Here is a 56265-nt window from a genome sequence, read left to right as displayed (position 1 = left end):
CGCAAGGTGTTTTAACAAATCAAAAGGGGTTTTTATAGCTGCCTCATCGCTGAAAGCTCTACGGAACCCCCTGCCTAGCAGGGGGTTTTCTATATACAATCAAATGGCTCCTACTCTCAGGAGCCATTTTTCTCTCTCACTCCACAAACATTTCACAAAAGCCAGTCTGTTTCATTTCCTTTGTTCCTTGATTCCAATAAACTCAGATAATTATCATTTAAAGCGGTGAATTATTATGAGTGAAAACACGTCTATGAGGCCCTGGTTAATTTTTGGTGCCGGTAAAGGTATCGGACGCCATCTGGTTAATATCGCACTAGAACAAAATCGTCCTGTTACTGCATTGATCCGTAATGAAGAGCAGGCAGCAATACTGAGCTCAATAGGCGTAAACGTAATACAGGGTGATGCTTGTGACAGCAGAAGCATAGAAAAAGTGATTGAGTATGCCGGAAAAAACCCGATTGTTTTTTCAACTATTGGGGGCGGTAATTCAGACCACCTTGGTAATATGGCCATTATAGATGCACTGGAAAAGGCTCAGATCTCACGAATGCTTTTGGTTACATCCATCGGATGTGGAGATAGCTGGCATACTTTATCACCACGAGCCAAATCATTATTCGGCCAGTCTGCCCGGCTTAAATCGCTGGCAGAAAGCTATCTGCAAACCAGTAGATTAGATTTCACTATTATTCGTCCGGGAGGGTTGACTGATCAGGCTGGCACAGGTCATTGTCAGCGTTATCAGGGAGAAGTTCACGGTATGGTAAGCCGCAAAGATGTCGCTCAGCAATTAAATCAAATGTCTGAGGATAAAGGGACTTACTCTCAGATTTATGCTCTGGTTGACCCAGAATTAAAGCCTAACTGGAACTGATAAAGTAACCACGCCTGATGGCGTGGTTAACATAATACCTTATTTTACTCCGCCATCCATTGCTTTGAGCTTTTTAGATAATTCACGGCGTTCCTTAGATAGTTCAGCATTTTTGATGATATATTCATCAACCCGCTCTTCATAGTCACTACGCATATGGGTAATTATTCCCTGAATATCTTCAACTGACATTCCCGGTTTAATGTAATCACTGAGATTATCCAGCAACAATACACGTTTTTGGTTGTCACGGACCTTTTTCTCGTTGTCTACAATCTCACGCTGTAATTTATTTTTTCTACGGAAGATACGTACAAACTCTAAGACATTATGGAATGTTGGTTTATTCGCGTTGTCCATTTTTCACACCTTTACTTAATCAGAATGATAATTTTTTATGCTGATTACACAATACAATTTCAGGCAATATATAAACAAGCTAGTTTCGATGATATTTAAATATTTTTTTAATTTATTTCACTAGCTTTAACCAACGATACATTCCTTGTGCTTGCGGTGATGTCAGCTTATACCCCATTTTTTCATAAAATTCTGGTTTATCAGCAATCAAGGAAACATAAGAGCCCGGCAAAGCCTGAGTTTCCAGCCAGACATCAATCCGATTCATTACTGTCTTCCCTAACCCTTTGCTCTGATAGTCAGGGTCAATCATGATATCTACTATTTCAAAGAAGCAGGCTCCATCACCAATAACTCTTCCCATACCGATCAATTTCCCTTCATCACGTAAACAAATAGAAAACAATGAATTGGGTAATCCTTTTTCGGCTGCTTTAATGGATTTAGCCGATAACCCAGCCCGTTCACGTAGTATGATATATTCCTGCGCCGTTGGAAGTACTTCGGTAACTTCTATCATTACTTTCATTCTCCATATTATTCGAGTATTCAGATTGTTTCAGATATGGTTTACCATATCGTCCAACCAATAGACAACAGATGCAGAATTGCCTTGAGTAACGATAAAAACCCCACTTTCTACGTTCATGATTATGAAACCTTTGGCATACATCCTGCCTTAGATCGTCCTGCACAGTTTGCAGGCGTTCGGACTGATAGTGATTTTAATATTATTGAAGAACCTCTAGTGGTGTACTGCTCTCCGGCTGATGATTATCTGCCTGAGCCTGAAGCTGTCATGATCACAGGAATTACTCCCCAGCTGGCTCTGAAAAAAGGTGTGAATGAGGCAGAGTTTACACGCCTGATCCATACTGAATTCAGCAAACCCAATACCTGTATCCTCGGATATAACAATATCCGTTTTGATGATGAAGTCAGCCGCAATATTTTTTATCGCAATTTTTATGATCCCTATGCCTACAGCTGGCAAAAAGGTAATTCTCGCTGGGATCTGCTCGATGTATTGCGTGCCTGCTATGCCCTGCGTCCGGAAGGCATTATCTGGCCGGAAAATGATGACGGATTACCCAGTTTTAAGCTGGAACAACTGACAAAAGCAAATGGAATCGAGCATACTCATGCGCACGATGCCATGTCAGACGTTTACGCGACTATTGCTATGGCAAAACTGGTTAAAACGGCCCAGCCTAAATTATTTGATTATTTTTTCCAGTTAAGAAATAAGCAGAAAGTCAGCAATCAGATTGATATTCCACAAATGAAGCCTCTGGTGCATGTATCAGGCATGTTCGGATCTTTACGCAGTAATATTAGCCTGATAGCACCTTTAGCATGGCACCCAACAAACCGAAATGCCATTATCATGTGCGATTTAGCTGGGGACATTACGCCTTTGCTGGAACTGGATGCTAATGAATTGCGTGAGCGTTTGTATACCCGCCGGGATAAATTGCAGCCAGATCAGTCTCCTGTTCCCATCAAACTAGTGCACATCAATAAATGTCCGATCATTGCACCTGAAAATACTCTGCGGCCACAGGATGCAGAGCGAGTTGGTCTGGATCGTAATCAATGCGCACAAAACCTGACTATCTTACGTAACAACCCACAAATCCGTGAAAAAATAGTCGAATTGTTTTCCCAACCAGAAGAATTTCCTGAATCCGATAATGTTGATGCCAAACTATATAGTGGCTTCTTCAGCGATGCCGATAAAACCGCGATGGAAATTATTCGTGAAACTACACCTCAAAATCTGCCTGCGCTGGATTTAACATTTCAGGACTCTCGTATTAAAGATCTCCTGTTCCGTTATCGTGCCAGAAATTATCCGGCAACATTGGATTATGGTGAACAGCAGCGTTGGTTACAGCATCGCCGGGAAATATTCACTCAGGAAAATATCACTCAATATTTTGCAACTATTGAGCGACTCTTTATTGAACATCAATCTGATGAAGAAAAGTGCCGTCAGTTAAAAGCATTAATAGACTATGCAGTTCAACTGGCTGAGTAAATTTAAATCAGTACAGAAAAAGACAAGATTTTGTCTTTTTCTGTCTTTATCCGCCCATTATCCATTATTCTGACCATGTTGGTGAGCAGAACATTTATCAGGGCATTGCACTCCCTGCTCTTCCCCCCAATTTTTTAATTTAGATGTTTTACCAATACCTGGGTTCAAACTGTTAGTAGGATCATTCATTTGATAAAACTGTTTAAGCTGAGGTTTAGCCTTATACAGATGACCAACATTATGCTCAGCAGGGTACTCTGCCCCTCTCTGATTTAATATTTCCAGCATTTTCTCTTTCAGCGCCTTAATATCCCTACCTTTTTTAACAATATAATCCTGATGAAATACATGGCACATAAAGTGCCCATAATATAAACGATGAACCAGTGCTTCATTAATTTCTGGCGGCAGATGCTCAAACCACTCCTGATCGTTACGCCGTAGAGCAATATCTAACGCCAGAATATCCTCCACTTCGTCACTGTGGACTGCCTGATATCGGATTGCTGCTCCTGCTGCCGCAAAGCGATGTAAAAACGCTTTAGCTCCTTCTTCCGGCGTACAAGAAAAATAATCTCCGTCAGCCTGTTTGAAATAATTTTCCAGCCATTCACTGGCTTCTTTTATTCCATCCCCAGACATTTTAAGCATCAAGTGATGTTCAAAACGGTCACGATAAGTTTTAAGTCGCGTTGGTAAATGTGAAGGAAGTAAACCACTTAACCATTGCATTACGCGATCTATTAAATTGGGAGGCAGAAAAGGAATTTTTCCGAATATGGCATCCAGTCGTCCCTTTATACTGAAAAACATCGGCATTTTATCTGTACCAAGTTTATCAATCATAACAAAAGTATCTTTGCCATAAATTTCAGCAATATCAAAAACATCCCGATGTATGTACTCACCAGCAACCGGCAATTGTTTAAAATTCGATAAAATATGTCTACGTAATTCAGTCAAAACTTCTGGCTGATTAGTGCCGATATAGAATACCTGATTAAGAGTCTCTGCCGGAAAGGTATCTAGTCGTACGGCAAAAACAACGAGTTTCCCGGCACACCCGGAAGTCTCAAATAATCTGCGTTCATCAGCATTAAAACGTGATGGGGTATCCGCCTCAATATCACGAACACGATGAGCATATTCATGATCAGAAGCTGCTCTGCCATTTTGTTGAATATCTTCCGCACGGTAGCGTCGCTCTTCCAGACAGGTCAGAATATCTTCTGGTGAGTCACCCAGAGCTATGCCTAAGTGATTAACAAGTTCAGCTTCGCCTTTCTCATTCACTCGCCCATATAAAGCCATTTCTGTATAAGCAGGGCCACGCTGCACCAGAGAGCCGCCAGAATTATTACAAATTCCTCCTATAACCGATGCGCCAATGCAGGAGGAGCCAATGACTGAATGCGGTTCACGTGCCAGAGGTTTTAGCACTTTTTCTAAATGCCATAATGTACTGCCCGGAAAAGCAACGACCTGATTAACAGATTCAAGAAACTGTATCTTATCCATTCTCAGTGTGCTGATAATCATAATATCGCGATCATAATCATCACCATTGGGGGTAGAACCTTCGGTTAACCCTGTATTTGCCGCCTGCATTAAAATAATTTTATCTGCATCTACACATGCCTTGAAAACTTTCCATTGCTCCAGTAATGAGCCGGGTGAGACAACAGCAAGAGCACTTCCCTGCCCAGTGCGGAAGCCTGTGCGATAACGCTCTGTTTTCTGTGGTTCGGTGAGAATATGAGCACTACCCACAATGTGGGTGAGAGTTGCTATTAGTTGCTGATTTTGTGGGGTATTAGCATCATTCATAATGGTTTTCTTACCTTATACAGAGCCAGATGGATATATTGGTGACGAAATTAGCAAAGGATGAAGCTCAATCTATTATTGTGACTTTTTAATTTATTATCCATAAAAAAACAGCACCCATCAGGTGCTGTTTCGGAAGAGTTATATAGCAGTATCTCTTATGCAGATTCACTGAATTGTGGCATAGGTTGACGGAAACTGCGGGTCAGGAAGAACATATAAAGCAGACCGACCCCACCCCAAATCAAACCCAACTCCATAGAGCTGGCTTCCAGATTCGTCCACAGTACACCCACGGTTCCTGCGCCAAACAAAGGCAGTAACAGGAAATTGATAGTATCTTTCAACGTCGTGTTACGGCGTTCACGAACATAGAATTGAGCAATTACCGACAAATTCACGAAAGTAAATGCAACCAATGCCCCGAAATTGATCAGCGCTGTTGCCGTGACTAAGTCTAAAAATCCGCTTGATAGTGCAACAATTCCGACCAGAATAACGTTGATTGATGGTGTGCGCCATTTTGGATGGACATAAGCAAAAACTTTCTCTGGCAGTACGCCATCACGTCCCATCACATAGAGCAATCGAGCCACACCTGCATGCGCAGCCATACCAGAAGCCATTACCGTGACGCAGGAGAAGACCAGAATAATAGCCTGGAAGAACGCTCCAGCGACAAACAGCATAATTTCTGGCTGAGATTCATCCGGGTTTTGAAACCGGGATACATCAGGGAAATAGAGCTGTAGGAAATAAGATACCGCAATAAAGATAACACCACCGATTAATGCAGTAAGGAAAATCGCTTTGGGGATCACCTTGCCCGCATTAGGCGTTTCTTCAGACAAAGACGTAATGCCATCAAAACCAAGAAATGAGAAGCAGAGTATCGTTGCCCCTGTAATCATTGGAATTAATTGTGCTTCTTCTGATGTAAATGGTCGGGCACTCCATAATGTGCCAGCACCTTCACCGTTATGTATGCCGTGCATTAATAAACCGACGAACACCACCATAACAGCAATCTGTACCACAACAATAAGACCGTTAAGATTGGCAACAACATTAATGCCACTCAGATTGAAAACGGTCATTAACACCGCCAGACCCACTACGAAGACCCACGGATCAATACCGGGGAAAATAGCCTGAAGGTAAATTTTTGCCAACAGGATGTTGATCATCGGCATAAGCAGATAATCCAACAAAGATGACCAACCTACCATAAACCCAAGATGGGGATTCATTGATTTTTGTACGTAAGTGTAGGCAGAACCTGCTGACGGGAATCTTTTTACCAGTTTCCCATAGCTCAAAGCTGTAAATAAAATAGCAATCAACGCAATGGCATAAGATGTTGCAACATGCCCATCCGTCAATTTGGAAACAATACCGAAGGTGTCAAAAATAGTCATCGGCTGCATATAAGCAAGGCCCATCATGACTACCTGAAATAAGGTCAGTGTTCTTCTCAGCTGAACACGATTGCTGGCACTTGCCTGAACAGTACCGAGAGTAGCAGTAGGATTATGCGACATGAGCGAAACCTCCCATAACTTCGATCTGGGCATTACTACAACTACTTAATCGATAGTTACTGGGTAGACTTCGCATCTGTCTATAAACAGAAAAGAAAGAAAAGGTGGGAGATAACGAATTAACTGAGGACCATGCCCCATAGTCATCGTTGCAGCAGCTAGCGCCGATTGGCACAAGTGCAAAAGGGAATAATTGCTCCATAATTGCGTTCCTCAGTACAGCAGCCTTTTTAATAGTCGCTGCTTATGGTCAGTATCGATCCGGAAAATATCCGGCCTCTCGGTGTTGTAAAAAATAACTCAATGCAAAAAAAATAACTGATGCATAATTACACATCAGTTATTTTTAGTGGGCGGCATTTTGCACTTCAAGTCCAGAAATAGCAAGACCCATCACACTAAAAATTCATTATTTTTTACAATACTAAAGAGCCTACATAAACTGCTTCTTACCGAAAGAATTCATGAAGGCAATGCTAGCCTATCCACTGATAGAGATTTGATAAACTTGTAGCATAAAAGTAAATTATTGGCTATTTAATTATGAATGGTATGAAATGAAAAATCTGCTCTTAATCATAATTCTGATAAAGAGCAGATTTAATATTGCTTTAAGCGTTAATTATAATGACTTTAATTAATAACAAATTAAATGTTAATTAGAAGTCATAATTAATGCCGACTTGGTAACGGCGGCCATCGAGGGTTGCGCCATGCACTTCATTAGTCACTTGTTTATCAAATACGTTGTAAACGCCACCTAATACACGTAAGTTATTCATTATGCTATAAGTCACACCCATATCAACAAAGGCATAAGAAGGTGTACCGCTACTCATTGACGAGCGAGATAGATAATTCTTCGTTTTTCCACGGAAATTAAGGCGCGCCCATGTCTCCATTTCTGGTAAGGTCTGCCAGTTTAAGGTTGTGTTAGCCATGTGTGTTGGCATTTTATTCAACGGTTGGCCCTTAAACTTACCTGTTTTCTGCTTCGAATAGGAATACGTATAGTTAGCCGTCAGTGATATATTTTCTGCCATATTCCAATTAAAGGTAGCCTCAATACCACGCAAGTTAGCCTTACCAACATTCATTCTTTCACTAATAAAAATGTAATCTTTCCCAGCAAGTGGTTCACATTTTTTAGGTTTTCCAGTTTTTCTATTACATGTTTGGAATTCAGTGATCTTATCCTTAAAGTCTGTGTTAAAAAATGTCAGTCCAACATTAACGTTTTCTTGATTATTCCAGATGACACTGATTTCTTCACTGGTGCTCTTTTCTGGTTTTAAATCTGGATTACTTAATATAACGGCAGAACCATCTCCACCAGTTCCTTGCCACCAATTAGGAGCAACCTGCCGTAAATTAGGCGATCTATACCCTGTAGAAACACCACCTTTAATTGTCCACTGCTCATCAGCATGCCAAATCCCGTACAAACGAGGGGTCACATGTGCACCAAAAAGTTGATCTTTGTCTAAACGCATACCAGCAGTCAAAGCAAAATCATTAGTGATTTGCCATTCATCTTCAGCAAACAGAGCCCAACTCCAACGAGTAAGCTTATTTGTACCTTTTTCAGACACTGATTTATTTTCATTATCTTGTAGGTCTTCATATCTATATTGTCCACCTACACTTAATGTGTGTTCCTCGAAAGCAAACGTCGTCTGATTATTAAAAAGCGTATCTGCAAACTTCATTGTACGCCCAGGGTTATTCGACTCATCACGCTGAATATAAGAAGTCATCGAACCAAAATCATAAATACCATTATGAGTCAATGAGTAGTTATTGCGTGTATAACGATTTATATCATCGTCACTAGCGCTAGTCCGACGACTTTTTCCGAGATGTGAATAACGATCTTGCTCATAACGACCAGCCTCAATTTCAAAGCTATTTTTTTCATCAGGTGTTAAAGAAATTGTTGCAGCGCCATTTCGCATTTCCTGTTCACCAAAACCATAAACAAACTTATCTTCATTACGATGAGAAAACAGTCCATTAATTTTTAATCCCAGCAGACCATCAATCAACGGCCCTGCTACATACGCGCTGGTTTGGTAGCTATTACCTGATTTTTTACGTTCAGTCAGAGTGGTATCTGCACGTAAGCTACCGTTCCATTCTTTATGCACTTTACGGGTAATGATATTGATAACACCACCCATGGCATCAGAACCATAAAGGGAAGACATTGGCCCACGGACAACTTCAACGCGCTCAATGGATGCTAATGGCGGCAGCCAACCCTGCTCAATGCCTGAGCCATCACTATTTGGTCGGGTGCTACGAGTATCAACTCGCTTACCATCAACTAGTATCATGGTGTATTGTGATGACATACCACGAATGCTGATATCACTGCCACTTCCACCACCAGTAACCATAACTCCCGGCACATCTTTCAGTGCATCCGTTACATCGCGGTAAGCTTTGGTTTCCAATTGTTCACGGCTGACCACTGAAATAGAGGCTGGCGCATCTTCAATTTTTTGTTGGAAGCCTGAAGCAGTAGTAACAATAATTTTATCTTCGCCATTATTCGCTGCATTAGCAGCTAAAACAGCACTAGATGAAATCGCAGCAATAATACCTAAGACGACTTTTTTCTTTGCAAAAACGACCATTCCCGATTCTCCAAAAGGTAGAATAGAACAATTTAATTAATCTGGATAATCGACATAAACTCAAAGTGCAGGGATAAGCACTCTTATCCCCACCAGTGTTATTTTTATTTACTCTACAGTTTTAATAAAACAGTTTATGCTTTTTATTATTTTAGCTGGCCAAATCCGTTACAAGACCATCAATTAATACTTGAGGCACTCCCTGAGAACAACGCTCTATCCGCCCCTTGACACCATATACCTGAGCCAGACTATCAGGTGTAATGACCTGTTCTGGTAAACCCTCAGAAATTAATTCACCCTTTTTTAACATTAATATATGATCACCATGACGCAGCGCAATATTAATATCGTGTACAACAACCACGGTAATAATATTCCGGCGACGTGTTTCACGTGCGACCAAATCCATAACGTGATACTGGTAATTTAAATCCAGCGCACTTAATGGTTCATCTAATAATAATAATGTCGGCTTTCTGATTAATGATTGTGCCAAACCGACCAATTGTTTTTGTCCGCCTGATAATTGATCTAAATAGCTTAAAGCTAAATGTTCAATACCAAGCTGACGTAACAGCGCCATAACTTCCTGTTCGCATTGGTCACCACTTGTCCCGCCTGATGCGCGCTGGGCAACAATAACAGATTCCAGTACATGTAGATGGACACCCGCAGGCAACGACTGAGGCAAATAAACGACATTCTGCGCACGTTGGGCAAAATTCATCTGCATTAAATCCTGCCCGTCCAGCAACAAAGCACCATTAGCCTTATTTAAACCAGCCAGTGAACGCAGTAATGTTGACTTTCCGCTACCATTCGGCCCGAGTAATACGGTGATTTTACCCCGAGGCAATGGGTTAGCATCCAGATTTTCAATAACTGGATGTTTTGGATAACCAGCCGTAAACCGGCTTATTTTTAACCCTTGGCTCATACACTTCCCCTATGGCGTAAAACGATGCTCAGGAAGAAAGGCACACCCACCAAAGATGTCACAATGCCCACAGGTATGATGACCCCGGGGATTAAATTCTTGGATGCAATCGATGCCATCGATAATACCAGTGCACCAATTAATGCACTTGCAGGTAAATAAAAACGGTGATCTTCACCAAACATCAATCTGGCAATATGAGGAGCAATCAGACCAATAAAGGCAATCGGCCCGACAAATGCCACCGCTAGCGCAGTCAATATACTGATACGTAACAGCGTTCCCAGACGAAGACGACGGATATTGATACCAAAGCTGGTCGCCCTATCTTCACCTAAACGTAATGCAGTCAGTTTCCAGGAGTTCATCATAGAAACAGGCATAAGGGTCAAGAGCACCAGCAACATAACACCCAGTTTTAACCACGTTGCTTTTGAAAGGCTGCCCATCGTCCAGAAAACCAGCCCCTGCAACGTATCTTCCGTTGCAATAAACTGCATCATGGAAACCAGCGCATTGAAGGTAAAGACCATAGCAATACCAAAGAGCACCACGCCAGATGTTGCAACTTTTGTCCAGCGCGTAATGCCATCAAGCATCAAAGCAGCTAACAAGGCAAAAATAAAAGCATTTGCAGAAATAAGCCACTGATCAGGTATACCCGGAATACCAATACCCAGTACGATTGCCAGTGCCGCACCAAAAGAGGCGGCATTGGAAACACCCAGAGTAAACGGGCTGGCCAGCGGGTTATTCAAAATAGTTTGCATTTCTGCACCCGCCAGGCCCAATGATAAACCAACCACTACCGCCATCAAGGCATAAGGTAATCGGATATCCCAGACAATTACCCGGGTTCCTGCATCCACACTCTCCGGTGAAACCAGAGTCTGCCAGAGAGCCGATAAAGATAACCCTGATGGCCCCATTGTAAAATCTAATACTAAAGAGACGCCGATAACCAAAATTAGCAACAACATCCATGCAATACGTCGATGCAGGATATGACGATAGTGTGCTTTGATATCACACTCGTTCTGTTGTTTCATCATTGGCATAGGCTCGGTAGTGACACTCATTTCTATTACCTGTTACTGCTTATTTTTCACTGACCCAATATGTACCTGCTGGTTCTACTGCCAGGAACTTAGTGTGAAGGTCTTTTAATGTCTGCTGTGGGTCTAAATCTGCAAATTGTTCAGGATAAAACCACTTAGCAAAAACTTGTGTCACTACAACGTTATAAGGTGAATTGTAGTAATGGTGCCAGATAGCATGAGTACGGCCTTCTTTCACCGCGGTCAGAGTATTGATACCTCTGCGCTCTGTCATCGCTTTCAAACCAGCGAGGGCAGTTTCTGGGGAAGTTTGAGCACCCATCTGGATACCTTCACCTTTCTCACCGGGATCCTGAGCACCGCTGGCAATATAGATATAAGGATCAGCCGTAATCACTTTTTCCAGATTCATAGTACCCAATGGTACTGGCAGAACCTCTTTAGCAATGTTTTTACCGCCTGCAAGGTCAATGAAATTGCCCATGTTGCCATTGCCTGCAGTACCACAACAGTCTTCGATAGAACCTGCTCTCAGCTCAATAAAGACTGACGGTTTCTGCTCTGCCGGAATACGGCTGGTAATATCAGTGACCAGTTTCTGATTCTTTTCATAAAAATCAGCATAAGCGTTTGCCTGCTCCTCACGGTGCAGTACTTTACCCAGCATGCGAATGCTCGGCAGAGTGTTTTTCAGTGGGTCATTACGGAAATCGACAAAAACAACAGGAACGCCTGCTTTTTCTAATTGTTTAACCAGTTCGCTGTGTTTGCCCGGGCCATGACCGGATAAACCAAAAATAGCCACATCGGGATTAAGAGTCAGTACTTTTTCAGAACTGACAGTATCAGCAGTGGTATTGCCTATCAGGGGAATGTTGTCAATTTCAGGGAATTTTGCTTTATAGATAGAGTAGGTTTGTGGATCAAGCTTGCGGAAATCACCCTGCCAGCCAACAATACGCGCCAGAGGTTTATCTCCTTCTAACACTGCGACTGAATGGAATAAACGGCCTTCACCCAATAGGATACGGTTCACCTTTGCAGGCACTTCTACAGTACGCCCAGCAACATCAGTGACTGTTTCGGCCCATGCAAAACTGGCCATCATCGCAGAGCTTGCCAATAGGCTGATACTCGCGCCTTTCACGACTGTCTGAAATCCAAACTTCACTTTAGTTAGCCTCTTCAAGCAATAATTTTGCCGTTAACAATAAAGCAAATAAGAATACTTATCAATGCGATTGATTCGGTATATCCGAAATTTAATGACGATAATTTTGCTTTAAATCCATGAAAAATAAAAACTGCCGATTCCATCACAGAACAGGCAGTTGTTTGCAAAATAAAAATAATAATGTCTTAATTAATAAGTATCATTTTATCAAATTATTATTAACATTTTATTCATGGTATGTATGCTTTATCGCCGGAAAGTCCATCTCATTGTATTTGACGAAACGTGTTTTATTTTTCAGTTTATAGCCAAACCAAATGAGCAAAAATAACGGAATACCAATATAAGTCGCCGTAACACCGTACCAGTCTATCGTATCCTGCAAAAATGCCTGATAGTTCTGGCCTAAGGTGATCAACAGACACAAAGCAAAGGCAAAAATCGGCCCGACAGGGAAAAAGCCGGAGACATAGGGCAGTTCGTTGATATTACGCCCCTGAGCGACATACCCTTTACGGAAACGATAATGGCTTATTGCAATACCAAGCCATGCAATAAATCCGGTCATACCCGAGGTATTCAACAGCCACAGATACACTGTCTGGTTACCGAACATGGAGCTTAGAAAGCATAATCCTGCAACTACAGTTGTGGCATAAAGTGCATTACGAGGAACACCGCCTTTTGACAAATGCCCAAAAATCTTAGGTGCTTTACCTTCCCTTGCCAATGTAAATAACATGCGGGTAGAAGCATACATTCCTGAGTTTCCGGCAGAAAGCACTGCGGTTAAGATCACGGCGTTCATTACCGCTGCGGCTGACAACAGACCTGCGTTTTCAAAAACCAGCGTGAAAGGGCTGACACTGATGTCTTTGACGCCATTTCTTAACAAACTTGGGTCAGTATAAGGAATAATCAGGCTAATGATTAAAATGGCGAATACATAGAATAATAAGATACGCCAGAATACTTTACGCACAGCACGGGGAATGTTTTTGGCAGGATCTTTTGATTCTCCGGCGGTAATCCCAATCAGTTCAGTCCCCTGAAATGAGAAACCGACAATCATGGCAACCCCAATCATGGCCGCAAATCCACCAGCAAATGGTGCCTCACCTATAGTCCAGTTATGCCACCCTGCCCCTTCTGCACCTTTCATAATACCGACGATCATTAAAATACCGACGATAATGAAAACAATCACCGTAGAAACTTTAATCAAAGAGAACCAATATTCTGCCTCACCGAAGCTTTTTACTGAAATGAAATTCAGCAGAAAAATCAGGCTGAGGAACAAGGCACTCCATATCCACCCCGGCGCATCCGGAAACCAGTACCCCATTACCAACTGGGCAGCGACAAGGTCAACCGCGATCGTAACAGCCCAGTTATACCAGTAGTTCCAGCCCAATGCGAAACCGAAGCCTTCATCAACATACTTTGAGCCATAAGTGGAAAATGACCCTGAAACCGGCATGTAAGCAGCCAATTCACCCAGACTGGTCATCAGGAAATAGACCATCAGGCCGATCAGAGCATATGAAAGCAGCGCTCCACCGGGGCCAGCCTGTGAAATTGTTGCTCCGGAAGCAACAAATAACCCCGTACCAATTGAACCGCCAATGGCTATCATCGCCATATGTCGTGCTTTTAGCTCACGACGCAGATTTTTGGGCGCCTGCTCCTGTGGCACGCTTTGTTCTTGAGACATTATATTCCTATATCATCGAGAATAATTTCTAATGCGGAATTGTAACAAATCCTCGTCCTCAGAATAGCGGCGATTGGCGGTTATAAGATACCTTCATGATCAGCCCTTAATTATAAGCTACACGATTATAGGTACATTAACTCTTTAATTTCAGGGTATTGGCTCAGCATTACTGACAGTAGCTTAATAACTTTTGTAACGCATTGGATATATGTTTCTGTCGGTGATAAATAAGATAAAGCGTACGATAAAGATTTAGGCCCGGTATCACCAGTTCAACCAGTGTGCCGTTTTTCAGTTGTTCCCGGACAACCCGGCGTGACAGACAACTGATCCCCATACCATACTGAACTGCATGCTTAATTGCTTCCGAGTTCCCCAGTTCCATGGCTATATTGAATCTGGGCATTTGTGAAAAAAGTAACTGATCAAGCACTTCCCGTGTTCCTGAGCCTTTTTCCCTCAATATCCAGGGCGCTTTAATTAAATCTTCCAAAGCCAGATTGGAACGCACAAGCGGACTCTCTGGTGAGGAAAAAACAATCAGCTCATCTTTCAGCCATGGCTGGGTAATTAAATCCGGGTTATGGCATAACCCTTCAATAAATGCCAAATCGACCCGGAATTCGGCAACCGATTTAATGACATCTTCAGTATTGCTGATATGTAATTCCAGCGGCGTATCTGGATACTCCTTACGATATTTCGCCAGCATTTCAGGCAACATATAATTACCAATCGTACTACTGGCTGCCAGTCTCAGTGCTCCCATTTCCAATTTAAAAAGCTGTTCCACCTCTCCAGTCTGCTCAAGCAACGCCAGAGCTTTTGGGTAAAGCAAGCGACCATGTTCATTGGTAACCAGTCGTTTTCCAACCCTGTCAAAAAGCTGTACTCCCAATTGCCCTTCAAGATCTGTCAGTGAAGCACTCACCGCAGATTGTGATAAAGCTAATTGTTGAGAAGCCTGTGTCGTTGAACCACTTTTCAGAACTTCTGCAAAAATCTCCAGCTGTCTCAGAGTGATACGCATATGGCCTCGCGGGAAACATAAAAGTAAATTGAAATGATAAGATAACCTTGATTCTAGACACTATTACGCAACTTAACAAAAGTCATGCTCTATCTATCTATTTTAATAATTAATCATATAAATATAATCAATTTTTACGATTAAATAATTTGCTATATGCTTATTCATAAAACATATAAGCGATATGAGCGACAATTATGTCTAAAAGTAAAACAGTGCCTGAAAATCAACTTAATAAAACGGGTACTATTCATTGTCATCCCTTACTGAAACTCTTTCCCGGGCTGATCCTAGCAGCAATACTGACCGCCGCCGCCACCTATTTGAGCCAGCTCCCTCTACTCATTAATATGGGACTCAGTGTCCTGACTATCGCGATTCTGATGGGAATTATTGTTGGAAATACGCTATATCCTTCATTAAAACCAATCTGTGGCAATGGAATTAATTTCACTAAACACTATCTGTTAAGAGCCGGTATCATTCTTTATGGTTTTCGACTGACATTCCAGCAGATAGCTGATGTTGGTATAGCCGGTATATTGATTGATGTCATTATGCTTTCTTCCACTTTCTTTATAGCGTTATGGCTCGGACGTGTTTTTTTCAAAATAGATAGTCAGACAGTCATGCTAATCGGAGCGGGTAGCAGTATCTGTGGTGCTGCCGCAATCATGGCTACTGAGCCTGTCGTAAAAGCCTCTTCCGACAAAGTCGCTGTTGCCATTTCTACCGTTGTGATATTCGGCACCCTTGCCATCTTTATTTATCCCTGGTTTTATCAACTCAACATTTATTACCAATGGTTTCCTTTCTCTCAGGTAGAGTTTGGCCTATTTTCTGGCTCAACGATTCATGAAGTTGCCCAAGTCGTCGCTGTTGGTCACACACAAGGAAATGCAGCCGAAGACACTGCGGTTATCAGCAAAATGATCCGTGTCATGATGCTCGCGCCCTTTTTATTACTACTTTCGGATTATCTTAGTCGGGTGAAATCTAAAAACTGTGTCAATGATCATGGAAAATCGCCAATTACCATCCCATGGTTTGCCATCTTTTTTATTGTCATGGCAGCTTTCAACTCTTTCCATTTATTACCGGAGCCAATTGTCAGCTCTATCATAGCTATTGATACTATTCTGCTGGCAATGGCTATGGCTGCTTTAGGCTTAACAACACATATCAGTGCTATTCGTCAGGCCGGAACCAAGCCTATTTTGTTAGCCTTCCTTTTGTTTATCTGGCTGATGGCTGGAGGATTGATCATCAACAAAGGCATTCATCATTTACTTAGCTGAAATTTTCACCTGAAAAAAACAATGTCATTTTTCAGCATATCACCCGACTAACTGTATCCGCTTTACAGAATTTCATTAACAATAAGAACAATGCATAATTAATGAAACAGAACAGGAGAAAGATATGAAATTTGTTGGAGCCCATGTAAGCGCTGCGGGTGGTGTGGATCAGGCAGTAATTCGAGCTCATGAATTAAAAGCAACTGCTTTTGCCTTATTCACGAAAAATCAGCGTCAATGGAATGCCCCTCCCCTGTCAACCGAAGTCATTGATAAGTTTAAAGCAGATTGTGAGCGTTACGGTTACGGTAAAGGTCAGATCCTTCCTCACGATAGTTACCTGATTAATCTGGGTCATCCGGAATCTGAAGGGCTGGAAAAATCCCGTGCTGCATTCCTTGATGAAATGCAGCGTTGTGAGCAGCTAGGTATTGATTTACTTAATTTCCATCCCGGCAGTCACCTGAAAAAAATTGATATCGATAAATGTCTGGCCCGCATCGCTGAATCTATCAATATTGTGCTAGACCAAACTCAGGGGGTCACGGCAGTGATTGAAAATACTGCTGGGCAGGGAACTAATCTTGGCTTCAAATTTGAACATCTGGCAGCTATTATTGAGGGCGTTGAAGATAAAAGCCGGGTCGGTGTCTGTATCGATACCTGCCACGCTTTTGCTGCCGGTTATGACTTACGTACCGAGCAAAATTGCGATGCCACATTCAAAGCATTCGACGATATTGTCGGTTTCAAATACCTGCGAGCCATGCATCTCAATGATGCCAAAAGCGAGTTTTCCAGCCGTGTTGACCGACATCACAGCCTTGGTGAAGGTAACATAGGAAAGACCCCGTTCAGCTATATCATGAAAGATGATCGTTTCAATGGCATTCCTCTGATACTTGAAACGATCAATCCGGATATCTGGGATCAGGAAATTGCGTGGCTAAAATCACAGCAAAGTTAATTATCTGACAGGTGTCAATTGGATCTTCGACATCATTGATGCCAGCTCAGTGCGGCTTCTGATCCCTACATCAGGCTGGCTAACCGTCAGAGCAGAAACTGCGGTTGCTAGGCGCAATGTATGTTCACTGGATTCACGCATCAGTAAACCATAAACCAGCCCACCAACCATAGAATCTCCGGCACCAACGGTACTGATGACGTCACAGTAAGGTGGTTTTGCCAGCCATGCGCCGGAAGCATTCACCCATAATGCCCCTTGCTCACCCAGTGAAATAACGACATGAGCGATCCCTTTTTGGCGCAACTCATGAGCCGCGTCAATAATGCTATCTAAATCCGGCAATGATTTACCCGCCCAGATTTCTAATTCATAACGATTCGGTTTCACCAGCCATGGTGTTGCTTGGAGGCCAGCTGCAAATGCTTCACGGCTACTGTCAAAAATAATACAGGGACAGCATTGCTGTAACTGCTTCATCCAGTCGGTAAATGATTCAGGCGAAACTCCCTCAGGCAAGCTACCGCTAACCACAACCATATCAAACTGCCCCAGCCATGAGAGGGAATCAGTAATAAACTGCTCCCATTCTTTTTCTGTCACATGGAAACCTGAGAAATTAAAATCGGTCACATCACCATATTTTTCAGTCAGTTTCACATTGATACGTGTTCTGCCAGAAACTAAATGAAAACGGTTAATCATCTTGTTTTCATCGAAAAAATGCTGAAAACCGTCCTGATTTTCTTTTCCCAGAAAACCGCTGACGGTGACATCAATACCCAAATCACGTAGTACCTTCGCAACATTATTGCCTTTTCCGGCGGCATGTAAGCCTGCGGTGCGTACACGATTAACGGTTCCTTTAACAATATCTGGACACAGGCCAACTAAATCATAAGCTGGATTTAAGGTTATTGTGGCAACTCGACGGCTCATCTTGCCCAGTATCTCCTGAATAAATAGTCATAAATTACATTAAAATTCCTCGACTATTTATAACATCAAAATTGAATCGTTTCAGTTAAATTTAATATCAGATTGGTCATTGTGTTATCTCAATCCAAAAGTAAAAATATCGGCAATCGATAATTTTTTATCCGATGAAGAAAAAAGGAATAAATCAATGTCAGTGGTTGTTGGAGTTGGTGTCATTATCATTAATGATAAAGGTGAAATTTTGCTGGGAAAGCGGACAGGTAAACATGCCCCGTACTGGTCAATATTTGGCGGACATGTTGATCCCGGTGAAACATTTGAAGAATGTGCTATCCGTGAAATTCAGGAAGAAATTGGCTTAAAAATTCAAAACCCGCAGGTTTATGGGATCTGTAATAACATCCAAACCTACCGTGAAGAAGGAAAGCATACTATTTCTGTCTGCCTGATGGCCCACCATCCCGGCGGAGAACCGCGTCTAATGGAACCAGAAAAATGTAACCAACTTATCTGGTGCGATCCTAATGACCTTCCAGAGCCTCATTTTGAGGCCAGCCGCAGTGCAATTAAACTCTGGCAACAGAAAAAGTTCTATTTGCCTGCCTGACATACAGGTACACTGCCAATATCGACAAAAGGCAGTGTATCTGAAACCAAACAAAAGCCATTTGCATATCTCCTTGATTAATTGTTTACACATGTTCCTTATTAATGTATCGTCGCGCTAGTACAAAGGTGACACTTATTCATCAGGAGTCTATATGACCATTGAGGTAACGCAAAATTTTAAACGCCCCTCTATATTAGGCGGAGCAATGATCATTGCCGGTACTGCTGTCGGTGCTGGTATGTTTTCCATTCCCATCGTCACTTCTGGTGTATGGTTTACAGGATCAATAATTTTGCTGGTTTACACTTGGGTCTGTATCTATTTCTCAAGCCTGATGATCTTGGAAGCCAATATGAATTACCCCTGTGGCGCTAGCTTTCATACCATTACCAAAGATTTGCTGGGCAAAGGCTGGAATGTACTTACTGGGTTATCCATTACCTTTGTTTTATATATTCTGACTTATGCTTATATCTCAGCTGGCGGCTCAATTATTTTTCGTAATCTCAATAGCATTATTCCGCTGCCACAAGCCGGAACTGGCCTGATTTTTTCCTTTATTGTCGCCTTCATTGTCTGGTTATCAACCAAAGCTGTTGATCGTCTGAGCACGATTTTAATCGGTGGTATGGTCATCACATTTATCATGTCAGTGGGGGGAATGTTTACTGAAGTCAAACCCGCTATATTGTTTGATCAGACAAATACCGAAACCAGTTACCTGCCTTACGCTTTAATGGCATTGCCATATCTGCTGACTTCCTTTGGTTATCATGGCAACGTGCCGGGGTTAGTAAAATATTATAATAAGGATGTCAAAGCCATTACCCGCAGTATGCTTTATGGCTCTCTGATAGCTCTGACCATCTACATTTTGTGGCAGTTTGCCATTCAGGGAAATATTCCCCGTGAAGCATTTAAACAGATCATTGCTGATGGTGGCAATGTCAGCGATTTATTGAACCAAATGGATAATGTGTCTGGTAATAAGACAATAAATCAATTGTTAAATGCCTTCTCATATATGGCATTATCCAGCTCATTTTTAGGTGTTTCACTTGGATTATTTGATTATCTGGCTGATTTTTTCGGGTTTGATGATAGCCATACAGGGCGTTTAAAGACTGCTTTAATGACGTTTATCCCACCTACTGTTCTGGCATTACTTTTCCCGAATGGTTTCCTGTATGCAATCGGGTTTGCAGGACTTGCAGCCACTATCTGGGCAATTATCGTGCCGGCACTGATGGCACGTGCCAGCCGGCGGCGCCATCCACAAGCCAGTTATCGTGCTCCCGGTGGCAATATCCTGATAGTTTTTATTATCCTGTTTGGTCTAATCAATGCAGTCGTACACATTCTATCTTTATTTGACCTTTTACCTGCCTACCGCTGATTCTGACTAAATTCCCCTGCCCCGGTAAAAGTACCGGGGCATTCATTTCTTGCCTAATTTCCTGACTGCGAGTAATTTTGTCGCCACTAAAATCCTTATTCCACTGTATTACAGAAGGTATCTATGGCTAAAGCCAATGAAATTAAACGCGGAACCGCAATCAATCACAACGGAAAACTATTATTAGTTAAAGACATTGATATTCAGTCACCCAGCGCACGCGGCGCTAGTACACTGTATAAAATGCGCTTTACCGATATTCGTACCGGTCAGAAAGTGGAAGAACGCTTCAAAGGTGATGATATTCTGGAAACGATTACACTAACTCGTCGTAGTGTCAGTTTTTCGTACATCGATGGTGATGAATATATCTTCATGGATAATGAAGATTTCACACCGTATCACTTTAAAAAAGAACAAATTGAAGAAGAATTGCTGTTTATCCCGGAAGAAGGTTTACCGGGAATGCAAGTGATGACAATGGAAGGTCAACTGTTGGCTCTGGAATTACCACAAACTGTTGATATGGTCATTGAAGAAACTGCTCCGGGAATTAAAGGCGCATCAGCAAGTGCCCGTACAAAACCAGCAAAAATGAGCACGGGGTTGTCGATTCAGGTTCCTGAATACCTGAGTTCCGGAGAAAAAATCCGCATTCATATTGCAGAACGTCGTTATATGGGACGTTGCGATTAGTTCAGTGTTTTTGGATATAAGTTGCTCCTTTCTGATAAAAGAGCAACTTATTATCTGTTTAAATTAAAAATAATCCACATTAATAATTGCCAAACGCTTTTTATTATCAGTCCATTTCACTTTAGTAACACCTATATTACCGGGAAGGATAATACTTCCGGGATTTTTTGCTTTGTAGACTGAAACAATCTGTTTTACCGTAATATTTTTACCCTTTCTATAGCAGGAGATATTGGCCTGAGCACTTGATACAACAACCTGACACCCTGGATCAACAATAGAGCCTGAAAAGTGTATTTTTCCACTTGTAGATTGTGCATATCCATAAGAAATCCATGAAAACAACAAAACGCTGATTAATAGTTTAAGATAATTTTGCATGGTGACCTCACTTCGTTTGTCCATTAACTAAAACTCAGTTACCTTTTATTCCTTCATCTCCATAATAAATATTTAATGTGAAAATAATACGACATCAATACCTTTTATTGATTTATATCAAAGGTGAATTTATAGCTAAAAAGAAAGATACTACTTTCATTAATTAATTTAAAACACTGTTATTAACAACTAATATTTGAGTTAAATTTCATATAAAATTTAAAATAAATCACAAAATTTTAAAATTAGCGCAGCAAGGAAATTAGAAAATTGTTATATAACATTTAGTGATAAGTTATAGTGACAAATCCTAATTCTTATTTGCTCCAATCTATCTTACTCCCTTTGCCCTAATACATATTGGTCATTAAGATGGATTGCCACTATTCTTCTGGGAATTGTATTATTTTTTCTTATGTATTGACTGTTGTGGTACTTATGCCAGCTTACTGTTTTTTCAATTTCTCTATTTCGATTATCAGATATACAAGGGGGATCATCAGCAGCGAAATCATAGGATCGAGAGGTATCCGGTTTGAATTTTAAATCCGGAGGATAATGAGCCAATACAGGATAAGATAAAAATATAAACAAAAATATGACTATGTTCTTTAACATAAGCATTTAACCTCTGCAACCGGTATCACTACCTTTCTCGGTTTTAACCCCATGCCAATCCCTAAACCAGACAATGGTTTAACGCTCTGCTATCTATATAACGATACAACGGAAAATGAAACAATTTCTTTATATATTTTATTTATCCCAACCACAATTCGACATAATATACTAACAAATTAGGATATGAAAAAATCAATAATTAATTATTTAATAATAGTCAGTGCTCAACAATTACACCAAATATATATTATCGTTACTGAGGTAACCATTTAACTATTTTTCCGATATCTTGATATTATTCATATCATAATGATATAAAATGCAATCAATTGAAAATATGAATATATAAATACTATACGGATTACATATTACACAGCCGAATGATTACTCTTTTCCCTAATTTTTGTTATAGTGCCCTGACCCTCAATCTAGCTGCCAAAACCCATTGTCGCATTAAAATAGGTAACACATGACCCGTAGTCGCCCACTAACTATACTTATACTCAATATGCTTGGTTTCGCCCTGTTTTTCTCATGGTATTTACCTGAGAATCACGGCTTTTGGTTTCATATTGACTCCACCATTTTTCATTACTTTAATGAAAAACTACTACCAAACTCAAAATTTGCATTATTTGTCGCTATCGTGAATATAAGAGCATTTGACGTCATCTCACTCTTATGTATGGGTTTACTTTATTATAGCGCATTTCGTAAACAAAATTACGCAGGCAAACGCCGTCTTTTTATGATTGGTCTGGTCATGCTGATAACCGCCGTGATCATAAATCAAATTGGTCATCAGATCCCCGTTAGCCGTCCAAGCCCGACCTTAACATTTGAAAACGTCAATCGTGTAAGCGAAATGACAAGCTGGCATACCAAAGATGCTTCCGGTGATAGCTTCCCGGGGGATCACGGACTGATGCTGCTAATTTTTAGCTGTTTTATCCTTCGATATATTTCCCGTGGGGCATTCTTTATCGCTTTACTAATTATGATCGCTTTTGCCCTCCCTCGTATTATGGCTGGTGCGCATTGGTTTACAGATATTGCTGTTGGTTCATTATCATTCACTTTAGTTGGAGTGAGCTGGGCATTATTGACTCCTCTGAGCGACACTTTAGCTGATTGGTTAGATAAAAAATTACCGCATATCGGTCGTACCCGCTAAAAAGATAATTATTATCGGGGAGATACTCACTATCTCTCCGATAATATAGACTTTTTCTCCAACGGAGAAAAAACAAACAAAACAATTCTAACCTATTAGTTTATAATCTAATTTTTTGTAAATAATTATTTTTATCTCTCGCTTTTTTCTCACGGTTTCTGTACTCTTCCGCTAGTCCTTTTTATTAAAATACTCCTTTTGTAAAGATATTAATAAAATGTGTGGCTTCACACACTTTAGGGACGAAAAGTTTGTCAATTCGCTACTTTATACTAGCCTTTAGAGCGTTTAGTGTTTTTGTGGTGGCGATAAGTCACATTAAGGACTGCAAGGGAAATTAATATAATGGTCAAATCTCAACCAATACTGAGATATGTATTGCGGTTTATTCCCGCAATTATCGCGGCAGTGGCACTGACCGCATGTAGTTCTCCAGATTCCCAGATACGTAGTAAAAAACCTGAAACTCAGACCACCGTAAATGGTCAGAACAGTCAAAAGCATTTTCTCCTGCAAACATCTCAGGATGAATTTGAAACATTGGTTAAAAATCTGGATATCAAATCTAAGATCCTTAACCAATACGCAGACTGGAAAGGAGTTGCCTATCGGCTCGGTGGTAATACGAAACGTGGTATTGATTGTTCAGCATTCGTACAACGCACCTTTCATGATCAGTTCGGTATGGCGTTACCCCGCTCTACATCAGGGCAACAAAGTATAGGTCAGACAGTTAGCCGTACTAAATTAAAAGCGGGTGATTTAGTACTCTTTAAGACAGGTGTTCACCGGCGCCATATCGGTATCTATATAGGCAATAACCAGTTTGTGCATGCTTCCACCAGTAGTGGTGTCATGGTTTCCAAATTAACGGATACTTATTGGAGCAAACGCTATTACGGTGCACGTCGTGTTTTAGCAGATGATCTTAAGGCCTCAATATAGCCTCTTTTTTCTACCCTATATTTTCTCTTGCAGTATAAAAAACGCCTCCATTCGGAAGCGTTTTTTATTCAGTTATTATTCGTTAAAGTGGGTAAAATGCTGTTATATTTTCAGCAATTGCAGCACCTAATGTCTTCAGCCGACATATCACTGCACTTTCATCCTCTCGAGCAAAAAACAAACACGGCTCACCTTCCCACTCAATTACCGCACTTATTATTTGCATATCAGAAATAGACTGATGTATATCATGCAAGATACTCCATGCATGTTCGCCTTCATGGCTTAACAATTTCAGCCCCATCAGGGTATTTCCTATATCTGCCTCTTCTTCTGGCAAGATTTCAACTCTTGTCCCGACAAAACCAGATGACCACCGATAACTTTGCGGCAGTCTGTGTACTACCGAAAGTTGAATATTATTCACGTATTATTCCTATCAGAAACAACATTAATACATCTAACCACCAGCTGTTGGCTACCGACCTCTCAAAACCGAATAACCACCCAACAAAAAAGTAAATAAAAAGTTAAAACAAAAATCACAACATCACACTTTTTTCGTCTTTTATTTAGAAAAAAATGAGATCAAACTCGCACTTTGTATATATTTATACTGTTTTGGTAAAAAATTCAACTTATTTTTATGTAAAGTGGCAACTTTTTATTCAAGATTTGTTTACAAAACGATATTTTTCCTAACGATAAAACACGATAATATTTTTACAATATCCTTTCATTACATATGGTTAGTAAAGAACAAAATGTTTACCATATAGAGTCATATATTTAACATTTTTAAATTAACAAAAAACAAACAAAATAGAGCGATTTGGCATCATAAAATTAACACCCAGCCATATTTGACTATCTTTTCATTCGATAGATCTGCTTATCTAATAAATAATAATTAACACACAGCCAGATTCTTGGGATATTTTTGCTTCTGAGTGAAGAACTATCTGCTTTAGAAGGAGAAACTCAGGTACTGATATAGCAGCTTAATTTCATGAACAGACCATGAAAATGTAATTTAAGAAACCGTAGATAGAGTTATATACGCAACGGATTTCAAGATGCGTCATGACGACAAAGGAGAAATCTATGGAAATAAGAAACCACCTTGTACAACCAGTGGTTTCTATTAATTACGTGATTATTTTATTGTTTTGCTCTACTCGCATAGACAATCAATACCATTGCTAATATCACGCATAAAGCCATTGAGCCAACCATGGGCCAAGCACTTTTTTCAGGAGCAGAAGATAGAATTGCTCCAACCAAAGCAGCAATACTGAAACGTAAAGTTCCGGATAATGATGCGACCGTTCCGGCCATATGGGGATAGCCATCCAAAACAACCGCCATTGAGTTAGATGCAATCAAAGAAATACAGCTAATATAAATTGCAACACCCAATACCAGAGAAATAAAGCCCAAATCCAGCATCGTGCTGAATAACAACCATAACCCCATAAGAAATTGCACGAACACACCAAATTTCAGCATCTTCAATGCACCATATTTGCGGACAAATTGGCTATTGATGGTTGTCATAACAAACATAAAAATGATGTTCAACCCGAAATAATAGCCAAAATGCTGCACAGGGACACCATTCAGTTGAATATAAACAAATGAGCCAGCACTGAGAAAAGAAAACATCCCGGCAAAAGAAAAACCACTTGCCAAAATATAGCACAAGACCTGACGCTGCCTAAACAACATCACAAACTGCCCTAGAGTTACTTTTAAGTTAAAGTGCAGCCTTCTCTCTTTAGGTAATGTTTCCCTGATAAAAACCGCTACTAGCAATGCCGCTATGACAGCCGCAATTGCAATAGACCAGAAAATAGCATGCCAGTTAAACCACACCATCATTATTCCACCCAGCATAGGAGCAAGTAGCGGAGCAATGATCATAACCAGCGTCACAAATGACATACTGCGAGAAAATTCATCTTTGGTGAATATATCACGCATTAAAGCATTGATCACAACGCTGGCCGCGGCGGCTGCAAAACCGTGCAAAAACCGCATGGAAATAAAGGTGTCAATATTTTGAGCCAGAGCACATGCGGCAGAAGATATTGCAAAAACAGTCACTCCACCCAAAATAACCGGCTTCCGTCCCAGACTGTCAGACATTGGTCCATAAACTATCTGACCAATAGCAAACCCTAAAATATAGCTGTTCAGGGTCATTTGTACTTTGCCATCACTGACGCCGAAATCAGAAGCTATTGTTGGCATACTCGGCAAATACATATCAATTGCCAGTGGCATCAGCATAGAAATTAGCCCAAGAATAAGGACTAACCCCAAATAAGATAATCGTTGTTGTTGCACTCGTTTTTTCCCAAAACAACTTGATAAAATAGACAAAAAATTAAGCTGTTGGCATGTTTATGCTCTTGATTTCGCTCCCTGTCAGCATCCTGTATTCACCGGGCTCCAAATCAGGATCCAGATAAATATCACCAATGCGCTCACGATGGAGTTCAACGACATGGTTTCCAACAGCAGCGAACATTCTTTTTACCTGATGATACCGCCCTTCACTGATAGTCAGACGTACAAGCTGAGGCTCGATAATCTCTAATTTGGCGGGTTTCGTCAGTGTTTTTTCCCCATTCAACAGGATACCTGAGAGAAATTTTTCTTCAGTATCCCCTGAAATCGGATTCTCCAGTGTCACAAGATAAGTTTTTTCACAATGATGCTTAGGTGACGTGATGCGATGTGACCACTGCCCATCGTCAGTCAATAAAACTAAGCCTGTTGTATCAATATCCAACCGTCCTGCTGAATGTAATTTATGGGCAACAGGCTCATCAATAAAATATAAAATTGTCGGATTTGAGGGATCATCAGTCGAGCACACATATCCCTGTGGTTTATTCAGCATAAAATAACGTGGGCCATCGAATTGCTCCAGTACCGTTCCCTCATAAGCAACAGTCTGCTCAGGTTTCAGTTTATATGACCCTGCTTTAATAATTTCATTATCGACAGTAACCTGCCCAGCTCGTAATTCCCGCCCAACATCGTTACGGCTGATACCTAATTGTTGTGATAAAAATTTATCCAATCGCATGTATAGCTATACCTAACAAAAAAATAATCTAAAAAAATCGCAAAATGACTTTAAGCCTACTACTGAATGACAAGATTAAACAGATAATTTATAGCGTAATTGTAAAATCAATAAATAGAACAGACAAAAGTGCTATTCTCTCTGTCAACGATTTTTACCCGATATCCGTGACAGTAATATAACAATGGCTTTTACCTTACGCCCTTATCAGCAAGAAGCGGTTGATGCGACCATCCGCCATTTCCGCCAACATAAAGAACCCGCAGTGATTGTCTTACCTACTGGTGCAGGTAAGAGTCTTGTCATTGCTGAGCTGGCAAAGCTGGCTCATGGTCGGGTTTTGGTTCTAGCACATGTTAAAGAACTTGTTGCGCAAAACCATAGTAAGTATTGCTCATATAACCTAACGGCTGATATTTTTTCTGCCGGACTGCACCAAAAACAGAGCGAAGGAAAAGTTGTTTTTGGTAGTATTCAGTCCGTTGCCCGTAACTTAGATCGTTTTAACCATCAATTTTCACTGCTAATCATCGATGAATGTCATCGGATCAGCGATGACGAAAATAGCCAATATCAACAAATTATCCAACAACTCCAAAAAAATAACCCTAGACTGCGCATTTTGGGTTTAACCGCCACTCCTTACCGTTTAGGTACTGGCTGGATATATCAGTATCACTACCACGGTATGATCCGCGGCGATGAAAATTGCTTCTTTCGTGACTGTATTTATGAGCTTCCGTTGCGCTATATGATAAAACATAATTTTCTCGTTCCTCCGGAAAGACTGGATATGCCCGTTATGCAGTATGATTTCAGTCAGGTACGCACCAGCCAGCAGGGTATTTTCGATACAGCTGAATTGAATCGGGAAATTAAGCGACAAAAGCGCATCACACCACATATTGTCAGGCAAATTATTGAGTATGCAGAAGATCGGAAAGGCGTTATGATTTTCGCAGCCACAGTTGAACATGCTAAAGAAATATCCCTGTTACTCCCGGCAGAACAAGCTGCATTAGTCAGTGCCGATACACCAGGCCATGAGCGAGATCTCTTGATCAACGCATTCAAAAAGCAGCAATTACGTTATATGGTCAATGTTGCTGTACTGACAACGGGATTTGATGCCCCCCATGTTGATCTTATCGCGATATTACGTCCGACGGAGTCCGTGAGTCTTTATCAACAAATCGTTGGAAGGGGACTGCGTTTATTTCCTGATAAAAAAGAGTGTCTAATCCTAGATTATGCAGGCAATCCTCATGACCTCTATACGCCAGAAGTCGGAAGCCATAAGCCCGATTCACAAAATCAGCCTGTACAGGTATTCTGCCCTCTCTGCCAATTTGCCAATACCTTCTGGGGAAAATGTACCGCAGAAGGTGACATAATTGAGCACTTTGGACGCCGTTGTCAGGGATGGGAAGACGACGAGAATGGAAAAAGGCATCAGTGTGATTTTCGTTTTCGCTTTAAATCATGTCCGCATTGCGGCACAGAAAATGACATAGCAGCCCGACGTTGTCATCACTGTCAGGAAATACTCGTTGATCCTGACGATATGCTAAAAGCAGCACTTAAGCTCAAAGATGCTCTGGTGTTACGTTGTGGGGGGATGCAATTAACTCCGGGTAATGACAACAAAGGTGAATGGCTCAAGATTACTTATTATGATGAAGATGGCGCAAATGTCTCTGAGTTATTTCGTTTAACGACACCAGCCCAGAAAAAAGCATTTGAACTTCAATTTATACGCCACCATCAACGTGCGCCGGGGGTTCCTTTGCTCTGGAAAACTGCGGGCGATATCGCACAACAACTTCCTTTACTGCGACATCCTGACTTTGTTGTAGCCCGGAAAAAAGGACAATTCTGGCAGATTAGGGAAAAAATATTTGATTATCAGGGCCGCTTCCGCCGGGCTGATGATCTGTATTAAATGACACAATCACAGGCAGCAGAGTACTTTATATTTGCTGTCATACCGGTTTTTCGTTAAAATGCCGCCCGCTTAGCGTAATACATAATGTTAAGCCAAATATCGAACCTGCTGCTGGGTCGCCTGTAGCAGGATTTATTTTCTTCTTTTATAGAGAAAAAATGATGTTAACTATTAATGCAGAAGTACGTAAAGAGCAGGGTAAGGGTGCGAGCCGCCGCCTGCGCAGAGCTAACAAGTTTCCAGCAATCATTTATGGTGGTAACCAAGAGCCAGTTTCTATCGAACTGGATCACGATGCAGTTATCAACCACGAAAGCAAGCCAGAATTCTACGAAGTTCTGACTCTGGTCGTTGATGGTAAAGAAACTAAAGTTAAAGTGCAGGCAGTACAGCGTCATCCGTTTAAACCTAAACTGACGCACATTGATTTCCTGCGTGCTTAATTAGCCAGAATCGAGCTTTTATCGGGACGCCGAGTAAATAACGCCGCATTTGCGGCGTTATTTATTTCTGGCTTTTACGAAAACTTTAACCTTAAAATCGACAACATTAGTGATTATTACTACCACGACGTTGCAACTGATCCCGCAGATTTGGTGGCGTACCCTTAATCGTCAATGTATCCGTCGCCGGATCCCAGAAAATTCTTTCTCCAAGTAACATAGCATCAAAGTTAATCGTTAACCCGCCACCACTACCGGCAAATTTAGTCAATTGGCGCAACGTACTGCGATCTGCCGGGAAGCTCTCTTCCAAGTCGTAGTCTTGGCCTTGAGAAAATTGCTGAAAGCTCTGTTCACCTAATGGTGGTAATTCCTGCGATAATTCTTGCAGTTTAATCTCTTCGCCCGCCTGTAACTGCTCATTGCAGTAACTGTAAACTTGTTGGCGATAAGCCTGTCGCTCATTTTTATCAAGCTGAGCAGATTCGCAATAATCATCCACTGCCTGCAATAATCCTTTATTCTGCACCTTAGCATTCATTCCTTCACTGGCGGCCAGAAAATCCATGAAAAAGTCAGATACCTTGCGCCCTACCCTACCTTTCAGGAAAGTCAGATAACGGCAGGATTCAGGGTTAGTTTCCCATTCCGTCAAATCAATTCTGGCAACGATATCGGCATGAGGGATATCAAGATATTGTGTCGTATTGACATCCAGAGCCTCATCGACTGAAGTACTACTACAGCTATTCAGAACTGCGATTAACAAATACTCCACAGCCAAATATCGATATTGGCAAAATAATACCGTGCCACCTTCTGCAAACGGGTATTTTATCAGTTCATCTTTCAGACGAACGGTCGCAGCCCGGCTGAAACCTAAAAAATCTTCATTTCCCTTGCGCTGATGGCGAAGTGATTCAGCCAGCTCACTTTCATCACTGAACACACCATAAGCCTTGCTTTTAGCGCTATACACACGATGTAATTCAGCCATCATCTCTTCGACTACCTGATTGGTATCCAGCAGAGAATCCCGCAAAATCACTTCCAGTGTTTGTTCGTCACGTTTAATCAACTGATGTAACGCGATCTGGGTAATTTCCAGACTCATTATTTCTACTCCTTTTACAGCACTGACCTTCTGGGTATTGCAGTTAGCGGCGTATTCAAACACTGTTCCTTCTCTGCTGCAACCAAAAAACCCAATGATGGAAAAGTGTTCACAATTTAATTATTCGCGTTCCCCATATCACAGGCTAAAATGAGGCAGCAGACACAAGAATGGCAACAATTTGTACAATAAGGAAATTAAATTGTCATAAAAAAGCAGAAAATAGCCCCTCTATACGGTAATATATTGGGCTTTGTACATTCAGGATATTTGAGTCATGCCACAGTCATCTCGCTACAGCGATGAAAAAGTTGAACATTTATTAGCTGAACTAGTAAGTGTTTTCGAAAAAAACCACGTGCCTACCGATCTTTCATTGATGGTTTTAGGCAACATGGTCACGAATTTGATCAACACGAGTATTGCACCAGCCCAACGCAAACATATCGCAAACTCGTTTGCACACGCGTTACAATCTTCAATTAACGAAGATAAAGCGCATTAATTTTTCCATTAAAAAATTAACGTAAGAAAATATGGTGACTAACCGCCAGCACTATCGCGAAAAAGTTTCTCAAATGATCAGTTGGGGGCACTGGTTCGCTCTGTTCAATATCGTGTTCAGTCTTGTGCTGGGCAGTCGCTATTTATTCGCATCTGACTGGCCGGGTTCGCTGTTTGGTCGCATTTATGCGCTGGTCAGTTGGCTCGGTCATTTTAGCTTTATTGTTTTTGCCGCTTATTTACTAGTGTTATTTCCCCTGACATTTATTGTGATGTCACAGCGTTTACTGCGATTTCTTTCCGCAGCTCTGGCAACAGCAGGGTTAACACTACTGATATTTGATTCTTCCATTTATGTGCGTTTTCACCTGCACCTGACACCATTGGTATGGGATTTGGTTACTAATCCCGAGCAGGGTGAACGGGCAAGAGAATGGCAATTGATGTTCATCTGCATTCCACTTATTTTTCTGGTGCAGATGCTATATGGAACCTGGAGCTGGCAAAAATTACGCAGCCTGAATCGGCAAAAACTCGGTAAACCTGTGGCGGCTATCTTTATCACAGCTTTTGTGGCCTCCCATATGATGTATATCTGGGCAGATGCTAATTTCTATCGCCCTATCACCATGCAACGCTCAAATCTACCGCTTTCATACCCCATGACAGCGCGTAAATTTCTTGAAAAACATGGTTTGCTGGATAAAAACGAATATCAACGCCGTATCAGTCAGCAAGGAAACCCAGCTGCTCTGACCATTGAATATCCATTGAATAATCTGTCTTACCGTGATAGCGGCCGCGGCTATAATTTATTATTGCTGGTTGTGGATAGTCTGGATAATGGTGACATTACAGCAAATAAAATGCCATTCCTTGAGCGCTTCACAAAGAGTAACATTCAGTTCACTCAGCATTTTAGTACCGGTATGAAAAACGACACCGCATTGTTCGGTTTATTCTACGGTATATCATCAAGCTATCTGGATAGTATTCTTAATAGCCGAAAACCCTCAGCACTTATTGATGCCTTAACTCACCAAAAGTATCAGTTTGGTCTTTATTCATCAGATGGATTCCAGACACCTCTTTATAGGCAGGCTATTTTAACCGATTACTCGCTTCCCTACGAAGCTAACCCAAATGACAACCTGACTGTAGAGCAATGGCAGCAATGGCTAAATTCGCGTAATAATACTACACCGTGGTTCTCATTTTTAAACCTTAATGGTGTTTCTCCTTCGTCAATTCAGATTGATAAGAAAACACTGGATACTGAAATCAATCACGTTTTAGATACGCTGAAAAATAAAGGTATTCTGAACAACACCATCGTTGTTATTACTGCTAAGCATGGCAGTACCATCACAAACAACGATCCAAAATGGTTTATCGGTGACAAATTTAATCGTAAGCAAATGCATGTTCCATTGATCATTCACTGGCCGGGAACACCGGCACAAGTTATCAACAAACTGACCGGTCATCAGGATGTTATGACTACATTGATGCAGCGTTTATTGCACGTAAGCAACTCACCTGATGATTACTCTCAGGGAGAAGACCTATTCAGAGATCAAAGAAATATTCCTTGGCTCATTACCGGTGAAAACGGTTCACTGATCGTGACAACGACTGAAAACACAATTTATCTTTCCAAAGATGGGGATTACCATCTGTACGACTCAGATGGCAATGAAATCCAGAACGCAAAACCGAATCTTACTCAACTATTACAAATACTGACTGAAATCAAACGATTTTTAGCAAACTAATTGCCGATAAATCAATCACTCACTAAAGAAGGGACTTGCTTTGCAAATAAAAAAAGGTACTATAAGCAAAGTCATCGGCATGTAGCGCAGCCTGGTAGCGCACCGTCATGGGGTGTCGGGGGTCGTAGGTTCAAATCCTATCATGCCGACCAAATTTCCCTAGAAAAACCAACCTGTTACGGTTGGTTTTTTTATGCCTCCAATTTGATTGGGGTAAAATGAGGGTAAAATGGGGGTAAAATGGCCGACAAAAAATGGCAAAAGCTCCCTAACTTTGGAATGGATTTTGTTGTTGGCTAAAGGGGAATGAAATGCCTTTTTTCTTGCTGTTTTTTTTCAATAGTTCTGATTGATATTCATTAGAAAAAATATTCATTGACATCTTTTCTATACACATTGAAAAAAGATGAAGTTGCAAACATTCGTGACAATGACATATGCATGGACTACTCCTGTTGGCGTGAACCAATGTTAAAGAAGAAGTTTCTTGGATATTAATTCTGATTTTGTAACCAACAGAAATTGAACTGGTGACCTATTGATTACAAGTCAGTAGTTTTAATTTTAAATCAATCAGATACCGCATAAAATCACACTTTCACGTCCCAACATTGAAAAAGTTTAAAAAGGTTCGAAAAGCATTAGAAAACTTTTGTGTCTTCGCAAAAAATCCACATCATTCTGGGTCATGTTCCCAATGGTTAGATCGGTTATGAGATGTAGTATTCACGCTCAATGAACGTACCGACCACTTTGTCATGCATCTCTTCGGATTTGGAATAACCTATTGTCTTTCTATTCAGCCTCTTTATCCGGATACGAAGCGTAAGATTCGTTCTCTCGATACGTTGGGTAAATTTCTTTCCCGTGAGGTGTTTTTTCTTAGGCAGGCAATCGTAAACGGCATAATCATCTGTACAGTAAAACCGGATAGTAAAAGGAGATAGGAGTGCCAGCAGCTTTTTCAACGTTTTCCTGCTGCGATCCCCAAACACATGTGCCACTACCCGTTTCCTATTCGGCTCCCACGCATACCAGAGCCAGCGCTGATTTTTCTTATTACCGACAAATGACCACTGCTCGTCTATTTCACAGACAATATGAATTTCACTGCCCGAAAGCGGCAGCGTAGTTACTTGTCTTGGTGTGAGTTTTTTAATGTGCAAATGACCGTGTTAATACCGACTTTCAGAACCCGAGCCGTGTCCCTGACACCAGCGTTATTCATGGCCATATCAATAATTCGTTCTTTCATGCCGGGGTGGCAGGCTTGATAGGTATAGTTCAGTTGGAAGGTTTTACGGCAAGCATAGCAGCGATAGCGGGGGTGCCCAGTACGCCCTTTTCCATGCCCTTTAACCTCGTCTGTTTTATGACAGTAACGACAAACCACATCAACTTTAGCCATATCTCACCCAGAATAAAAAGTAAGGAGTTTATCACAATATCTAACTATTGGGAGCATGACCTCATTCTGGATGGGGCGGGTTACCATCAAGCCGAGTTGGTGAAAAATATTGCGTATGTCCTGAATATTGAATTGCATTACCTCCCACCTTACAGTCCAAACCTCAATCCGATAGAGCGATTGTGGAATTATATGAATGAGCAAGTGCGTAACAATATCTATTTTCCGGATGCGAAGACCTTCCGTGAAACCCTTCGTCACTTTTTTCATATCACTTTGCCAGAAAAAGCGAAAGAGCTCACGACTCAGGGCGCGAGCATACTTTGATTAATATTTATTCTCAAAATGTAAATTTTGTTCTTTAACCCTATGGTTTACTATAAAAGTTTAAAAAATTGTTTTTATGACTACATTTCACTCGATATAAATACTGTGAAATTTAATTTTTGAAAAATAATCATCTTTAAAAATCCATTAAAATAGTGTGCTCGCGCCCTGGCTCACGATTCGACTGACTGATAATTTTCAGATTTTAAAGCCTGCATCTTCAAGTTAGATTGGTATAAATCTATCGACATTATCATATCAAAACAAATTTTCTAGAAATTCGTTGTAGATTTACTGCATAATATAGTCCTTCCTTTTACCCTTCACTTTTCACAAATAAGAAAGATTTTATATTATGTTACTAAAATATAGACCTGATATCGATGGATTAAGAGCCATAGCTGTACTGCTCGTTGTGTTTTACCATGTAAGATTGCCAATTTCTGGCGGATTTATTGGCGTAGATGTCTTTTTTGTCATATCTGGATTTTTGATAACGTCAATAATAGCCAGTGAGATAAAAAGCGGAACATTCTCATTTGCTAATTTCTACAGCAAAAGGGCAAAAAGATTACTGCCGCCATTTATCTTTATGTTAATACCCCTTTTTGTATATTGCTGGTACAACTTACTGCCTGATGATTTGTTATCATTCTCGAAAAGTGCATTGTTATCCATGTTAGGAGTTAGTAACTTCTATTTTTATAATAATACTAACTATTTCAACTCAACAGACAGTGAACCACTTCTTCACACTTGGTCTTTGGCAGTAGAAGAACAATTTTATCTTTTTTGGCCCATAATTCTTATTATCTTATGCAAGAATAGAAAACCTCATCTAAACTCTATCATACTGTCTGTCATTTTAGTTTTATCAATATTTTCCTCTCAGTATTATGTCATCAACGATAAAAATCTAGCATACATGATGCTTCCGTTTAGATTTTTTGAACTAATGGCTGGAGCTATGCTAGCACTGAGTCGTGAATACATAAAAATGAGCGATAAGGCGACCGATGTTGCATCATTTGTTGGTTTATTGCTGATCACATTAAGCGCCTTATTTATTAATAAGGACAGTCAGTTCCCAGGATTTCTAGCGTTACCAGCTGTAGTTGGTTCGGTTATACTGATAGCAGCATGTAATCAAAATAAGGTAGGATTTTTTAATAAGGTGCTATCAAGCAAACTAATTGTATATATTGGGAAAATTTCATATTCTTTTTATCTCTGGCATTGGCCAATCATTTCACTTGCAATATATAGAGGAATTGAGTTAACAGCAGAAAATGCAATAATTATTATCTTAATTTCATTTTCTTTAGCATCATTTAGTTATCATTTTATAGAGCAGCCATTCAGGAAATTCAATTATAAAAAATTCACATTGCCATTACTTTATATTACCCCTGTTATTTTAATTTCATCACTGTATTTTATAATGGATTTAAATGATGGGTTCAAAAATAGATTAAATAATTTGGTAAATGAATTAAATGATTCAAATTCCCCTAATGTAGTAAGAAGTGAATGCATAGAGAAAATGAAAGTAGGTAACTATAATGAATGCTATTTAGGAGTGAAAAAAGAAAATCCAGACGGTATTTTTATTGGGGATTCATTTGGTAATGCATATTCTGGATTTATTAATGAACTTGCTAAAGATGCTGGAATAATGATTCATGACACAATGAAGAGTTCCACTCCTTCTATACCTGGTGTTTATGTTTCTAAATTCGATGTTAAAACAAGTAGCGAATTGGCGAATGAGATTATAAATTACACTAATCTTAGATCAGAAATGGCAAAGTCAGATAATATAAAATATGTGATAATATCAGACTTTTTTGATCAGTATAACGACGATAACAAATATTATAGGGTGTATGATGGGAAAGGATTTGATGTAAGTAAGTACGCACACAAAATGAGAAACGATTTCATTTCTGACTTAATAAGAAGAGGGAAGAAAGTTTACATAATAGCAAGACCATTCGGCGGGGTAAGTGAGAGCGATCTTAATAGGCTAGCCAATATGAAAATGAAAAGAGAAGACATTGGATCGGTTTACTTTCCATACGGGCAAGATAGGGAATCAAGAGAGGAGTATTTAATAAAAAATGAAGTCAAAGGAGTTAATTTAATAGACCCAAATGATGTTATATGCAAAAATGGTGAATGCTCTGCATCTATTGATAATGATATATTATTTAGGAAAGATGGCTATCACATAAACTATTCTTCATCAAAAAAACTGGGGAGCGAATACATAAAATCATATCCAAACCCGTTTCAATAAAAATAATCATAAAGGAACGCATTATTTTAATGTGCGCTCCTATTCATTTATTACTTCATTACGTTGACAATGTAGTTTATACCTTCAGTGAATTTATATGATGTTCCGCTTATATATAGCCCATAAACAACCTCGCCATCTACCACTGATGTATCATAAATACCTGTAATTTTACGTGTTTTTAATTCATCATCAATTAATATTGAATTTACAGTTGGTAATTTACCGCTAGGAGTTGAAACTTTCACCTTAACATTATCTCCTGCCACTCCATCTAGTGATTTAATTAAAATTGATGTCTGAAAAACATCACCAGAAGAAATATCCTGCCTGACATTTATTAAATCTTGTAATAACACAAGCCGTTCCCTTAGGAAAATATTTGATATTCCTACCGATATTAGATTTCTATTTTTATATGATGATATTAACGTTGACCTATCAAACAATATGTTCTGATATGTAATTACCCCTTCGCTATCAATATTAGATATAGAATTTATTGGTGAATCATTATCTGTCGATAAAACATTGAATACCACACCCTTTAATATATAACCTTTTCCGCTTCCAACGTTGGCTCCCCCCATCCCTTTGATGTGAAGACTCTGTTTTTTACTTCATGACTTCCTCCGCTAACAAAAATACCACCATAAGTGGCTCTACTATTCATGCTGAACGTATCGGCGCCTTTTGTATTACAGTTAATTATATCAACGTAGCAGTACTTACTTACTCCGCTATTTGCAATAATGGTTGGTATTGTTAGTTCAATTGGTTCGGATATTTCTCCGCTATGAACTATTTCAGCACTGCACCCGATGTACCTTGCTATTGACCTGCCAAAGGATAGCCTGCTAATAACGTGCATGCTAGTTCTCAATTTGTACGCCGTAACCCCAATGCACTCTATAATTGAATCATTGTTGGCAGAGTGATGAGATAAACCTACTGATGCACAGTTATAAACTTGTGCGCCAGTGACGTATACTTTTGATGAATTGGATGTGAATGCAGCTCCTAAAAATGTTGCCGCGCCATTAGCATAAGCATCCTTGTATGTTCCTCCAATTACTCTAACCGTCACATCATCATCCTCAGCAACAATGCAACCCTTTGAGCCGTACTTGGCATCACCTGAATCAGAATGACAGTTATAAAGGCTGGTCCCATGCTCATTAAATAGTGATGTTGATATCCCGCCGGCCCAAGAGTCCATTGCATATGAAGCGTAACCAAGGCTTCTCGGATTTGAATAGCAATTATGCAAATAAACTCTATTGCTGCTCATAGAGTATACCGTGCCAACAGATCCAGCTCTCTCAAAATGTGAGTTAAACACTGAAACACCCAAGCTTCTAACTATAAGCAACGCATGACCGCCATTTTGAGCAGCAAATGCCCTGCGAGCCTCATAGCTCAGTCCATCGCTAGCATCGGTATTGCCATAACCCTCTCCGCAAGAATCAATTCTTACATCTGATAATGTTATATTTTCGCAGCCATCAATTGTTAATGTTGTAGGATATCTTAATACCTCGCTAGATGTCCTTGGATTATAAGAAAAAATAAACCCATTTCTGATGGTGATATTCTTACGGTTATACAGCCGCAAAACCTTATCTAAAGGGACTGCATCACCTTGGTTAACGCCATTAACTGAATTGTAAACAGCGTAACTCTTTCCAACTAAATCAAGCGTTCCGTTATCTTTTATGCTGTTAATTGCCGATATTAATGCCTCAGTATCGTCGTTAATTCCATCTCCAATAGCACCAAAATCCAAAGGGCTAATTATTTCGGCGTTTTTGTCATGTTGTGTTCTGGCTACTGAATTTGGGTATGGCTGTTTTACTGCAATTAATGCGTCACCCTCCCCGTCACCATAACTACCAAGTCTTTGTTCAAGTCTATCTGGACTATATTTCAGTATGTTTGGGAAATAGAACTGCTGCGAACCATAACTGTCATAAACAGCCATAGAATGACCTTCTACAGTCACAAACTTACTAATTTGACCAGCATAAACCGGATACCCTGCCTGATTGATAATAATAGGCTGCATGGCGGGGATATATGAACCATCTTCACGCTCAATGTAAACCTCTATCTGATTATCGGGTATTGTGGGGTCGGTATCTACCTTACCAATATAAATCTTGCCGTGAGAGCACGCCTTAAAGGAACGTGCCATCGTGAATAACTGAGACGGCATGCTAACGACGACATTCGGTATTATTTCTGACATTGATTTGCTCCAGACGTACAGCATCCCAGCAAGAGATACTGTAGCGATGTTAAAATTTGGACGTAAAAAAGCCGCCGTTAAGCGGCATGACATGAGTAATGAATTAAACTACTCTTCTTGGTTATGGCTTATCCAACCAATAATGCCAACACGAGCCAGGGTGCGTTTATCTGCCTCAGGAAGAGAATCATAGAATGAACGCCATGCTTTTGAAGCTCTCAGCCTGGATTCATCGAACACCTTTCTGTATTTCCCCTTATCCTTGGGGAGTGGTAATGTGAGTCCTTTGGTTGCTTGCTGGAATTCTGCCGTTAAAATCAGCCGCTCAGCCGCCTCTGAAGAACCGGAACCGCCTGCTAATCGCGCTCTCGCGGCCAGCTTTTCACCGATAACCCCACCGGCAACCGCACCCAGTGGGCCGCCTTTAGCTCCTGCCATCGTACCTATTCTTGCGGCGTACTTCGCCATGAGTTCATGAGGGGCTGTCACCGCATCGAATCGCTGAGTGAAATCATTCAATCTACCTGTGGTGATTTCAAATGATTTTGCCCTACGAATCGCATTGGCCACTACATAGGTATCCTGCAGACCAGACATAAACTCACGCGGCATATATTGCGCTAAAGTGCGAAGATTCCCTGATGTGCGTAAATTCTGGTACCAGTCAGCAAATCCGGCCGGATTAAAATCTGCGCCACGCTTACCCGATGAAAGCATATCCCGAATAGCCGAGCCTGCCACCTCCTGACGCATTTGTCTTGTGGGCAGGTTGGTCATCAGCTCAGTAAACTGCTTAGCATTTCCTTTAGCGAGGGACGCGACAGCCAGAGCGCTTTTATTAGCAATATCGCCAGTGAGGTTCTTCCCTCTGAGCTGAACCATTTGCCCTTCCATGTTCTTACGCATCTGGACTAATCGCTGCGCGATTTCAAATTCCCGCCTGACTTCAGCCCCACCCAGAGCAACGCGCTGATCTGCTGATAATTGCCGATACAGATAACTCAATGCAGCCTCATCAGCATCCCGGTATGGGCCTCTATTCTTAAACAGCGCCTGTCCAGCCAGTCTTCTTTGCTTATTCAGGTTCGCATAGGTCAGTACACCCTCCGCGCCGGGATTGATGACTTTGAATACATTCTTCTCTACTGCATCAAGATTATCCCAGCCACCTAACTCATCGGCCTTTCTTTCCAGCATGGCTCCCGTGTTTTCAGCATTCACCTTGGTTCTTGCTGGCATGGCATTATCAATCCGTCGATAAAGATCATCACTTCTTCGCTCAAGCGCAGCCATGCGGTTATCAAATTGCCCGATAATTTTTTGATTAAGTGATAATGCATCAGGCACATTGGCAACATCATCAATCAACCTGCCTGCGCTTTCAGCAAGGCGACTGATTGATTTGTCCTCCTGAACTTTAAGTGCAGAACCGGGTCTTGATTTTATCGCTTGCTCAACCGCCTGATATTGTTGATTACCCGATAGCGTGGAAGGCAATAAATCTTCAACAACACCCAGCCGTTCTGCGGCTGCTCTGACGTCCTGCGCGGGTTGTGGATCAAGTCCTTTTAACGAGGATGCCAAATCGGGATTTTTCTGCGATGCCATGTGGCGCAGGGTTTCTTCAGGCGTGAGCACGTGTTCGGCTTCGGGTGATGGGTTGGGTGGATTTCCAGTACCGGCAGTCTCATCAGCACCTCTGAAGAATTTAGTTAACCCGGTTTTTTCGCCAACCTGATTGACTAATTTACCGATGTATGGCGAGGCATACTCAGCCACCGGGCCAATAGCGCCGCCGATAGCTGCGCCAACAAGCGGATCGCCTCCCGTTCCCTTTGCGACTAGTCCGCCTTCTACCGCTCCCGTTAATGAGGCCAGCCCTAATCTTCCCGGCGTGGTAGCAGCCAGATTGACTATTCCGCCACCGGAAACAAACGGCGCAGCCTGACCGACAAATTCTCCTATCTCCTGCGCAGTCGAATCCCTAGCTTTCATCTTGCTGTTGATGGCATTTATCTTAGCTTGCTCTTCCTGTGTGGGCTTTTCAGACCAAGGTAAAGCGTTTGTGATATCAACCGCGCCTTTTACCGCGCCCATGACAAAGTTATCGAACGTGTTGGCTTTCTCGAATATCGTGTCCTGTCTTTCATTCTCTTCCCTGCTGATGCCAAATGGTGGGTAAGCAGAATAGAACTGTTTTTTAGCGGCTTCGACATGATTCCCCGCACTTGGCGCGACAACGTCATTGAAGTACTGCTCTTGCGCGGCTGCTTGCTGCTGTGGATTCAGCGATTGGTATTCTTGAGAGGCCATAACATCCCGCCACGGTTTAGCCATTAGTCACCCCATAAACTTGAGTAGTTATTGCTGCTCCTTGCAGATTCGGCCTGATTATTTCTATATAAAGCTGATTCATCTTTATACTTGGAATTCAGTCTGTCCTGAGCTTGCGTTAGGGTGTTTTTAATCTCACTCAACGATCGCTTGGCCTCTTTCTCTGACATGCTTGAGCTTAAACTACCAATGGCAGCCTGCAATTTCGCACCCTCCGCATTCGACAACGCGCCCATTCCCTTCATCTGGCTCACCATTGACAGGAATATTTGCGAACCCAGCGTCTCTACCTGAGCCTGCGTATCGGCGGCATCCGTTCCCGGTATCCATCGGCTACTAAAGGGGTTGATATTAGTGCCAAAATAACCCGTAAATCCCGGACTGTTCATTATCCTGTCAGCGGCATCTATTGATCGTTGAGACGCTTCATAGGCAGCGGCATAATTATCATACCTATCCGCTTTAGCTTCACTGGCTTTCTTTTGTGCCTCTTGCTGCTTCATTAAGAGATCATCGCGCTTAATTTGATTGGTTTCATTGGATAGCTGGCGGTCAATGGATTTTTGAGCAAACTCAGCCTTCTGTATTTCCCTGTCGAGTCTGGCATTTTCTGCTGAAATATCCTGACCACGGATCTGAATAGCTTGCCCTCTAGACTGAAAATCCTCTGACGCTCTGTTGCTTCTCATGGATTCAGCCAATCTGCCACGGTCAATTTCCCGTCCCTGTTGCTTATCCTTAATGTTGTAATAATCATCAACACCAAGAGAACTCATACCGACGGCATCTATTGTCTGCATTAGCCCGTCAGGGTTTGTTTGCATCATATGCATAAGTTCCTGAGGACTTGAGCCTATCGAGTCCAAAGCCCCAGAATGATGAATAGCAACCTGAGCTACAGCCTTTGGATTTCCAGACTGCATGGCGACTCTTAAATCTCTGGCTGCATTACCTAAAGCCATTCGGTGATCCGCATCCTGAATACCGATGGCTTTTTGTATATCATCCATAAACTGGGGATTTCTCCCCATTAACGTATTCATTGCCTGCGGGTTTCCCCATGCTTCACGTAGATCATTCTGGAACTGCTGACGCTGTTGTTTCTGTAATTGCTGATCTTGCATTTGCTGCTGCATGTGCATGTTCCTCATGTTGAGGCCAGTTAACTCAGCCTGTCCCAATCTGTTCTGCGTTTCTTGCAGCGCTTCTTTTCTATAATCGGGTATTAATGCGTTGTAATAATTAATGGGTTGCAGCATCAGAACATCCCTCCCATCATGTTACCCATGATATTCCCCGCAAAGTTACCGAACTGGTTCATATCTTGGGCAGAAGCGTTATTGATACTATTGAGAGAACTGCCAGCAACCTGCCAAGGAAGCGCCCTTCTTCCGGCATTTATCGCCCCTTGCTGCCCATACAAAGTGCCCATCGCATTCGCATTGCCCGCCGAAGCAGCAGACTGAGCACCGGCACCAGATAAGCCAACGTTAGTCAAACCCATTAACTGGTTATACATATCCTGCTGTTGCCCCTGCATATTGCCGAGATAATGCTGAACCAGACCCGGTGTTATAGCAGCCAATGCATTCCCATTTGACGATGATCCAAGGCCGCCAGTGGCCTCTGCTGAGGCTAGCTGTTGATATCGGGCCTGGTCTGCCATCATCTGATATTCAGGGCCTTGTAGATAAGCAGATGTTAATGCATTACGATCAATGGGTTTGCCTGCAATACCTTGCAATCCTTCCAGTCCAGATAATCCGGCTTTCCTAAATGGCTCAAGCAACTCAAGCTGCTTTTCGTACATCGCCATTTGATTGTCCATTGCCCGGTCATTTGAACGGGCCTGTTCTTTAGCGCCCTTCCGTGCGCCAATGCCGCCCAGCACATTGCCCGCAATGTTACCCACTGCACCAATGGCATTACCCATAATAGTCTCCCGGCTCACGCCACATGATAAAAGAAGTCACTACTCTGCCGTCCGTCAATGGGATCAGTTGCTTTGTGGGTGACGAGAAGCCCATCTTTGCCGCGTAATGACAGACATGCTCTCTATCAACCAGAATGGCCGCCCTGAGCTTATAGTTACCGAACCGTTTTAGAATGGCAGCACCCGCAATCCGGCTGTCTTTGCGCCTGTGTTTATCCATGGCTATATGGATGTCATAAAATCCGTCTTGCTTGACCAGAGCGAATACACAACACCCCTCCCATAAATAGTATTCAGCGCCGGGTTCTACCCATGACGGAACGCCCCACAGCCGCATCAGCTGTGAGCCGGTTATTTTGTCTATTTTTGTCATTAGTTGATAAGTCCGTGAGACCTCAATGCATCCTCATACGCTTTGCACCTTTTGGCGAGCGATGTGACGGCATTCATGAGGGATTGAATAGTCGATTGGTCGTAAGTTTCACCGGCGCTCCATGATAGGTTGGCATCAATCGCCCCTTTATTTACCGAGCCGGTCATTGCGGTGAATCCCGTGACCCTTTGACCCACCACATTAAGGCCATTGATTAGGTAGTTGTTTTTGACATCGATGGGGGACGAGATAACCTGCGTTGCTGTGGCTTTCTTGGAGACATAGTCAACTTTTATTTCAGATATCTGGCCGTCTATGTCCTGTATCTTTATCTTCAGGCCCTCAACATCATGCTCGACATTCAACACCCTGACGTCCAGTTTTGCTAAGTCTTCCTCTGCTTTGGTGATCCTGATTTCGTGGTCTTCTAGCGTTTCTTCAGCCTGAGTGATTCTTTTCCCATGATCATCAAGGAGGATATCCTGCTCGTCATTTTTAGCCTGAGCATCATAAGCCCCGTCTCCGGCCTGATTCGCCTTGTTTGCCACATTACCTAAATCTGTACCTTGCTGAACAACATAAAGGAAATAAGGCTGAGAGAAGTTAGCAGGAAGAAGCGTGGCATCAATGCGGCTTGCCTGTATTTCGACAGGATTTTTGAGATTATTATCGGCCATATTTACTCCAGTCTAATCTGGCAACCCGATAGCGTTACGGGTGACTGGGTAATGATGCGAACCTTAAAGCCAATGTTTTTGCGTACCCTACCCACACGCCGCCACAAGATGCGTTTGTCATAGAGAAAGGGGGCGTTCTGACTCATCATCTGCTCCCGACCGTAGTTGATACCATCGGTAGTGGCAGACAAGAACAAGCGATCAGCGTATTGAGCAACGTCCGTCGAGGCTTCCAGTTCAAAATCAAATACCCTGGCATTATCCGCTTTGAACATGGGCGTATACAGCAAGTGTTCCTGCTGCTGGCCGTATTGCTCTGAAGAAGAAAAATTAAGCTGTCCGCTCACGCATTCTTTTTTATCCCCCACCGTGATTTGATTGCCCTCAAACATAAAATCAATACCACGGTAGATATCATCATATAAGCCGGTCTTTAGGATGCTCCATTGTGGCGCATTCTGACTGGCAGCAGCGTCATAACACAACACATGACGGGGAAGATGAATAATCAGTAGCTCATGTGCATCAAAGCGGACGGTTTCCATGACACCGACTGCCAGTTCATCAGCCGTGTATTCTCGCAGTATTTTCTCTATGGATGCTGTAGCAATGGAGGCAACTTGCCCTTGCCGGATCACATAGACAGAGGGTGATCCTGTCGCCTGATGGCTGATAATGGCGTGTGAGTCACCAAATACCGTTTTACAATGCGTTCCTGCAATGCCCTTTTGTACCATCAGGGAAGGCTGGGCCACATAAATTGCTGCTTGTGCATCTGTGGTACCCGTCAGCGAAAAATACTCAATGGTGGAAGAACCAAAACACACGACAAAATCACGCCATGTATCAATGCCGATAATGCCATCAGGCTGAGACTCAGCACGATATAACGCCCGGTATCGGTCTGGATGGGATTCATCTTCCAAATCGGTCACACCGAAAGTATCCGTCCCGTCTTTTACCCAGATATAACGACCACGGGAACGACAAATATCCCGCACGGAGCCGATATCATATTGTGAGTACCCATATGAAGCAGGCCAGTTCTCCAGTCGCTTAACCGTGCCATCATAACGATAAAGCGACATCACACCATCAGCGGAAACAGCCTGACTGTGATAGCTATGCGCCATACTGACACGACCAGCGCCGGAAACATGGCCGATAGTATGAGAGCCTCTGTACAGCTTATTCCCCAGCACGCGATACACTGCCGACTCCTTAGTATTAAACTCAGCGCCACGTGATACGCCTGCGACATCATTGCGCTGAGTGATACCGGGGAAAGAGCGGAGATAGCCGGATGCACCTAATATTTCCTTTGGTGTGGCCAACATATTGACCGGAAGCAGATCGACATAATCAGCATCATGGTAGTTTTTACCATTCCCCTTCATCAGGGGGAGTTGTTGTATTGGCATCACTCACCTATGTCATAGGGTTATTTTTTTCAATATAAAAGCGATCCCATGAGAAGGCTTTTCGATTACCCGCTCCTGTCGGCATATCATTGCGCCTTTCCAGTGGTGGAACTGTTGTCAGGGCGATACAGATGCTTTGATAAGCTGCATCTGCCGATGTTAACAACGCATCCGAAGGTTGAATCACATTATCCATGCATATTTGCACCGCCAGCTTTAAAGAAACGCCATCATTAGCCCAGGCGGGTATTCCTGAATCATCATCCGGCATGGGTTGAACGCCATTAACTGAGTCAGCAAACCGATAGCCTAACTCAATGCCTTTCACCTGCCATTGCGCCATCATGTCCTCTAAGTCACCGATGGAATCCTCAACAGACTGCGGCTCTGCATCCATCAGCGTGGCATCAGAATACAACCCGGCTTTTCGCAGTGCCTTAAGGACTAAATCACCCTTGGTTTTCGCCATCTTTTACCGCCTCATTACGCTTGGGCTTCTCTACAGTTTCGTGTGGGTGTTTTACCCAGCCTTGCTTTAAGCTGCCTTCGATTTCTTCATTAGCAACAACAAGATAATCCAGTGAATAAGGGCCGCAGGTGATCATTGTGCCCTGTTTATACAGCATGGTTTTCATGTATCACCCCAAGATAATCCAATCGTTAGCTAAGAGATCGGTTTGACTAGCAAGCCATCCCACGACTAGCTTGTTATCAGCAGTTTTCATGCAAATTGAATCAACGAAAGCAGGTTCGCCTAGATATTCGCCATAGCCATATTCAAGTCCTCTTTGTAATTCCGTTCCTTTAATTAAGTACAGGAACATCCCTTTTCCGTTCCAACCATTACGGGCGATATGCTTACCTTGTTTCAGGGCGTCTAATGCTTCACTAAATGTAATCATTGTAATTTCTCCAAAATTAGAAAGGGGCATAAGCCCCTCAGGTTACTGTCCCGCAATGACCAACCCGACATACTCCGGCACCAGTACGGAACAGCCATACAGTGTGGTGAAACGGGTTGTGGTGACGCCTTTGATGTGGTCAAAGGAATAAGACATGATCAACGTTGCACCCTGTTCAGTGGTGGCGGTCATGACTTGTGGGCCTTGTCCGGTAGGAAAGGCCAGTTTGCCGTACATCAATTCGACGGAACCATCAGCCCAGAACAGGTTAGTTGGCGCAGCGTTCTTGTTCAAAATAGTGATTGTCGCCCCGTTTACCGCATTAGCGTTAACGTTGGCATAAGGCTGGCTGGCCACATCAGCATTATCAGGCGGTAAAATCTGCGGAGAAATAGTCGCCGTAGAACCACTGACAGCCAGCACACGGAAAACCTGTAGCTGATCGGTGGTGTCTTTTGTTATCTGATGCACGGAATACACATCGGCAATGGTGAAAGCGTCACCAACCTGCAAGCCCTCACCGGACAATGTGATCGGCCCCTGACGGTTATCAACCGGCATATCATTCATATCTTTCGCCACGACTTTATGCTTGGGAGCGGCTGCCAGTGTTAATGCCGCTGATGTCCCTTTTGGCACACGACCTGAGATATCGGTCTTATAGCTGTCAAAGCTGGCAACTGGGGGGATCTGCGCTTTTTCATAAGCCGTCAGTGTTGTCCCCTGTGCATAGGCACGCATCCCCAACTCACCTGCCAAGTCTTTATAGTTGAACGGGTTCCAGAAACTGCGGCGGTTAATGCCCTGTGGAACACCAATGGCGGTCATGGTGGCATCAATACCGGCTGCGCAGTTCCATAAATCACGCCCCTGACCGCCAGAGGTATTATTTGCCATTGCGATAACATTCGTTGCACGTTGGGTTGCCACCTGAATAAGATCGGAGTCAATCTGGGCTGCTAAGCGTTGACCTGCCGCGCGGCCTGCTTCTGTTTTGTGTTCTGGGTCACGCATCTCTCTTGCGTCCAGTGTGTACAGAATGTTTTTGGGTTCTTTGAACACAGACGGAACGAGACGCTGAACTAACGCCGTGGGTTGCTTATCGGAGAGATCAAGTCCTTCTTCTACGTTCATGTGGTAGTGCTGAGGGCGATAAATCACATCACCGGCCCGTTGCATGGCGGTATCGCCGGGGCGGAATTTCTTTGCATTACGGGAGACTACGCCAGCGGCTTCAAAGCCGTCCACGTAGTTTTCAAACATGATTTCCAGGTCTTTTGCTAATTGATTAGCCATATTTCATCTGCTCCGATGGATTATTTCTTGGCTCTTTTAGCGGCGAAGTATTTATCCCAATTGCCGCTTTCGAGTGCGTCTGATTTCAGTTTTTCTAAATTATTCAGTGCCGCGCCATTGCCGCCTTTAACTTCCGGCGTAGTGGCTGCGTTATTCTTGGGTTTTGGCATAATTCTCGCTTTTGATTCAATCGAACCAATCAAGCGACCAATGGCCACGGGATCAGTGGCATTGGCCATTTGCTGGCGCAGTTCTGCATTGCGTCCCAACGCTAAGACGACCATTTCCGGCTTCTCAGCAAAATGCAGGATCATGGCCTGAATCACTTCCGGCACATCATCAATCACTGCCTGTTCAGCTTGTTGATAGCTGGGCACTTTCAGCGATTTCACTCGCTCCTGATAAGTCGCCATTTTCTGCTGATGCGCTTGCTGCAATGCCTGCTGTTGCCGGTCTTGCTCTGCCTTTTGATTAAGATACTGGCTGTTTTTATCGGCCCATTCGGTCATCCTGGTTTGATAAATATCCTCATCCCAATCAATGCCTTCATCAGACAATTGCGGCATACGAGGTTGCTGGACAACCTGCTGTTGAAACTCAGGCTGCTGAGGCGGTTGCTGCTGGCGACGAAACGCTTTCAGCTCTTTATCTTTTTCCCTGATGGTGCTGCGCAGGTGTTTAACCAGCCCCTGATCCTTTTCTTCATCACTGGACGGCGAACCCAGTTCTTCTTCACCAAAGTAAAATGCCTGCTCTGAATCAATATCGTTAACTTCAGCGCTGGTATCGACAGTGTTGTTATCGCCAACGTTGTTACTATCAGTATCATTCAGTACGTCGCCGCCCGGAATTTGCTCAGGCGCGGTGTTATTCAGATCATTTTCTGCTGGTGTGTTTTCTGCCGTATCAAACATAAAGACCCCTTAGTTACTCGATATAAGCCCATCGGAAGGCAATAGACTGCCCAGCCTCATCAAGACGACCTGAGCGGGATTAGGTTGGTTATTGGTTAAGTTGTTGCGTAGTGGGTTGCATAGACTGGGTTAAATCCATGCTTTAGGTATGATTTTGCGCTGTCCCTTTCAGCATCAGTTCAGTATCAGCACGGGCATTGTCTCCTTGCTGTTGTTGGAACTGAGAAAGCAGTTTGAGCGCTTCACGGATATCGGATTTTTGCTGACTATCTGCTGAGGCGAGGATCTTAACCACGTTTGCCGCTGCAACCTGAGCATCTGCCTGAGCCTTGAATGCTTTAACCTGTATCTCAGCCTGTTCATTCATGGTTTTCTGCATTTCTGCCTGTGCCAGCTTATCCTGCGCCATGGCTGCGATCATTGCTGGGTCAGGCTGTGATTGCTGTTGCTGAGCCTGAGCAACCCTTTGTTCTTCTTCGGGGTTTCTTGGCTTCACTACCCCGGACAAAAGAAGCTGCTTACGGTTGTACTCTTTCAGATCGTCCAGGCCTTCACCATCCATGTTATCCAGCACAATGGAAGAAAGCAGATCATGCTTTGGCGTTCCCGGAGGCACAAGCGCAAGCATATCAAGCAGACTTTTAACCGTAGAATCCCGTCGATTAACGAATGACTGACCCACATCCACGGTAACCTCATATTTGCCCTGAGAGAGGTCATTAAGCGCAACAGCCTCACCGGTTTGGCGGTCGATAACCTCACCGCTCATCAAGGCGACATCATCAGTGCCATCTTCATTCACCACCCGCATTGGTGTGTCGCTGCCATAGACCTCACGCGCCATTGAAAGCCAAATCACACCGGCGCGACGCAATGACTTAGCCATATTATCCATATAGATATAGCTCTGCGTATCCATCCGGTTAAATATGCTATCAACGGTATCGGTGGCAATGTTGCTCGGCATATTCTCAAGCTGACTAGCGCCGGTGATTTGTTGGATAGCGGTGCCGGTGTATTGTAAAAGCCCGGCAAGCGCGGGCGGCATCTGAGTAGGCGGCGTATAACTACTTACTTGCGCCTGTGCGGTAATCTCCCCTGATTTGTTTTTTAAGCTCACCATTGGCAGATAGGCGGGACGCTTTTTATTACGTTCAGCCCAATGACTGGCAAGCGGTCCCGGTATCATATCCACATCAACGACAGGAATACCGTCACCGCCTGCCTGCGTCGCGTTATCGGCAATCATGGAAACCATCAGGTTCTCAAGGCGCTGGGCATCCATGGCTTTGGCGGCATGACCTTCTATGCGTTCCTGATTATCCACAAACGAACGTCGACCATAGACCGGCACCAAAGGGATATGCTCACCGGGAATTCTTTTCGGCTCTTCTAACCAGTCAGAACCGGACAACAATCCGCAGTAAACCCGGCGTTTCTTAACCTGTCGTTCACCCAGCTTTTCAAAGTCACCCTCTGCCAGCTCATCAATGATGTCTTTGATTTGCTCTGAATCGTAAACCGCCGTCGCGCCCGTGATGGGGTTACGCCATGCGCTAATCTGGGTTTTTTCTATGCGAACCTCGTAATAACGGGCTACATAAACGGCGTCAGGGGTTGACCAGTCATACTGCGTTCCGGTGTCATCCCGGTTAAGTCTGGTCATATTTGATGTAGGATACTCGGCCTTAAATGCCTCTGGCGTCATCGAGAACATTTCCAGCGCCCACATGGCATCACTCCGGTCATACTGCTTGCTGTCCTGATCGAAGAAAACACAGGTGGCCGGATCGTAAATGGGCACTAAACTGATCCGGCGCTGCTCATTACCGGGGTCCATCTCGTCCTCATAGTCAGCACACAGACGAAAGCAACCAAAGCCACCGACGACAGCATCATCGAACGCGTTATCACACGCCTCACCGCCTGACGTTTCCTGATAATCAGCCCGGAACTTGCCGTTCATTTTTTCTGCTAATGCTTCAGAGGCCTGATTGTCTTTCGGCCTGAATTTCACGCTGATACGGTTCTGTCGGTATTCGCCAATAATGCGATCACATTCACGGGCAATCTTGTTTAACTCAAAGCGAGGATAATGCTCAAAACGGCCTTCTTCAAACGAATAGCCCGCGTTGGTGCTGCCTTCCCACTGAGCACCCGCCACACGCACAAAGCGCTGAGCCTCAACCACCTGCTCGCGCATACTCTGGCTGCCGGCATAGGCTTTATCGAAATTACGCAAGACCTTCTGATGCCAGTCAGCCAATTCATTTGTTGTTTTACCTTCGTTTGCCATATCAACCTACACCACAAGGAATTTTGTAATCAGCGTAATCATGAGCCTTTGGCCTGCCGACTTCGCCATAACGGATAGCATAACGCCGCATCATGTAGGCATATCTGACGGCATCCAGAATGTCGTCACGAACCTTCACAATCCTGCCTTTTTCATCACGATGATAAAAATTGTATTCTTCGAAGAAGTCACGCAGGCCAGAAAAAACTTTCCATTTTCCCCGCCTCATCAGGTCGTATATTTCAAATAATCCCGGCTCGACTGAACGACTGCCATCTTCCCACTGGGCAGGCTCAAGCAACATATCGAAACCCGCTTCTTCATAGTATGATTTCTGCTGTAACCCTGAGCCTTTCTCGGTTTGTAATCCATCGTTAGGCCATGCCGTGGGAACGCCATCAGCCCATGGCTTAACGGCACTGAATGCCTCGGCGGGTGATACCTGCCTGGCTTTGTAAGCTCGGGTGACATAGAACGTTTCATTCTCAGTGTCCCATGCCAATTGCACGTGAGCTTGTGGGTGATCCCAGCCAAAATCCATACCATCAATCACAAACCAGTGTTCAGGGATAGGAAATGGGTCACATTTAATGTAATCCTCGCCTAAATCATAGATTCGACCATGACCCAGCATAGGAATACCTTTAGTTCGCATATCACGCTGATGAGGAGGAAATGAGGCTAACAAGTCCTCTTTAACCTTCTCACTCAAATGCGGCGCATCATCCCAACCCACATTCATACAAGTCTGGGCAACTGAAGGGTTATCCATGAAGCCGATAACTAAATCCGTTCTGCCGTTTTCAGGTGTAAAAGTCAGAATCCCCCTGCCACCCTGACCTTGGTCACCTGTCGCGGTACGGGTTAAAACCTGCGGGTAAATCGTGGGATCTTTTGGCTCCTCGTCGATATGAAACCAGTCAACACTGTCACCCATGAGGGCATGCTGGCCTTGTGAGTAGGACCAGAATTGAATTTTTGCCACACCACCAGAGTTATGCCTGACGTAAGCTGTTCTTATGCCATTGGGCGTGCCCTGCATTGGCTCAGTATCAATGATCAATTCACCCGGAATCAATCCGCCAGACCAGCCAATATCAGTCTTCCTGCCAAGTATGGGCGTTTGAAGCAGATCCCGGCATTTTTCACCAGAATAACCCAGGCACCAAATCAACGGAGCATGGTCAAACTGATAGCCTGACCAATCATCAGGGTAATCCCCCATGGCGTGAATAGCATCAACGTAAGTGGCTGTATCGGTCTTGCCAACGCGGTTAGCTGCAATCAATGCGACCTGAGAATATTCAATGCTCAGTGCGATAAACTTCTTTTGCCAAGGGTAACGAGTTTCATAGTAGGATTTGTAACGATAGACTTTTGCTCGGCGTTCTTTCTCTTCAAGGAGCCTGAGAAGCTCAATTTTCTGCTCCCTTGTCATGGTTCAGCTCCTTAATACGCTTATCTATCTCATCGTCGGTTAAATCGGTCACCGTTTGGTTAACCACTTTTTTCTCGGCCAATCCTAAATCTCTAGCGATGATATTAGGGTTAAGGAGATCTGCCGCCGCTCCAGCGAATTTTTGGTCATATATCACCCTGTCAGCTCGCGAAACGACAGCAGATAAATCTTCTCTGACTCTGTATTGACGCCATGTTTCTTCAGTGATATCCAAAAACAAGCAAAGGCCGTTCAATGTCATCGCCCTCATCTTGGGTATCTTCTCTTGAGTCACTACACCTTGAAAGGCAAACGGCTTAACTTCCCATAATGGATTTAGCTCTACCCATTCAAAGTATTCGCAACATGCGGTCCATAATTGCTCTGGGCTTTCGAATTTAGGCTTGCACCCATGGCTACTTCTCATCTCCCAAAATCGATTCCCTTTTGGTGCTGCCATATTTCCTCCTTAACTCATTATTCAGCCCACTCAGTGAATTGGCTGTGTGATGAACTAATTGAATAAGCTCAATGCCTCTTGAGCATTACGGACGGCTTTATCTGCTCTGGCCACAACACCGGATTCGGTTTGCACGAGCTTGTATTGATCTTTGAAGAGCTCAAACTTCAGCGTGTTATCACCAATGAACTCAATGGCTTTCTGGGCGGCTGCCGTATCATTCATCACGAGGCGTAAGACATCCAGCCGCATTTGCTGGGATGAAGTGAGTTCTGTCATTTTTGGGTTCCTTGAAAAGAAAAAGCCACCACGGGATGTGATGGCTAGGGGTTACTGTGATGAATTACTATTAAATTTCGCTGGATGCTTTTTTGAGTTTTTCTTTCGCCAGTTCAATCGATCTATCCTTAACTTCACTAACAGATAGAGATTCACTATCTGACAAGAAAATCTCAGTTACAAAGCGATAATCATCATGGCCTTCAGTTGCAGACATAATAAGCTCCACAATCAGCCCGTTCTGGTAATTACCATCAATATAATCTTTAACTGGTGTCATATTTTTAACTACAAATTGCATGGTCATTCCTTACTAACATGTTATTTATTGGAAGGGCCATTTTAATTTTGCTGCGGTTTTAATACAGTTGTTACAATTGTTTCAGGCTTTAAACAAATCTCACCCACACTGCGCTCTAACATACTCCTGCAACCCCAAGATCATTTGCTCTGAGGTTGCAATGTGCTCTCTGAGTAACCAATAATTTCGGACAGCGGCGTCTGTAGGTCGGGCGGTGACTGCATCATCCATGCCGGAGGAGGAAGTGGTTTCAAACACGGGACACTCGGCTTTGATGTACACCCGCTCAGGATGAACAAGAGAAGCAGTGTGCAGCCGGTTAATTTCAGTCTTGGCATTGGCGAGTTCCTGAGTGTGTTTGGTGTCTAACTCATGCAGCATGTCAATATGCGTGTTCTGGTAGTTAATTCGGTCGGTCAGTTGCTGGATTTCGGTTGCTTGGTCACTGTTAATACCGAGCTGTTTCTTATACCCAGATCGATAGAGGTAAGCAGCACCGGAGGCAATAATCAGCGCAGCAATAACGCCGTTGGTGAGATTGAATTTCATAATAAAAACATCTGGCGTTCAGATGCCCTACGCTTAGTCAGACCGTTCATTACCTTACCCGCTGCCTTATTCCATCTCTGGAATTCATCGGCGGCATCCTGGTAGCCACCCGCATTGAGTTTCTTCAGCAACGTCGAACGAACAAAGTTACCCGCACCACAATTGAAGATTAACGAGCACAGTGCATCAAACTGCCCCTGACTTAGTGGTACCTTCACGGCTGATTCAAGGGTGATGTAGATAGGCTGAAGGTCATCATGAAGGAATGCGTCGGCCTGCTGTTCGGTGATAACTTGCCCCGGCTTGACGTCTTTTGTATGACCGTAACCAATCGTCCACGGAGTACCACCCGTTGCCGGATCGGGGTAGGCTTTCAGTTTCAGGCCTTCATATTGCTTAATACACTCCAGACCTTTAGTGCTGATTTCCATCAGAAGTGCCTCCCGCTTTCTTCTCTGCCGCCTTACGCAGCAGCTGACCAATAAAGTCTGTCCCCAGATAGCCAACCACCACACTGCCGATGTAGGCTAAATCAGGATTCAGACCAAACAGATTTAATACGTCACGAATGAACCAGGCGAACATGGCACACATAAAGGCATCAATTGACACCTTTAGCCAGCCGCCGCCGTGATAGCGACCGCGAAGAAATGCCATTGTCCCAGCAAGAGTCGCCAAGATACCATGCTCTTTTACCGAGACAAGCCAGTCACTGAGGTGTACCCAGATAGTAGGATCTTCTTTCATCTTCATATTTCCACCCCATCAGAACAATGGGCGTCCGTGCGGGGTGAAATAGGTTCGCCCCTATGAGTTGTTGTTAATAGGATGCCAACCACAATGGAGATACAAGATCCTGTGAATGATTACGGTGGCAAATTGGGTTAATGAACTGATAGACACTTCTTGTTTTCACCCCTCAAATAAGGGAGAAAAAACGGAAATGTGTTATAAAAAGGCCATGCAGGAACACAGCCTTGAGTTTGTAAGTTGAGCTGTAACTGCTAAGTTAACAACTGGTCGTTAATCTCTTGCTCTGTCTGCTTAAACCGTTCTTCTTCCAGCTCAACGCCCAAAGCCCGGCGGTTCAGTTTCAGTGCCGCCTTCAGTGTCGCCCCGGACCCCATAAAGAAATCGGCAACCAGATCCCCTTCACGGCTGCTGGACTGGATAATATGTGCCATCAGGTCAGCGGGTTTTTCGCAAGGATGTTTGCCCGGGTAATATTGGACAGGCGCAAATTGCCAGACATCGGTATAAGGCACGGCGGCGGTGACCGTGAACGAACGGCGCATTAAACCGTATTCCTGACGCAATTCTTCATATTGGCGCGATAATGTCAGGTGAGATCCCACCAGTTCATCATAGGGCTTGTTCAGTTCGCCACACTGGTGCTTTTCGTTAGCAATACGGTCAAACAACACCTGTAGTTTTTGATAATCCACTTCATTGGGTAACTGCCATTGGCTATCGCTAAACCAGTGACTGGCCATCTGCTTTCCAGTGGCCTTGTGAATGTCTTTTGCCGTGATACCTAACGTTTTCCGGGCATCACGAAAATAATCGATGAGTGGTTTAAATACCGACTGTTTCAGTTCGCGGCATTGCTTGAAATAGCCATCGCCTTTGGGATGATAAGGTCCTTGATAATGCTCGGCAAAAATGATGCGTTCTGTAGCCGGGAAATACATTCTCAGG

At 42.8% G+C, this 56265-nt stretch carries 53 protein-coding genes, 1 tRNA gene and 1 pseudogene; 16 read left to right on the top strand and 39 right to left on the bottom strand.

Annotated features, from left to right (window positions below; genetic code table 11):
• Positions 1-253: 253 nt before the first annotated feature.
• Positions 254-880: an NAD(P)-binding oxidoreductase gene (locus tag AACS90_RS12570; protein WP_099122986.1), complete on the top strand. Its 627-nt coding sequence runs from the start codon at positions 254-256 to the stop codon at positions 878-880.
• Positions 881-919: 39 nt separating this feature from the next.
• Here AACS90_RS12570 and tmaR read toward each other — a convergent pair whose 3' ends face one another.
• Positions 920-1240, bottom strand: a complete 321-nt coding sequence (gene tmaR, locus AACS90_RS12565) for a PTS system regulator TmaR (RefSeq protein WP_099122984.1) — start codon at positions 1238-1240, stop codon at positions 920-922.
• A gap of 112 nt (positions 1241-1352) precedes the next feature.
• Positions 1353-1760, bottom strand: a complete 408-nt coding sequence (locus AACS90_RS12560) for a GNAT family N-acetyltransferase (RefSeq protein ID WP_206601854.1) — start codon at positions 1758-1760, stop codon at positions 1353-1355.
• 93 nt (positions 1761-1853) lie between these two features.
• On the opposite strand from AACS90_RS12560, the gene sbcB reads away from it, so the two are divergent.
• The gene (gene sbcB / locus AACS90_RS12555; RefSeq protein ID WP_241538292.1) at positions 1854-3281 is read left to right on the top strand and encodes an exodeoxyribonuclease I; all 1428 of its coding nucleotides are present in this window, start codon (positions 1854-1856) and stop codon (positions 3279-3281) included.
• A 57-nt stretch (positions 3282-3338) separates the two neighbouring features.
• Here sbcB and dld read toward each other — a convergent pair whose 3' ends face one another.
• The 8 genes from dld to yieE form a co-directional block, all read right to left on the bottom strand.
• The gene (gene dld, locus AACS90_RS12550; RefSeq protein WP_099122981.1) at positions 3339-5108 is read right to left on the bottom strand and encodes a D-lactate dehydrogenase; all 1770 of its coding nucleotides are present in this window, start codon (positions 5106-5108) and stop codon (positions 3339-3341) included.
• A 158-nt stretch (positions 5109-5266) separates the two neighbouring features.
• Positions 5267-6649, bottom strand: a complete 1383-nt coding sequence (locus AACS90_RS12545) for an APC family permease (protein WP_099122980.1) — start codon at positions 6647-6649, stop codon at positions 5267-5269.
• A 659-nt stretch (positions 6650-7308) separates the two neighbouring features.
• On the bottom strand, positions 7309-9288 hold the full coding sequence (locus tag AACS90_RS12535; protein WP_099122978.1) for a ligand-gated channel protein: 1980 nt from the start codon (positions 9286-9288) through the stop codon (positions 7309-7311).
• 151 nt (positions 9289-9439) lie between these two features.
• Positions 9440-10228: an ABC transporter ATP-binding protein gene (locus tag AACS90_RS12530; protein ID WP_099122977.1), complete on the bottom strand. Its 789-nt coding sequence runs from the start codon at positions 10226-10228 to the stop codon at positions 9440-9442.
• On the bottom strand, positions 10225-11307 hold the full coding sequence (locus tag AACS90_RS12525) for a FecCD family ABC transporter permease (RefSeq protein ID WP_099122976.1): 1083 nt from the start codon (positions 11305-11307) through the stop codon (positions 10225-10227). Before AACS90_RS12525 ends, AACS90_RS12530 begins: the two co-directional genes overlap by 4 nt.
• 19 nt (positions 11308-11326) lie before the next feature.
• Positions 11327-12457: an ABC transporter substrate-binding protein gene (locus AACS90_RS12520; protein ID WP_099122975.1), complete on the bottom strand. Its 1131-nt coding sequence runs from the start codon at positions 12455-12457 to the stop codon at positions 11327-11329.
• A gap of 229 nt (positions 12458-12686) precedes the next feature.
• The gene (locus AACS90_RS12515) at positions 12687-14174 is read right to left on the bottom strand and encodes an amino acid permease (protein WP_099122974.1); all 1488 of its coding nucleotides are present in this window, start codon (positions 14172-14174) and stop codon (positions 12687-12689) included.
• 169 nt (positions 14175-14343) lie between these two features.
• Positions 14344-15207, bottom strand: a complete 864-nt coding sequence (yieE, locus tag AACS90_RS12510) for a DNA-binding transcriptional regulator YeiE (protein WP_099122973.1) — start codon at positions 15205-15207, stop codon at positions 14344-14346.
• A 197-nt stretch (positions 15208-15404) separates the two neighbouring features.
• Here yieE and AACS90_RS12505 point away from each other — a divergent pair, with 197 nt between their 5' ends.
• Both AACS90_RS12505 and nfo read left to right on the top strand, forming a co-directional pair.
• Entirely contained in the window at positions 15405-16505 is a 1101-nt protein-coding gene (locus tag AACS90_RS12505) for a YeiH family protein (protein WP_099122972.1), read from the top strand.
• A 124-nt stretch (positions 16506-16629) separates the two neighbouring features.
• Positions 16630-17472, top strand: coding sequence for a deoxyribonuclease IV (nfo, locus tag AACS90_RS12500; RefSeq protein ID WP_099122971.1), 843 nt, complete (start codon positions 16630-16632; stop codon positions 17470-17472).
• Here nfo and fruK read toward each other — a convergent pair whose 3' ends face one another.
• On the bottom strand, positions 17473-18411 hold the full coding sequence (gene fruK / locus AACS90_RS12495) for a 1-phosphofructokinase (RefSeq protein ID WP_099122970.1): 939 nt from the start codon (positions 18409-18411) through the stop codon (positions 17473-17475).
• Positions 18412-18598: 187 nt separating this feature from the next.
• Here fruK and AACS90_RS12490 point away from each other — a divergent pair, with 187 nt between their 5' ends.
• The 3 genes from AACS90_RS12490 (at position 18599) to yeiP (ending at position 21113) form a co-directional block, all read left to right on the top strand.
• Positions 18599-19018 (top strand): nucleotide triphosphate diphosphatase NUDT15, encoded by a 420-nt coding sequence (locus AACS90_RS12490; RefSeq protein WP_099122969.1) that lies wholly within the window; start codon positions 18599-18601, stop codon positions 19016-19018.
• Positions 19019-19172: 154 nt separating this feature from the next.
• Positions 19173-20417 (top strand): tryptophan permease, encoded by a 1245-nt coding sequence (gene mtr, locus AACS90_RS12485; RefSeq protein WP_099122968.1) that lies wholly within the window; start codon positions 19173-19175, stop codon positions 20415-20417.
• A 123-nt stretch (positions 20418-20540) separates the two neighbouring features.
• Positions 20541-21113 carry an elongation factor P-like protein YeiP gene (yeiP, locus tag AACS90_RS12480; RefSeq protein ID WP_099122967.1) on the top strand — a complete coding sequence of 191 codons (573 nt, stop codon included), beginning with the start codon at positions 20541-20543 and terminating at the stop codon, positions 21111-21113.
• Positions 21114-21176: 63 nt separating this feature from the next.
• On the opposite strand, the gene AACS90_RS12475 is transcribed toward yeiP, so the two are convergent.
• On the bottom strand, positions 21177-21494 hold the full coding sequence (locus AACS90_RS12475) for a type 1 fimbrial protein (RefSeq protein WP_099110995.1): 318 nt from the start codon (positions 21492-21494) through the stop codon (positions 21177-21179).
• Between the two features lie 1090 nt (positions 21495-22584).
• On the opposite strand from AACS90_RS12475, the gene AACS90_RS12470 reads away from it, so the two are divergent.
• On the top strand, positions 22585-23289 hold the full coding sequence (locus AACS90_RS12470; RefSeq protein ID WP_099122966.1) for a phosphatase PAP2 family protein: 705 nt from the start codon (positions 22585-22587) through the stop codon (positions 23287-23289).
• A gap of 345 nt (positions 23290-23634) precedes the next feature.
• Positions 23635-24234: a bifunctional murein DD-endopeptidase/murein LD-carboxypeptidase gene (gene mepS, locus AACS90_RS12465; RefSeq protein WP_099122965.1), complete on the top strand. Its 600-nt coding sequence runs from the start codon at positions 23635-23637 to the stop codon at positions 24232-24234.
• Between the two features lie 82 nt (positions 24235-24316).
• Here the strand turns inward: mepS and AACS90_RS12460 are convergent, their stop codons facing one another.
• The 3 genes from AACS90_RS12460 to rsuA all read right to left on the bottom strand — a co-directional run bounded on the left by AACS90_RS12460 (position 24317) and on the right by rsuA (position 27331).
• The gene (locus tag AACS90_RS12460) at positions 24317-24661 is read right to left on the bottom strand and encodes a YejG family protein (RefSeq protein ID WP_099122964.1); all 345 of its coding nucleotides are present in this window, start codon (positions 24659-24661) and stop codon (positions 24317-24319) included.
• A 734-nt stretch (positions 24662-25395) separates the two neighbouring features.
• On the bottom strand, positions 25396-26583 hold the full coding sequence (locus tag AACS90_RS12455; RefSeq protein WP_099122963.1) for a Bcr/CflA family multidrug efflux MFS transporter: 1188 nt from the start codon (positions 26581-26583) through the stop codon (positions 25396-25398).
• A 40-nt stretch (positions 26584-26623) separates the two neighbouring features.
• Positions 26624-27331 (bottom strand): 16S rRNA pseudouridine(516) synthase RsuA, encoded by a 708-nt coding sequence (rsuA, locus tag AACS90_RS12450; RefSeq protein WP_099122962.1) that lies wholly within the window; start codon positions 27329-27331, stop codon positions 26624-26626.
• A gap of 184 nt (positions 27332-27515) precedes the next feature.
• Here rsuA and AACS90_RS12445 point away from each other — a divergent pair, with 184 nt between their 5' ends.
• Entirely contained in the window at positions 27516-29273 is a 1758-nt protein-coding gene (locus tag AACS90_RS12445; RefSeq protein WP_099122961.1) for a DEAD/DEAH box helicase, read from the top strand.
• 164 nt (positions 29274-29437) lie between these two features.
• Entirely contained in the window at positions 29438-29719 is a 282-nt protein-coding gene (gene rplY, locus AACS90_RS12440; RefSeq protein ID WP_047679702.1) for a 50S ribosomal protein L25, read from the top strand.
• 106 nt (positions 29720-29825) lie between these two features.
• Here rplY and yejK read toward each other — a convergent pair whose 3' ends face one another.
• Entirely contained in the window at positions 29826-30833 is a 1008-nt protein-coding gene (gene yejK / locus AACS90_RS12435) for a nucleoid-associated protein YejK (RefSeq protein ID WP_099122960.1), read from the bottom strand.
• 277 nt (positions 30834-31110) lie between these two features.
• Here yejK and AACS90_RS12430 point away from each other — a divergent pair, with 277 nt between their 5' ends.
• From AACS90_RS12430 to AACS90_RS12420, 3 genes are all read left to right on the top strand, one after another.
• On the top strand, positions 31111-31338 hold the full coding sequence (locus AACS90_RS12430; protein WP_099110991.1) for a YejL family protein: 228 nt from the start codon (positions 31111-31113) through the stop codon (positions 31336-31338).
• Positions 31339-31369: 31 nt separating this feature from the next.
• On the top strand, positions 31370-33112 hold the full coding sequence (gene yejM, locus AACS90_RS12425; protein ID WP_099122959.1) for an LPS biosynthesis-modulating metalloenzyme YejM: 1743 nt from the start codon (positions 31370-31372) through the stop codon (positions 33110-33112).
• 75 nt (positions 33113-33187) lie between these two features.
• Positions 33188-33264 (top strand) — tRNA-Pro (locus tag AACS90_RS12420).
• A gap of 558 nt (positions 33265-33822) precedes the next feature.
• On the opposite strand, the gene AACS90_RS12415 is transcribed toward AACS90_RS12420, so the two are convergent.
• A protein-coding gene (locus AACS90_RS12415) for an IS1 family transposase (RefSeq protein WP_099122958.1) occupies positions 33823-34520 on the bottom strand; the annotation gives its coding sequence in 2 pieces (ribosomal slippage) (positions 33823-34271 and positions 34271-34520; 699 coding nt in all).
• 60 nt (positions 34521-34580) lie between these two features.
• Here AACS90_RS12415 and AACS90_RS12410 point away from each other — a divergent pair.
• Both AACS90_RS12410 and AACS90_RS12405 read left to right on the top strand, forming a co-directional pair.
• Positions 34581-34847: pseudogene (locus AACS90_RS12410) on the top strand (transposase); the annotation flags it as partial.
• 355 nt (positions 34848-35202) lie between these two features.
• On the top strand, positions 35203-37146 hold the full coding sequence (locus tag AACS90_RS12405; protein ID WP_241538291.1) for an acyltransferase family protein: 1944 nt from the start codon (positions 35203-35205) through the stop codon (positions 37144-37146).
• A gap of 50 nt (positions 37147-37196) precedes the next feature.
• On the opposite strand, the gene AACS90_RS12400 is transcribed toward AACS90_RS12405, so the two are convergent.
• From AACS90_RS12400 to AACS90_RS12295, 22 genes are all read right to left on the bottom strand, one after another.
• Complete coding sequence (locus AACS90_RS12400; RefSeq protein WP_153043685.1) at positions 37197-37736, bottom strand: hypothetical protein; 540 nt, start codon at positions 37734-37736, stop codon at positions 37197-37199.
• Entirely contained in the window at positions 37694-39394 is a 1701-nt protein-coding gene (locus tag AACS90_RS12395; protein WP_099122955.1) for a phage tailspike protein, read from the bottom strand. Before AACS90_RS12395 ends, AACS90_RS12400 begins: the two co-directional genes overlap by 43 nt.
• Before the next feature lie 108 nt (positions 39395-39502).
• Positions 39503-41731 (bottom strand): hypothetical protein, encoded by a 2229-nt coding sequence (locus AACS90_RS12390; RefSeq protein WP_193757255.1) that lies wholly within the window; start codon positions 41729-41731, stop codon positions 39503-39505.
• The gene (locus AACS90_RS12385; protein WP_099122954.1) at positions 41731-42987 is read right to left on the bottom strand and encodes a phage DNA ejection protein; all 1257 of its coding nucleotides are present in this window, start codon (positions 42985-42987) and stop codon (positions 41731-41733) included. The genes AACS90_RS12390 and AACS90_RS12385 overlap by 1 nt, the downstream gene beginning before the upstream one ends.
• Positions 42987-43661 (bottom strand): DNA transfer protein, encoded by a 675-nt coding sequence (locus AACS90_RS12380; RefSeq protein WP_099122953.1) that lies wholly within the window; start codon positions 43659-43661, stop codon positions 42987-42989. The genes AACS90_RS12385 and AACS90_RS12380 overlap by 1 nt, the downstream gene beginning before the upstream one ends.
• Positions 43654-44034: a hypothetical protein gene (locus tag AACS90_RS12375; protein ID WP_099122952.1), complete on the bottom strand. Its 381-nt coding sequence runs from the start codon at positions 44032-44034 to the stop codon at positions 43654-43656. Before AACS90_RS12375 ends, AACS90_RS12380 begins: the two co-directional genes overlap by 8 nt.
• Entirely contained in the window at positions 44034-44711 is a 678-nt protein-coding gene (locus AACS90_RS12370) for a phage tail protein (protein ID WP_099122951.1), read from the bottom strand. The genes AACS90_RS12375 and AACS90_RS12370 overlap by 1 nt, the downstream gene beginning before the upstream one ends.
• Before the next feature lie 2 nt (positions 44712-44713).
• The gene (locus tag AACS90_RS12365) at positions 44714-46132 is read right to left on the bottom strand and encodes a packaged DNA stabilization protein (protein ID WP_099122950.1); all 1419 of its coding nucleotides are present in this window, start codon (positions 46130-46132) and stop codon (positions 44714-44716) included.
• Positions 46133-46139: 7 nt separating this feature from the next.
• Positions 46140-46601, bottom strand: a complete 462-nt coding sequence (locus AACS90_RS12360; RefSeq protein WP_099122949.1) for a packaged DNA stabilization gp4 family protein — start codon at positions 46599-46601, stop codon at positions 46140-46142.
• Complete coding sequence (locus tag AACS90_RS12355) at positions 46582-46767, bottom strand: hypothetical protein (protein ID WP_099122948.1); 186 nt, start codon at positions 46765-46767, stop codon at positions 46582-46584. Before AACS90_RS12355 ends, AACS90_RS12360 begins: the two co-directional genes overlap by 20 nt.
• Positions 46768-46770: 3 nt before the next feature.
• On the bottom strand, positions 46771-47064 hold the full coding sequence (locus AACS90_RS12350; RefSeq protein WP_206601853.1) for a DUF2829 domain-containing protein: 294 nt from the start codon (positions 47062-47064) through the stop codon (positions 46771-46773).
• Between the two features lie 12 nt (positions 47065-47076).
• On the bottom strand, positions 47077-48330 hold the full coding sequence (locus tag AACS90_RS12345) for a P22 phage major capsid protein family protein (RefSeq protein ID WP_099122947.1): 1254 nt from the start codon (positions 48328-48330) through the stop codon (positions 47077-47079).
• Between the two features lie 20 nt (positions 48331-48350).
• The gene (locus tag AACS90_RS12340) at positions 48351-49244 is read right to left on the bottom strand and encodes a scaffolding protein (RefSeq protein ID WP_099122946.1); all 894 of its coding nucleotides are present in this window, start codon (positions 49242-49244) and stop codon (positions 48351-48353) included.
• A gap of 142 nt (positions 49245-49386) precedes the next feature.
• Positions 49387-51540 carry a portal protein gene (locus AACS90_RS12335; protein WP_099122945.1) on the bottom strand — a complete coding sequence of 718 codons (2154 nt, stop codon included), beginning with the start codon at positions 51538-51540 and terminating at the stop codon, positions 49387-49389.
• Position 51541: 1 nt separating this feature from the next.
• On the bottom strand, positions 51542-52978 hold the full coding sequence (locus AACS90_RS12330) for a phage terminase large subunit family protein (RefSeq protein ID WP_099122944.1): 1437 nt from the start codon (positions 52976-52978) through the stop codon (positions 51542-51544).
• Positions 52956-53438, bottom strand: a complete 483-nt coding sequence (locus AACS90_RS12325) for a DNA-packaging protein (RefSeq protein WP_099122943.1) — start codon at positions 53436-53438, stop codon at positions 52956-52958. The genes AACS90_RS12330 and AACS90_RS12325 overlap by 23 nt, the downstream gene beginning before the upstream one ends.
• Positions 53439-53492: 54 nt before the next feature.
• Entirely contained in the window at positions 53493-53717 is a 225-nt protein-coding gene (locus AACS90_RS12320) for a DUF2560 family protein (protein WP_099122942.1), read from the bottom strand.
• A gap of 70 nt (positions 53718-53787) precedes the next feature.
• Positions 53788-54018: a hypothetical protein gene (locus AACS90_RS12315; RefSeq protein WP_099122941.1), complete on the bottom strand. Its 231-nt coding sequence runs from the start codon at positions 54016-54018 to the stop codon at positions 53788-53790.
• A gap of 99 nt (positions 54019-54117) precedes the next feature.
• Positions 54118-54567: a lysis protein gene (locus AACS90_RS12310; protein WP_099122940.1), complete on the bottom strand. Its 450-nt coding sequence runs from the start codon at positions 54565-54567 to the stop codon at positions 54118-54120.
• The gene (locus tag AACS90_RS12305) at positions 54564-54998 is read right to left on the bottom strand and encodes a lysozyme (RefSeq protein WP_099122939.1); all 435 of its coding nucleotides are present in this window, start codon (positions 54996-54998) and stop codon (positions 54564-54566) included. Before AACS90_RS12305 ends, AACS90_RS12310 begins: the two co-directional genes overlap by 4 nt.
• Entirely contained in the window at positions 54982-55314 is a 333-nt protein-coding gene (locus AACS90_RS12300) for a phage holin, lambda family (RefSeq protein WP_193757256.1), read from the bottom strand. Before AACS90_RS12300 ends, AACS90_RS12305 begins: the two co-directional genes overlap by 17 nt.
• Before the next feature lie 257 nt (positions 55315-55571).
• A partial coding sequence (locus tag AACS90_RS12295; protein WP_099122937.1) for a site-specific DNA-methyltransferase occupies positions 55572-56265 on the bottom strand: 694 nt, incomplete at its 5' end.

The sequence above is a fragment of the Xenorhabdus sp. KK7.4 genome (assembly GCF_963876465.1).
Taxonomy (GTDB): domain Bacteria; phylum Pseudomonadota; class Gammaproteobacteria; order Enterobacterales; family Enterobacteriaceae; genus Xenorhabdus; species Xenorhabdus stockiae.
The sequence above is the reverse complement of the archived record's forward strand: the minus strand, read 5'-3'. Positions and strand labels throughout refer to the sequence as shown.

Excerpts from the sequence above, each read along its gene's own strand:
- AACS90_RS12350 (WP_206601853.1), bottom strand. The coding sequence starts at position 47,064 with ATGCCCCTTTCTAATTTTGGAGAAATTACAATGATTACATTTAGTGAA.
- tmaR (WP_099122984.1), bottom strand. The coding sequence starts at position 1,240 with ATGGACAACGCGAATAAACCAACATTCCATAATGTCTTAGAGTTTGTA.
- AACS90_RS12570 (WP_099122986.1), top strand. The coding sequence starts at position 254 with ATGAGGCCCTGGTTAATTTTTGGTGCCGGTAAAGGTATCGGACGCCAT.
- yeiP (WP_099122967.1), top strand. The coding sequence starts at position 20,541 with ATGGCTAAAGCCAATGAAATTAAACGCGGAACCGCAATCAATCACAAC.
- AACS90_RS12335 (WP_099122945.1), bottom strand. The coding sequence starts at position 51,540 with ATGGCAAACGAAGGTAAAACAACAAATGAATTGGCTGACTGGCATCAG.
- yejK (WP_099122960.1), bottom strand. The coding sequence starts at position 30,833 with ATGAGTCTGGAAATTACCCAGATCGCGTTACATCAGTTGATTAAACGT.
- AACS90_RS12370 (WP_099122951.1), bottom strand. The coding sequence starts at position 44,711 with ATGGCCGATAATAATCTCAAAAATCCTGTCGAAATACAGGCAAGCCGC.
- AACS90_RS12530 (WP_099122977.1), bottom strand. The coding sequence starts at position 10,228 with ATGAGCCAAGGGTTAAAAATAAGCCGGTTTACGGCTGGTTATCCAAAA.
- AACS90_RS12470 (WP_099122966.1), top strand. The coding sequence starts at position 22,585 with ATGACCCGTAGTCGCCCACTAACTATACTTATACTCAATATGCTTGGT.
- rplY (WP_047679702.1), top strand. The coding sequence starts at position 29,438 with ATGTTAACTATTAATGCAGAAGTACGTAAAGAGCAGGGTAAGGGTGCG.
- mepS (WP_099122965.1), top strand. The coding sequence starts at position 23,635 with ATGGTCAAATCTCAACCAATACTGAGATATGTATTGCGGTTTATTCCC.
- AACS90_RS12395 (WP_099122955.1), bottom strand. The coding sequence starts at position 39,394 with ATGTCAGAAATAATACCGAATGTCGTCGTTAGCATGCCGTCTCAGTTA.
- AACS90_RS12505 (WP_099122972.1), top strand. The coding sequence starts at position 15,405 with ATGTCTAAAAGTAAAACAGTGCCTGAAAATCAACTTAATAAAACGGGT.
- AACS90_RS12360 (WP_099122949.1), bottom strand. The coding sequence starts at position 46,601 with ATGGCGAAAACCAAGGGTGATTTAGTCCTTAAGGCACTGCGAAAAGCC.
- AACS90_RS12405 (WP_241538291.1), top strand. The coding sequence starts at position 35,203 with ATGTTACTAAAATATAGACCTGATATCGATGGATTAAGAGCCATAGCT.
- fruK (WP_099122970.1), bottom strand. The coding sequence starts at position 18,411 with ATGAGCCGTCGAGTTGCCACAATAACCTTAAATCCAGCTTATGATTTA.
- AACS90_RS12515 (WP_099122974.1), bottom strand. The coding sequence starts at position 14,174 with ATGTCTCAAGAACAAAGCGTGCCACAGGAGCAGGCGCCCAAAAATCTG.
- AACS90_RS12320 (WP_099122942.1), bottom strand. The coding sequence starts at position 53,717 with ATGACAGAACTCACTTCATCCCAGCAAATGCGGCTGGATGTCTTACGC.
- AACS90_RS12365 (WP_099122950.1), bottom strand. The coding sequence starts at position 46,132 with ATGCCAATACAACAACTCCCCCTGATGAAGGGGAATGGTAAAAACTAC.
- AACS90_RS12300 (WP_193757256.1), bottom strand. The coding sequence starts at position 55,314 with ATGAAAGAAGATCCTACTATCTGGGTACACCTCAGTGACTGGCTTGTC.
- yejM (WP_099122959.1), top strand. The coding sequence starts at position 31,370 with ATGGTGACTAACCGCCAGCACTATCGCGAAAAAGTTTCTCAAATGATC.
- AACS90_RS12310 (WP_099122940.1), bottom strand. The coding sequence starts at position 54,567 with ATGAAATTCAATCTCACCAACGGCGTTATTGCTGCGCTGATTATTGCC.
- AACS90_RS12525 (WP_099122976.1), bottom strand. The coding sequence starts at position 11,307 with ATGAGTGTCACTACCGAGCCTATGCCAATGATGAAACAACAGAACGAG.
- AACS90_RS12380 (WP_099122953.1), bottom strand. The coding sequence starts at position 43,661 with ATGGGTAATGCCATTGGTGCAGTGGGTAACATTGCGGGCAATGTGCTG.
- dld (WP_099122981.1), bottom strand. The coding sequence starts at position 5,108 with ATGAATGATGCTAATACCCCACAAAATCAGCAACTAATAGCAACTCTC.
- AACS90_RS12390 (WP_193757255.1), bottom strand. The coding sequence starts at position 41,731 with ATGGCTAAACCGTGGCGGGATGTTATGGCCTCTCAAGAATACCAATCG.
- AACS90_RS12375 (WP_099122952.1), bottom strand. The coding sequence starts at position 44,034 with ATGACAAAAATAGACAAAATAACCGGCTCACAGCTGATGCGGCTGTGG.
- AACS90_RS12305 (WP_099122939.1), bottom strand. The coding sequence starts at position 54,998 with ATGGAAATCAGCACTAAAGGTCTGGAGTGTATTAAGCAATATGAAGGC.
- AACS90_RS12490 (WP_099122969.1), top strand. The coding sequence starts at position 18,599 with ATGTCAGTGGTTGTTGGAGTTGGTGTCATTATCATTAATGATAAAGGT.
- AACS90_RS12340 (WP_099122946.1), bottom strand. The coding sequence starts at position 49,244 with ATGTTTGATACGGCAGAAAACACACCAGCAGAAAATGATCTGAATAAC.
- AACS90_RS12385 (WP_099122954.1), bottom strand. The coding sequence starts at position 42,987 with ATGCTGCAACCCATTAATTATTACAACGCATTAATACCCGATTATAGA.
- nfo (WP_099122971.1), top strand. The coding sequence starts at position 16,630 with ATGAAATTTGTTGGAGCCCATGTAAGCGCTGCGGGTGGTGTGGATCAG.
- mtr (WP_099122968.1), top strand. The coding sequence starts at position 19,173 with ATGACCATTGAGGTAACGCAAAATTTTAAACGCCCCTCTATATTAGGC.
- AACS90_RS12345 (WP_099122947.1), bottom strand. The coding sequence starts at position 48,330 with ATGGCTAATCAATTAGCAAAAGACCTGGAAATCATGTTTGAAAACTAC.
- AACS90_RS12535 (WP_099122978.1), bottom strand. The coding sequence starts at position 9,288 with ATGGTCGTTTTTGCAAAGAAAAAAGTCGTCTTAGGTATTATTGCTGCG.
- rsuA (WP_099122962.1), bottom strand. The coding sequence starts at position 27,331 with ATGCGATTGGATAAATTTTTATCACAACAATTAGGTATCAGCCGTAAC.
- AACS90_RS12475 (WP_099110995.1), bottom strand. The coding sequence starts at position 21,494 with ATGCAAAATTATCTTAAACTATTAATCAGCGTTTTGTTGTTTTCATGG.
- AACS90_RS12445 (WP_099122961.1), top strand. The coding sequence starts at position 27,516 with ATGGCTTTTACCTTACGCCCTTATCAGCAAGAAGCGGTTGATGCGACC.
- AACS90_RS12545 (WP_099122980.1), bottom strand. The coding sequence starts at position 6,649 with ATGTCGCATAATCCTACTGCTACTCTCGGTACTGTTCAGGCAAGTGCC.
- AACS90_RS12330 (WP_099122944.1), bottom strand. The coding sequence starts at position 52,978 with ATGACAAGGGAGCAGAAAATTGAGCTTCTCAGGCTCCTTGAAGAGAAA.
- AACS90_RS12430 (WP_099110991.1), top strand. The coding sequence starts at position 31,111 with ATGCCACAGTCATCTCGCTACAGCGATGAAAAAGTTGAACATTTATTA.
- AACS90_RS12400 (WP_153043685.1), bottom strand. The coding sequence starts at position 37,736 with ATGGGGGGAGCCAACGTTGGAAGCGGAAAAGGTTATATATTAAAGGGT.
- AACS90_RS12315 (WP_099122941.1), bottom strand. The coding sequence starts at position 54,018 with ATGCAATTTGTAGTTAAAAATATGACACCAGTTAAAGATTATATTGAT.
- AACS90_RS12325 (WP_099122943.1), bottom strand. The coding sequence starts at position 53,438 with ATGGCAGCACCAAAAGGGAATCGATTTTGGGAGATGAGAAGTAGCCAT.
- AACS90_RS12560 (WP_206601854.1), bottom strand. The coding sequence starts at position 1,760 with ATGATAGAAGTTACCGAAGTACTTCCAACGGCGCAGGAATATATCATA.
- yieE (WP_099122973.1), bottom strand. The coding sequence starts at position 15,207 with ATGCGTATCACTCTGAGACAGCTGGAGATTTTTGCAGAAGTTCTGAAA.
- AACS90_RS12355 (WP_099122948.1), bottom strand. The coding sequence starts at position 46,767 with ATGAAAACCATGCTGTATAAACAGGGCACAATGATCACCTGCGGCCCT.